64 protein-coding genes and 1 riboswitch (2 of these 65 running past the window's edge) are annotated in these 57,671 nt (G+C 33.5%); of the genes, 59 read left to right on the top strand and 5 right to left on the bottom strand.

Annotated features, from left to right (window positions below; genetic code table 11):
• From MWH28_RS04380 to MWH28_RS04325, 12 genes are all read left to right on the top strand, one after another.
• Positions 1–890 carry the 3' portion of a DUF3866 family protein gene (locus tag MWH28_RS04380; RefSeq protein ID WP_248618072.1) on the top strand. 190 nt of this gene lie to the left of the window's left edge, so only the last 890 of its 1,080 coding nucleotides appear in the window; its start codon lies off the left edge, out of view; the stop codon is at positions 888–890.
• The gene (locus MWH28_RS04375; RefSeq protein ID WP_248618071.1) at positions 891–1,430 is read left to right on the top strand and encodes an NUDIX hydrolase; all 540 of its coding nucleotides are present in this window, start codon (positions 891–893) and stop codon (positions 1,428–1,430) included. It begins immediately after the preceding gene.
• 99 nt (positions 1,431–1,529) lie between these two features.
• Positions 1,530–2,228, top strand: a complete 699-nt coding sequence (locus MWH28_RS04370) for a hypothetical protein (protein WP_248618070.1) — start codon at positions 1,530–1,532, stop codon at positions 2,226–2,228.
• Between the two features lie 64 nt (positions 2,229–2,292).
• Entirely contained in the window at positions 2,293–2,934 is a 642-nt protein-coding gene (spoIIM, locus tag MWH28_RS04365) for a stage II sporulation protein M (protein WP_248618069.1), read from the top strand.
• 406 nt (positions 2,935–3,340) lie between these two features.
• Positions 3,341–4,438: a tyrosine-type recombinase/integrase gene (locus tag MWH28_RS04360; protein WP_248618068.1), complete on the top strand. Its 1,098-nt coding sequence runs from the start codon at positions 3,341–3,343 to the stop codon at positions 4,436–4,438.
• Positions 4,432–5,856, top strand: a complete 1,425-nt coding sequence (locus MWH28_RS04355; RefSeq protein ID WP_248618067.1) for a tyrosine-type recombinase/integrase — start codon at positions 4,432–4,434, stop codon at positions 5,854–5,856. The genes MWH28_RS04360 and MWH28_RS04355 overlap by 7 nt, the downstream gene beginning before the upstream one ends.
• 1 nt (position 5,857) lies before the next feature.
• On the top strand, positions 5,858–7,444 hold the full coding sequence (locus MWH28_RS04350) for a tyrosine-type recombinase/integrase (protein ID WP_248618066.1): 1,587 nt from the start codon (positions 5,858–5,860) through the stop codon (positions 7,442–7,444).
• Positions 7,437–7,871 (top strand): DUF6262 family protein, encoded by a 435-nt coding sequence (locus tag MWH28_RS04345; RefSeq protein WP_248618065.1) that lies wholly within the window; start codon positions 7,437–7,439, stop codon positions 7,869–7,871. The genes MWH28_RS04350 and MWH28_RS04345 overlap by 8 nt, the downstream gene beginning before the upstream one ends.
• A gap of 67 nt (positions 7,872–7,938) precedes the next feature.
• Positions 7,939–8,247: a hypothetical protein gene (locus MWH28_RS04340; RefSeq protein ID WP_248618064.1), complete on the top strand. Its 309-nt coding sequence runs from the start codon at positions 7,939–7,941 to the stop codon at positions 8,245–8,247.
• Between the two features lie 85 nt (positions 8,248–8,332).
• Positions 8,333–8,887, top strand: coding sequence for a tetratricopeptide repeat protein (locus MWH28_RS04335; protein ID WP_248618063.1), 555 nt, complete (start codon positions 8,333–8,335; stop codon positions 8,885–8,887).
• A 105-nt stretch (positions 8,888–8,992) separates the two neighbouring features.
• Positions 8,993–10,171, top strand: a complete 1,179-nt coding sequence (locus tag MWH28_RS04330) for a phosphopentomutase (RefSeq protein WP_248618062.1) — start codon at positions 8,993–8,995, stop codon at positions 10,169–10,171.
• A gap of 89 nt (positions 10,172–10,260) precedes the next feature.
• A complete protein-coding gene (locus tag MWH28_RS04325; RefSeq protein ID WP_248618061.1) occupies positions 10,261–11,565 on the top strand; it encodes a pyrimidine-nucleoside phosphorylase in 1,305 nt (434 codons plus the stop codon).
• Between the two features lie 87 nt (positions 11,566–11,652).
• Here the strand turns inward: MWH28_RS04325 and MWH28_RS04320 are convergent, their stop codons facing one another.
• Complete coding sequence (locus tag MWH28_RS04320) at positions 11,653–12,114, bottom strand: chemotaxis protein CheX (RefSeq protein WP_248618060.1); 462 nt, start codon at positions 12,112–12,114, stop codon at positions 11,653–11,655.
• A 439-nt stretch (positions 12,115–12,553) separates the two neighbouring features.
• Between MWH28_RS04320 and MWH28_RS04315 the strand changes: the two genes are divergently transcribed.
• From MWH28_RS04315 to MWH28_RS04105, 43 genes are all read left to right on the top strand, one after another.
• Entirely contained in the window at positions 12,554–13,738 is a 1,185-nt protein-coding gene (locus MWH28_RS04315) for a D-alanyl-D-alanine carboxypeptidase family protein (protein ID WP_248618059.1), read from the top strand.
• A 108-nt stretch (positions 13,739–13,846) separates the two neighbouring features.
• Positions 13,847–14,179 (top strand): STAS domain-containing protein, encoded by a 333-nt coding sequence (locus MWH28_RS04310; RefSeq protein WP_248618058.1) that lies wholly within the window; start codon positions 13,847–13,849, stop codon positions 14,177–14,179.
• Positions 14,180–14,192: 13 nt separating this feature from the next.
• Positions 14,193–14,621, top strand: coding sequence for an anti-sigma F factor (gene spoIIAB / locus MWH28_RS04305; protein WP_248618057.1), 429 nt, complete (start codon positions 14,193–14,195; stop codon positions 14,619–14,621).
• An 11-nt stretch (positions 14,622–14,632) separates the two neighbouring features.
• Positions 14,633–15,418: a SigB/SigF/SigG family RNA polymerase sigma factor gene (locus tag MWH28_RS04300; RefSeq protein ID WP_248618056.1), complete on the top strand. Its 786-nt coding sequence runs from the start codon at positions 14,633–14,635 to the stop codon at positions 15,416–15,418.
• An 86-nt stretch (positions 15,419–15,504) separates the two neighbouring features.
• Positions 15,505–15,690, top strand: coding sequence for a hypothetical protein (locus MWH28_RS04295; RefSeq protein WP_248618055.1), 186 nt, complete (start codon positions 15,505–15,507; stop codon positions 15,688–15,690).
• A complete protein-coding gene (locus tag MWH28_RS04290) occupies positions 15,674–16,318 on the top strand; it encodes a stage V sporulation protein AA (RefSeq protein WP_248618054.1) in 645 nt (214 codons plus the stop codon). The genes MWH28_RS04295 and MWH28_RS04290 overlap by 17 nt, the downstream gene beginning before the upstream one ends.
• A gap of 18 nt (positions 16,319–16,336) precedes the next feature.
• Positions 16,337–16,771, top strand: coding sequence for a stage V sporulation protein AB (locus MWH28_RS04285; protein ID WP_248618053.1), 435 nt, complete (start codon positions 16,337–16,339; stop codon positions 16,769–16,771).
• A 33-nt stretch (positions 16,772–16,804) separates the two neighbouring features.
• On the top strand, positions 16,805–17,251 hold the full coding sequence (gene spoVAC / locus MWH28_RS04280; RefSeq protein WP_248618052.1) for a stage V sporulation protein AC: 447 nt from the start codon (positions 16,805–16,807) through the stop codon (positions 17,249–17,251).
• A 12-nt stretch (positions 17,252–17,263) separates the two neighbouring features.
• Positions 17,264–18,352 carry a stage V sporulation protein AD gene (spoVAD, locus tag MWH28_RS04275; protein WP_248618051.1) on the top strand — a complete coding sequence of 363 codons (1,089 nt, stop codon included), beginning with the start codon at positions 17,264–17,266 and terminating at the stop codon, positions 18,350–18,352.
• Between the two features lie 2 nt (positions 18,353–18,354).
• A complete protein-coding gene (spoVAE, locus tag MWH28_RS04270; RefSeq protein ID WP_248618050.1) occupies positions 18,355–18,708 on the top strand; it encodes a stage V sporulation protein AE in 354 nt (117 codons plus the stop codon).
• 45 nt (positions 18,709–18,753) lie between these two features.
• The gene (locus MWH28_RS04265; RefSeq protein ID WP_248618049.1) at positions 18,754–19,332 is read left to right on the top strand and encodes a stage V sporulation protein AE; all 579 of its coding nucleotides are present in this window, start codon (positions 18,754–18,756) and stop codon (positions 19,330–19,332) included.
• Positions 19,319–20,761, top strand: coding sequence for a spore germination protein (locus MWH28_RS04260; RefSeq protein WP_248618048.1), 1,443 nt, complete (start codon positions 19,319–19,321; stop codon positions 20,759–20,761). The genes MWH28_RS04265 and MWH28_RS04260 overlap by 14 nt, the downstream gene beginning before the upstream one ends.
• 20 nt (positions 20,762–20,781) lie before the next feature.
• Positions 20,782–21,702, top strand: a complete 921-nt coding sequence (locus MWH28_RS04255; RefSeq protein ID WP_248618047.1) for an acyl-CoA dehydratase activase-related protein — start codon at positions 20,782–20,784, stop codon at positions 21,700–21,702.
• A gap of 54 nt (positions 21,703–21,756) precedes the next feature.
• Complete coding sequence (locus MWH28_RS04250) at positions 21,757–22,851, top strand: acyl-CoA dehydratase activase-related protein (RefSeq protein WP_248618046.1); 1,095 nt, start codon at positions 21,757–21,759, stop codon at positions 22,849–22,851.
• Entirely contained in the window at positions 22,848–23,795 is a 948-nt protein-coding gene (locus MWH28_RS04245; protein WP_248618045.1) for an acyl-CoA dehydratase activase, read from the top strand. Before MWH28_RS04250 ends, MWH28_RS04245 begins: the two co-directional genes overlap by 4 nt.
• Positions 23,796–24,050: 255 nt before the next feature.
• A complete protein-coding gene (locus MWH28_RS04240) occupies positions 24,051–24,998 on the top strand; it encodes a DMT family transporter (protein WP_248618044.1) in 948 nt (315 codons plus the stop codon).
• Positions 24,999–25,085: 87 nt separating this feature from the next.
• Positions 25,086–25,241, top strand: a riboswitch (Lysine riboswitch).
• 97 nt (positions 25,242–25,338) lie between these two features.
• Positions 25,339–26,655 (top strand): diaminopimelate decarboxylase, encoded by a 1,317-nt coding sequence (gene lysA, locus MWH28_RS04235; protein ID WP_248618043.1) that lies wholly within the window; start codon positions 25,339–25,341, stop codon positions 26,653–26,655.
• Between the two features lie 110 nt (positions 26,656–26,765).
• Complete coding sequence (locus MWH28_RS12965) at positions 26,766–29,402, top strand: CBS domain-containing protein (protein ID WP_248618042.1); 2,637 nt, start codon at positions 26,766–26,768, stop codon at positions 29,400–29,402.
• Positions 29,402–30,016, top strand: a complete 615-nt coding sequence (locus MWH28_RS04225; protein WP_248618041.1) for a site-2 protease family protein — start codon at positions 29,402–29,404, stop codon at positions 30,014–30,016. The genes MWH28_RS12965 and MWH28_RS04225 overlap by 1 nt, the downstream gene beginning before the upstream one ends.
• A 24-nt stretch (positions 30,017–30,040) precedes the next feature.
• Positions 30,041–31,033 carry a tryptophan--tRNA ligase gene (gene trpS / locus MWH28_RS04220; protein WP_248618040.1) on the top strand — a complete coding sequence of 331 codons (993 nt, stop codon included), beginning with the start codon at positions 30,041–30,043 and terminating at the stop codon, positions 31,031–31,033.
• 146 nt (positions 31,034–31,179) lie between these two features.
• Positions 31,180–31,962, top strand: a complete 783-nt coding sequence (locus tag MWH28_RS04215; protein WP_248618039.1) for a segregation and condensation protein A — start codon at positions 31,180–31,182, stop codon at positions 31,960–31,962.
• Positions 31,946–32,509 carry an SMC-Scp complex subunit ScpB gene (gene scpB, locus MWH28_RS04210; protein WP_248618038.1) on the top strand — a complete coding sequence of 188 codons (564 nt, stop codon included), beginning with the start codon at positions 31,946–31,948 and terminating at the stop codon, positions 32,507–32,509. The genes MWH28_RS04215 and scpB overlap by 17 nt, the downstream gene beginning before the upstream one ends.
• Positions 32,510–32,657: 148 nt before the next feature.
• Positions 32,658–33,284 carry a DUF2953 domain-containing protein gene (locus MWH28_RS04205; protein ID WP_248618037.1) on the top strand — a complete coding sequence of 209 codons (627 nt, stop codon included), beginning with the start codon at positions 32,658–32,660 and terminating at the stop codon, positions 33,282–33,284.
• A gap of 1 nt (position 33,285) precedes the next feature.
• Positions 33,286–33,699, top strand: coding sequence for a GerW family sporulation protein (ytfJ, locus tag MWH28_RS04200; protein ID WP_248618036.1), 414 nt, complete (start codon positions 33,286–33,288; stop codon positions 33,697–33,699).
• Between the two features lie 36 nt (positions 33,700–33,735).
• Positions 33,736–34,860 carry a D-alanyl-D-alanine carboxypeptidase family protein gene (locus MWH28_RS04195; RefSeq protein WP_248618035.1) on the top strand — a complete coding sequence of 375 codons (1,125 nt, stop codon included), beginning with the start codon at positions 33,736–33,738 and terminating at the stop codon, positions 34,858–34,860.
• Positions 34,861–34,929: 69 nt separating this feature from the next.
• On the top strand, positions 34,930–35,661 hold the full coding sequence (locus MWH28_RS04190) for a pseudouridine synthase (RefSeq protein WP_248618034.1): 732 nt from the start codon (positions 34,930–34,932) through the stop codon (positions 35,659–35,661).
• Positions 35,654–36,670 (top strand): elongator complex protein 3, encoded by a 1,017-nt coding sequence (locus MWH28_RS04185; protein ID WP_248618033.1) that lies wholly within the window; start codon positions 35,654–35,656, stop codon positions 36,668–36,670. Before MWH28_RS04190 ends, MWH28_RS04185 begins: the two co-directional genes overlap by 8 nt.
• 116 nt (positions 36,671–36,786) lie before the next feature.
• A complete protein-coding gene (locus tag MWH28_RS04180) occupies positions 36,787–37,047 on the top strand; it encodes a stage V sporulation protein S (RefSeq protein WP_248618032.1) in 261 nt (86 codons plus the stop codon).
• Positions 37,048–37,299: 252 nt separating this feature from the next.
• On the top strand, positions 37,300–40,866 hold the full coding sequence (gene smc, locus MWH28_RS04175; RefSeq protein ID WP_248618031.1) for a chromosome segregation protein SMC: 3,567 nt from the start codon (positions 37,300–37,302) through the stop codon (positions 40,864–40,866).
• A 52-nt stretch (positions 40,867–40,918) separates the two neighbouring features.
• On the top strand, positions 40,919–42,052 hold the full coding sequence (locus tag MWH28_RS04170; protein ID WP_248618030.1) for a peptidase S7: 1,134 nt from the start codon (positions 40,919–40,921) through the stop codon (positions 42,050–42,052).
• 20 nt (positions 42,053–42,072) lie between these two features.
• On the top strand, positions 42,073–43,077 hold the full coding sequence (ftsY, locus tag MWH28_RS04165) for a signal recognition particle-docking protein FtsY (RefSeq protein ID WP_248618029.1): 1,005 nt from the start codon (positions 42,073–42,075) through the stop codon (positions 43,075–43,077).
• A 95-nt stretch (positions 43,078–43,172) separates the two neighbouring features.
• Complete coding sequence (gene ylxM / locus MWH28_RS04160) at positions 43,173–43,532, top strand: YlxM family DNA-binding protein (RefSeq protein WP_428323570.1); 360 nt, start codon at positions 43,173–43,175, stop codon at positions 43,530–43,532.
• The gene (gene ffh / locus MWH28_RS04155; protein WP_248618027.1) at positions 43,529–44,872 is read left to right on the top strand and encodes a signal recognition particle protein; all 1,344 of its coding nucleotides are present in this window, start codon (positions 43,529–43,531) and stop codon (positions 44,870–44,872) included. The genes ylxM and ffh overlap by 4 nt, the downstream gene beginning before the upstream one ends.
• A 121-nt stretch (positions 44,873–44,993) precedes the next feature.
• Positions 44,994–45,257 (top strand): 30S ribosomal protein S16, encoded by a 264-nt coding sequence (gene rpsP / locus MWH28_RS04150; RefSeq protein WP_248618026.1) that lies wholly within the window; start codon positions 44,994–44,996, stop codon positions 45,255–45,257.
• Between the two features lie 17 nt (positions 45,258–45,274).
• Positions 45,275–45,505: a KH domain-containing protein gene (locus MWH28_RS04145; protein WP_248618025.1), complete on the top strand. Its 231-nt coding sequence runs from the start codon at positions 45,275–45,277 to the stop codon at positions 45,503–45,505.
• Positions 45,506–45,716: 211 nt separating this feature from the next.
• On the top strand, positions 45,717–46,223 hold the full coding sequence (gene rimM, locus MWH28_RS04140; protein ID WP_248618024.1) for a ribosome maturation factor RimM: 507 nt from the start codon (positions 45,717–45,719) through the stop codon (positions 46,221–46,223).
• An 8-nt stretch (positions 46,224–46,231) separates the two neighbouring features.
• A complete protein-coding gene (gene trmD / locus MWH28_RS04135) occupies positions 46,232–46,969 on the top strand; it encodes a tRNA (guanosine(37)-N1)-methyltransferase TrmD (RefSeq protein ID WP_248618023.1) in 738 nt (245 codons plus the stop codon).
• 1 nt (position 46,970) lies between these two features.
• Positions 46,971–47,540, top strand: a complete 570-nt coding sequence (locus tag MWH28_RS04130; RefSeq protein ID WP_248618022.1) for an RNA methyltransferase — start codon at positions 46,971–46,973, stop codon at positions 47,538–47,540.
• Positions 47,541–47,890: 350 nt separating this feature from the next.
• Positions 47,891–48,235, top strand: a complete 345-nt coding sequence (rplS, locus tag MWH28_RS04125; protein ID WP_248618021.1) for a 50S ribosomal protein L19 — start codon at positions 47,891–47,893, stop codon at positions 48,233–48,235.
• A gap of 76 nt (positions 48,236–48,311) precedes the next feature.
• Positions 48,312–48,824: a signal peptidase I gene (gene lepB / locus MWH28_RS04120; RefSeq protein ID WP_248618020.1), complete on the top strand. Its 513-nt coding sequence runs from the start codon at positions 48,312–48,314 to the stop codon at positions 48,822–48,824.
• A gap of 15 nt (positions 48,825–48,839) precedes the next feature.
• Complete coding sequence (gene ylqF / locus MWH28_RS04115) at positions 48,840–49,688, top strand: ribosome biogenesis GTPase YlqF (RefSeq protein ID WP_248618019.1); 849 nt, start codon at positions 48,840–48,842, stop codon at positions 49,686–49,688.
• Between the two features lie 26 nt (positions 49,689–49,714).
• Entirely contained in the window at positions 49,715–50,491 is a 777-nt protein-coding gene (locus MWH28_RS04110) for a ribonuclease HII (protein ID WP_248618018.1), read from the top strand.
• A 13-nt stretch (positions 50,492–50,504) separates the two neighbouring features.
• A complete protein-coding gene (locus tag MWH28_RS04105; RefSeq protein ID WP_248618017.1) occupies positions 50,505–50,735 on the top strand; it encodes a hypothetical protein in 231 nt (76 codons plus the stop codon).
• A gap of 381 nt (positions 50,736–51,116) precedes the next feature.
• On the opposite strand, the gene MWH28_RS04100 is transcribed toward MWH28_RS04105, so the two are convergent.
• Positions 51,117–52,691 (bottom strand): methylenetetrahydrofolate reductase C-terminal domain-containing protein, encoded by a 1,575-nt coding sequence (locus MWH28_RS04100; protein ID WP_248618016.1) that lies wholly within the window; start codon positions 52,689–52,691, stop codon positions 51,117–51,119.
• Positions 52,692–52,996: 305 nt separating this feature from the next.
• Between MWH28_RS04100 and MWH28_RS04095 the strand changes: the two genes are divergently transcribed.
• Positions 52,997–53,350, top strand: a complete 354-nt coding sequence (locus MWH28_RS04095) for a YraN family protein (protein WP_248618015.1) — start codon at positions 52,997–52,999, stop codon at positions 53,348–53,350.
• 11 nt (positions 53,351–53,361) lie between these two features.
• Positions 53,362–54,888 (top strand): YifB family Mg chelatase-like AAA ATPase, encoded by a 1,527-nt coding sequence (locus MWH28_RS04090; protein ID WP_248618014.1) that lies wholly within the window; start codon positions 53,362–53,364, stop codon positions 54,886–54,888.
• On the opposite strand, the gene MWH28_RS04085 is transcribed toward MWH28_RS04090, so the two are convergent.
• Both MWH28_RS04085 and MWH28_RS04080 read right to left on the bottom strand, forming a co-directional pair.
• Positions 54,885–55,268, bottom strand: coding sequence for a DUF4363 family protein (locus tag MWH28_RS04085; RefSeq protein WP_248618013.1), 384 nt, complete (start codon positions 55,266–55,268; stop codon positions 54,885–54,887). The genes MWH28_RS04090 and MWH28_RS04085 overlap by 4 nt on opposite strands.
• 25 nt (positions 55,269–55,293) lie before the next feature.
• Positions 55,294–55,977: a YetF domain-containing protein gene (locus MWH28_RS04080; RefSeq protein ID WP_248618012.1), complete on the bottom strand. Its 684-nt coding sequence runs from the start codon at positions 55,975–55,977 to the stop codon at positions 55,294–55,296.
• 188 nt (positions 55,978–56,165) lie between these two features.
• On the opposite strand from MWH28_RS04080, the gene MWH28_RS04075 reads away from it, so the two are divergent.
• Positions 56,166–56,792, top strand: a complete 627-nt coding sequence (locus tag MWH28_RS04075) for a cyclodeaminase/cyclohydrolase family protein (protein WP_248618011.1) — start codon at positions 56,166–56,168, stop codon at positions 56,790–56,792.
• A 141-nt stretch (positions 56,793–56,933) separates the two neighbouring features.
• Here MWH28_RS04075 and MWH28_RS12960 read toward each other — a convergent pair whose 3' ends face one another.
• Positions 56,934–57,029 (bottom strand): hypothetical protein, encoded by a 96-nt coding sequence (locus MWH28_RS12960; RefSeq protein ID WP_345894748.1) that lies wholly within the window; start codon positions 57,027–57,029, stop codon positions 56,934–56,936.
• A gap of 143 nt (positions 57,030–57,172) precedes the next feature.
• Between MWH28_RS12960 and cls the strand changes: the two genes are divergently transcribed.
• Positions 57,173–57,671, top strand: the start of a protein-coding gene (cls, locus tag MWH28_RS04070) for a cardiolipin synthase (protein WP_248618009.1). 983 nt of this gene lie beyond the right edge of the window; the window shows 499 of its 1,482 coding nt (coding positions 1–499); the start codon lies at positions 57,173–57,175; its stop codon lies off the right edge, out of view.

The following is a 57,671-nucleotide window of genomic DNA, read 5'->3' as shown; positions in this document are numbered from 1 at the left end:
GTTATGATTTTGTTATCTATATTTTAGGTAAAGAGCAGGAGTTAACTGGAGCAGGACATATTATGAAGTTGCGTTATACTCCTTATCAAATTAAGACGAATAGTGTAGAGGAGCAGAATAATCCTAATTATAAGTCAATTAAAGAATTTAAGTCTTTGAATGGTACTCCGGTAGTGGTAGGAACTTTACATAGTATGCTGCCAGCAATTACAGTGGCAATCAAAGAGAATAGACCAGAGACAAATATAACATACATTATGACTGATGGAGCTGCTTTGCCACTTAAACTTAGTGAATTAGTTTATCAAATGCAAAGTGCAGGTTTAATTGATCATACGATTACTAGTGGTCATGCTTTTGGAGGAGAGTTAGAAGCTGTTAATATTTATTCAGCTTTAGTAGCAGCTTCCCAGATCAATCAAGCTGATATAATTGTAATTACAATGGGCCCAGGGATTGTGGGGACAGGTACTAAATATGGTTTCAGTGGAGTTGAACAAGCTGAGATATTACATGCTGTAAAGAGTTTAGGAGGAGGGCCAATTGCTGTACCTAGGATCAGTTTTAGTGATTCACGGAAGAGGCATTATGGGTTAAGCCATCACACAAGAACGAATTTAGGAGAGCTAAGTTTGGTAAAAGCTAAAATTGGGATTCCCAAATTTAATAAGCAAAAATATTTAGAGATTATAAAAAAACAATTAATTGAGTTTGAATTAGCTGCTAAGCATCAGATTATATATAGAGAAGGAGAAGAGATCATAAGCTATTTAGATAAATTAGACTTTAAAGTTCAAACAATGGGTAGGAATTACCAGCAAGATCGAGAATACTTTATAACAGCAGGGGTAGCAGGATTGCTTGCTAATAAGGAGTTAAGGAGGGGTTAGATGATAGATCTAACAGAGAAAACAATTAGTAGTGAACAGATTTATCAAGGACAGATAATTAATTTAAAGGTTGATCAAGTACAACTGCCAAATGGGAATAATTCAACAAGGGAGATTGTAGAACATAGTGGAGGAGTAACAGTGATTCCTTATCAAGCAGGTAAAGTCACTTTAGTTGAACAATTTAGAAAGCCAGCTGAAAAAGTATTATTAGAGCTACCAGCTGGAAAATTAGAAGCAGGTGAAGATTTAGAGCTATGTGCTTTACGAGAGTTAAAAGAAGAGACAGGGTATCAAGCTAACTCATTACAGAAATTAACTTCATTTTATAGTAGCCCTGGTTTTACTGATGAGATGATTCATCTCTTTTTAGCAACAGATCTAAAGCAATATGAACAACAGCCAGATCCAGAAGAATTTATTGAATTAAGGCAAATTAAAGTTGAGCAGGTTGCTAAGATGCTTGCTGAAGGGGAGTTTGAAGATGCTAAAACAATAATTGGTCTACAATATTTAGTAAATAAAGTTGATCAAAATTAAATAATAAACCTCTTAATTTGAGAATGTAAAGTAGTTAGTCTGCGTAAAATAGTAAAGGTAAGAAATTAATTTATTATTTTAGAGGAGGAAGAGGGGAGTATGGATGATTTTACAGGTAATCAAAGACGTTTAGCTACCTTAAATGTTACATTTAATGCTTCTGGAGCTGCTAGGGCAGCTCGTAAAGGAAATGTAGTAATGATTGTTGATTTGATCGATATGTCAACTACTGCTGAGGCAGCTTTAGATGCAGGAGCTTTAGAGGTTTTTGGTGCTAGTCCTGATCATGTCAATGTTCCAGTAGTAACCAATCCAGAAAAGATTGGATATTTTGCAGGGAAAAAGGCTTTAAAACATGATACAGAAATAATAATAGTTACTGAACCAAGGTTAGGGACTGAAGAGGAGCGAAGAGGAAATATTCAGTTAGCGTTGACAGGAATAAAACGCTCAGGAGCTCAAGTGGATGCTATATTAGCAAATGTAGGATCTGAAATAACTACTTTAGCTGAATTTAGAGATAAGATTGTTTTATTGATTACCGAATGTGGTGGTGTTGCTTTTGATGTAGCTTATAACCATGGTGCTCCTCAGGTTGTTACAGGAACTGTAGCTAGGACAATGGATAAGAGAGGAGTTGAACCTGCTAAGGATTCAGCTCAGCGAGCAATTGATTTGGCTAAAAAGCATAATACAGGAATTAGTTTAGTTGCTGCTAGTTCTAATTCCTATGAGGATGTATTAGCAGCTGAACATATAGCTAAATTAATCATCGAAGCAGGTTTTTTACAGGTGTAATAAAGTTATTTCTAGCTGACATATTAATGTATAAAGGAGTTTATGATTGGCTAGGAGGAAATTAATGATTAATTATAGATATTTAAAGAAGAAGATAATTCTTTTTTTAGAAGAGAATCTATTACTTTTATTTTTTATTATAGTCTTTTTTGTAATTGGGGTTATATTTGGAACACTTGCTGTTAGGACTTTAGAGTATGCTCAAAAGGAAGAATTGGTTGAATATTTAGGAAAGTTTATTCTTGAAATCAATCAATTAGTGAGAAATGATAGACAATTAATAGCTCAAAATATAGTTATTTCTAATTTGAGATTTGTATTTTTATTTTGGTTGTTAGGATTAACTGTGGTTGGTGCATTATTAATCCCTATTATTATTTTTTTACGTGGGTTTATTGTTGGGTTTACGGTTGGATTTTTATTGGACCAGATGTTTTTAAGAGGGATTATATTGGCAATAATTTCTGTTGTACCACAGAATATAATTTTTTTACCTAGCTTAATTTTAGGAGCTTTAGTCAGTATTAGCTTTGCTTTGACTTTAGGGAAAGGAATCTTGATGGGGAGTAGATATAAATTTCGCTTTTTAGTAACTAATTATTCAATTGTGATGTTGATGATAGGAATTTTATTATTTACTGCTGGATTTGTGGAAGCCTACATAACACCTACTTTAATTAGATTGATTGCTGATTATATAGTTTAAAAATTAAATCTCATTTGAAGAATTTGATGATTAATTTCTCTAAAAAGAAGGATTTTAAATGAAAAACTAGAAATTATACTATAAAGGTCTGACGTCTAACGTCATTTTGATTATTTTTGTTAGTTCAGGTTAAACTAAAATTAAGAATTATTCTGTTTATGCTAATGAGGAGGAGGTAGTAAAATGATATGTTTACTGTATAGTGTTTAATAAGTTAAGTTAGATATAAGTGATGTTATGATAGGGTTTATAAGGATTTTTATTAATAAGAAATTAGTATAACAAGTGCCTGTTAAATTAATTATTATTTATTGTTTGTTAGAGTTGCATTACTAGTTAGATTACTATATACTAAAGGCATAGTGCTTGTTGAACATATTTAATAAGCAGTTAGGAGGTACTTGTTATGAAATTAAGCATAATAGAAAAAGATGATCAAGTTAAAGTTGTTTTATTGGATAATGATATGAGAATTGTTAAACCTGTGTATGATTATTTAAAGTATTTGCAGTTAAAGGATAGAGCAGAGAATACCATAAAAGCTTATGGTAGAGATTTGAAATTGTATTGGGAGTTTTTAGAGTATAAAGGGTTTGATTATAGAGGGGTATCCCCTAGTGATATAAGTGAATTTATAGAGTATTTAAGAGAACCAGAACATAATGAAGATGTAGATTATTTGAATATTGAAAGTGCAAGAAGTGGCAAGACAATAAATAGGATTTTAAGTACAGTTTATAATTTTTATAAATATTGTTCTATGGTTAAGGAAGTGGACAATCCCATTTTGATGGATGAAGTAGATAGACCTAGAGATATGTTTAAAAGTTTATTACACCATGTAAGAAATAATAATAAGACTAAGAGATCTGTTTTTAAGGTTAAGGAAAGTGGAAATAAAATTAAATTATTAACTGAAAGTGAATTTGAGATTATTCTTGATAATTTAAATAACTGGAGAGATAAGTTGATATTTAAAATAATGTATTTAGCAGGTGCTAGAATACAAGAAGTTTTAGATTTAAAAATTGAAGATATACCTAGAGTTACACCTTCAATTCAAGAACAACAGGTAGTAGCTTTAGAGGACATAAACAGTAAGGGTAAGAGAAGGGATTTATATTTGCCAGTAACTTTAGTTGAGGAAATAGAGGACTTTCTTATGGAAGAACGCTTTGATATAGACACAGAGCATAGCTATATTTTTGTTGCACAGCAAAAAAGATATCGTGGCAAGCCTTTGACCTATCGAGCCATATATGGAGTATTTAAGCGTGTTCAAGAAAGAATAGGTATAGAATTTAATTTTCATGATTTAAGGCATACATGTATCACTAACTGGACTGAAAGTGGTCTTCATTCTTCAGTAATTCAAATATTAGCAGGGCACAAATACCTATCAACTACTCAACAATATACGCACCTGTCTAATAAATTCATAATAGATGAAATGAAAAAATATTGGGAGAAAAGTTCTTCAATTGCTTGTGATAGTAAATGTTAGAGAATATGCCTAAAGATGATCAATGGAAGATAGTTGATAAGGATAAAAATTCACCAAATTATAATAAGCATTTCAACTTTGATTTCTCTTTTATAGCAAGTGATGAAATTAAAGAGGTTGTAAAGGGTTATGTTTGGAGAAATTATAGGGAAGGTAATAGGGCTTTAAGAGGTTTATATAATCAAGTATCATTGTTAAAAAAATTCAATAATTTTGCTATATCAAATGATATAAATTCATTTAAAAAATTAACTAATAATGACATTGAAAATTTTATATCTTTTTTAAAAACTAGGATATCAAAAAGAACTAAAAAATCTTTATCATATAGATACCAGAAAGGTTGTTTAGATGCTTTAAAGTCAGTTATTCGCTGGGGACAAGTGTATATGCCTAACAAAGTGCCTAATAATGAAATATTTACAGGTAATGAGTTTACAGGAGTAAATAAAAAAGTTAAAACTGAATTTATTCCAAACGAAGTGATTAAACAAATAAATTTGGCATTAAAAGATGAAGAAAATATTTATATTAAATATGGATTGGTTATTTTACAATCAACAGGCATGCGAGTATCTGATTTACTTAAATTAAAAGTTGATTGCTTACAGAAACATTTAATATCTGGATGGACTTTGACTTATTATGATCATAAAAATAGAAAGCAAAGAAGTGAAATTCCTATCCCTAATGAATGTGCAATAGCAATTCAAGAGTTAATCGAGGAAACAAACGAGGTAAGAGAACAAGCAGATAAAGAAATTAAAGATAATATTTTTATTCATAAAGTAAGTCATGGCAGGTATTATGGTGAAATAAATATTATTTCTCAAAGTTCTTATAAGTATTGGTTAGATAAGTTTGTAGAAAATCATAATATCACAGGAAAAGATGGTAAGTTATATAATCTAACAGTTCACCAATTTAGAAGAACACTTGCAACTGATATGTATTCTAAGGGTGCTGATTTACTAGTAATTAGAGATATGTTAGGTCTTTCTAATGCAATAACAGCAAGTAGGCATTATGCAGATATTAAGGATAAAGATAGAGCAAAAGTCTTTGATAAGATTGGTATTTTAGGTGATATAGATAATGTTGATGAAGAAGTAATATCAGATAAAGAAAAACTAGAGTGGTTTAAAGAAAATAAGAATAAGGGTGCTAGAATGTGTGATGGATATTGTAGTAATCCTATTGAGAATGGAGAAATATGCGATAGGTTAGAAAAAAAGAAAAAATGTTATACCTGTAAGCACTATATTACTACTCCAGAGTATCTAGAAAGCCACAGAAAGCATTTGAAAGAGTTGCAGGAGGAATTAGATAACAATATATATGGACAACACTATGCAGACCATATAATACCCACAATAGAGGTTTTAAAAGAGATTATAAGACGATTGGAGGAATTATAATATGGTTACTAATTTAAGCCAATTAAAACCTATAACTGATGATGTAGATTTTAGTAATATAACCATTGGCAACTCCAATTTTAATGATGACATATGGGATCTAATCCCTTTTGTTCAAAATAAAACCTTGAAAAAAAGCCAAAAGAAACTAAATTTTTCTTATATTCAAAGTGAAGATATGAAATTAACTGTTAAGCAGTACGCTTATTATAAATTAGGTAAAGTAAAGCCTAGAACAGTTAAGGGTAAAATAAATGGTCATTTGCCATTCTTCATTAATTATTGCGAGGAAAATAATATATCTTCATTCTCACAAGTTAATCAAAAAATACTTTTAGATTATGTGGAGAAATTAAAACAAGACGATATTTCAAGAAGTCATGGTTATCAATGTACTCTAGTAGTCCAAGATATTATCAAAACAGGACAGACTAAAGGGTGGAATGTGCCTAAAGATAATTTTAAGAATATTAATGCTTGTGAAATATGGAAACCACAGAAAAACAGGAAAAGTAGAAAAACTAAGCCAATACCAAAAGATATTTTTAATAAGATAGTTAATTGTGCAGTTAATGAAGAAAAGAATGTATTGACTAAAGCAGGTATAATTATTCAAAGTCAAACAGGTTTAAGGATTTCAGAAGTTTTATCCATTAAGGAAGGTTGCATTAAGACTACTGATGATGGTAATGATTATATGGAATTAACTTTAAGTAAAACTGAAAAAGAACCTATAACTCATAAAGTATTCGTCAATGGTTTGGTTAAAGATACAGTAAAAGAATTAGAAGAATATACTAGAGATTTAAGAGAAGAAAGTGGACTTAAAGAGTTGTTTTTATATAAATGGGTAAATAAGATTAGACCTTTAAAAGTTACTAAATTTAACGAAAATCGTATTAAGACCTTTATCAAAAGACATGACATTAGAGATAAAGAAGGTAATTTATATCCCCTTCATACTCACCAATTTAGAGCAACTTATGTAAGAGAACTTGTAAAAAAGAAAATTCCTATTGGTCATATTAAAAAGCATTTTGATCATTTATCACTTGAAATGACTTCGCACTATTTAACTTTAGAACAGAAAGAAGTTAAGGATATTTATGGGGAAATGATATTAGATCCTAACTCAAAATTAGCAGGTAAAAGAGCAAAAGAAATTGAAAATACTTTAGCTCAAGAATTTCAAGGTAAAACAGAAGAAGAAATTGACGAGATAATTGAGGGTTTATCTAAATCAATGAGCTTTAATCCCTTACCTGCTGGTGTATGTTTGTATGATTTTAGACGAGGTAATTGTACTGATGGTGATGGTTGTTTTGTCTATAATTGCCCTAATTATATTACAGAAATAACTTTTTATCCTGTTTTGAAAAAGGAATTGGATCTATTAGAGAGGGAAATGGAAAGGTTTAAAGACTTAGGTAGAAAAAGGGATTACCAAAGAAGAAAGATTAAACATAAGCATTTGAAACCACTTGTAGAGGATTTAGAAGAAGAAATGGAGTTATCAGACCTTCGAGAGCTAGAGAAAGAGCTTGATAAAGGAACTTATGAGAGATTGGAGGTCAAGATCAATGAATAAGTCTAAAAAGAATGTAGAGGGATTAAGAGAACACGCTAAAAAGAGAAATCAAAGGACTATCAAGAAGGTTAACGATACTATTGATAGATTAAAAAGGTCTAAGACCAAAGACATTAACTTTGTAACAGTTGCAGAGGAGGCAGGAGTGTCTAAGGCAACTCTATATAATAACGATTGCTTAAAAGATAGGATAATGGCTCTGAGGGAGACTTCTAAGGGTGTTCCAGAGGATAGAGTACCTAAAGATGAATTAGAGAAAAAGAATCATAAGATTAAGCAGTTATATGCTGAAATTAAGGACTTGAAAGAGGAACAAGAAAAGCTAATTGAACAGTTAGTTGAAATGGAAGAATTGAAAGATGAGAATGAAAGATTAAGAGAAGAAATTAAGAGGTTGAAAGAGCAGTTGGAGTTTAGAAATGATTAGTTATCTAACATATTAGTTTAAATTTTTATAAATAAAACTTTAGTTTGAAATATTAAATTAATGATTAATGAAAGAATTAGGTGATAATATGGAAGAGTTAGGTGAAAAAATTACTCAGTTAGGTTTTAGAATAATTCCATATTCATTTAGTTTCTATTTTTTAATAAGATGGCTAGAATACATATGGAAAAAAGGTTATTCATCTTTGGTTAAATCAATTTGGTATTTTGCTTTAGGTTGTATGTACTTATATAATATGGTTAAAATTGATCAAGTGGTAATGTATATTTGTTTTATGGAAGCTTGGGATTTATTTTTTCAACAATTAGAATTAAATAACAAGAGAAAAGAAAACAGTTTTGAGTTAAAAAAGTAAGTTACAATCATAATTAAGGAGATTGGGATTTCTCATAATAATTATAATTCTAAGTTTTATAAATAGTTATAAAGGAGGTTATAGTATGAAGTTTTTAAAGAAACTATTTAATAGTAAAAAGTATGGTGGAGTTATAGAATCGTTAGATTTGATAGATTTTTGGGATGATTTAGATGATCCTAAATCAAATGTAACTACTTCTAAATCAACTAGTGGTTTTCTTAATGATAAAGCAGGCTGGGCTATATCAGATAAAAAGTATGATTTAGCAGAAAAGCTTTTATTAGAATCTATAAATAGAAATAATGATAACTCTATTGATCTTCATTTTACATATAATCACTTAATCAAGCTTTATTATAAATTAAGAGATAAAAATGATTATTTAGACAAGTGTATTGATATTTGTAAAAAGGATATTGCTTTATATGAAGAAGAGCTTAAAGATGAAAAATTTTTTAAGAAAAATGATACAAGAATTCCTTCATTTCAAAGATTAGTTATAATATATGAGAAGCAAAATAAATATAAAAAAGCTATTAAGATATGTGAAAAAGCTATTAAATATAGTATGCGTGATACTACTAAAAGTGGTTTTGAAGGAAGATTGAAAAGGCTTAAAAAGAAAGCAGAAAAGTAATTTTTAAATCAACTTATTAGACACTCAAAAATGTATAATAAACAAGGAGGTGAGAGTTTAACAGGGATTATAACTTATTATACAGTTTCCTGTTAAACATAAAAAATGAATGAAATTAAGAGAATAGCTTTAATTGTACTAGATAGTGTAGGAGTAGGAGCTTTACCAGATGCTGAAAAGTTTGGAGATCAAGGTGTGGCTACGTTACCTAATTTAGCTCAGGAAGTTGGAGGAGTTAATTTACCTAATTTACAACAGTTTGGCTTAGGAAACATTGTAGAAATTGAAGGTGTAGATCCAGAAGAAGCACCTCAAGCTGCTTTTGGCAAGATGGCTGAGGCATCAAATGGAAAAGATACAACGACTGGACATTGGGAACTGGCTGGTCTGTTATCATCTGATCCTTTTCCAACTTATCCAGATGGTTTTCCTGAAGAAGTGATGGAGGAATTTCATCAAGCAATCGGTAAAGGCAGTTTAGGAAATAAACCTGCATCAGGAACTGTAATTATTGAAGAATTAGGTGAGAAGCATCTAGAAACTGCTAAGCCAATCGTCTATACATCGGCTGATAGTGTGTTCCAGATTGCTGCACATGAAGATATAATTCCAATTGAAGAACTGTATGATATGTGTCAGAAAGCACGGGAGATTTTAACAGGAGATCATGCAGTAGCAAGAGTTATTGCTAGACCTTTTATTGGAGAGTTAGGCGATTTTACTAGAACTTCTCGTCGGAAAGATTTTTCTCTACAACCGCCAGCTAAGACAGTATTAGATTACCTTAAGGAAGCTGATAAAGAGGTGGTAGGCGTAGGAAAGATTGACAATATTTTTGCCGATCAAGGAATTACTCAAGCTGTCCATACAGATAATAATATGGATGGAGTTGATAAAACTTTAGATTATTTAAAAGAGCTAGATCAAGAAGGAATAATCTTTACTAATTTGGTTGATTTTGATCAAAAATATGGTCATCGTAGGGATGCTGCTGGTTATGCTCAGGCATTACAGGAATTTGATCAAAGGTTACCTGAGTTAATTTCTGCTTTGAATGAAGATGATTTATTGATTTTAACTGCTGACCATGGTTGTGATCCAACTCATAAGGGAAGTGATCATACTAGAGAGTATGTTCCATTGTTAGTTTATGGTAAGCAGGTAAAAGCTGGGATCGATCTAGGAACTAGAGAGACTTTTAGTGATATTGCAGCGACTATTTCTGATATCTTTGAGGTAGAAAAGACTGACAATGGTGTTAGCTTTAAAGAAGAAATTCTTTAACTGATTTTGTTTTTTTAAGTTTTAAAGGGTTTAACTATTAATTATTCATTATTAACTATACACTGATTTTAAGAAGGAGGGTGATTTTAATGCGTGCTTATGATGTAATTAAAAGAAAACGGGATGGAGACAAGTTGACTTCAGAGGAGATTGAGTTTTTAATCAAAGGTTATACTGCTGGAGAAATTCCTGATTATCAAATGTCAGCTTGGGCAATGGCAGTTTTTCTACAAGGGATGGATAGTCAAGAGACAGCCAAGTTAACAGAGGTTATGGCTCAATCAGGTGATATGATTGATTTGAGCCCAATTGAAGGGGTTAAAGTAGACAAGCATAGTACAGGAGGAGTAGGTGATACGACTACTTTGGTGTTGGCCCCGCTAGTAGCTGCTTGTGGTGCTCCAGTGGCTAAAATGTCTGGACGAGGTTTAGGGCATACTGGAGGAACGATTGATAAGTTAGAAGCTATCTCTGGTTTTGAGACTGGGTTGAGTCGGGATAAGTTTATAGCGAGTGTTAACCAACAGGGAGTTGCTATAGCTGGTCAGACTGGTAATTTGGCCCCAGCAGATAAAAAATTATATGCTTTACGTGATGTAACAGCAACAGTCGATTCAATTCCTCTAATTGCTAGTAGTATTATGAGTAAAAAGATAGCTTCTGGAGCAGATGGTATTGTATTGGATGTTAAGGTTGGCGATGGAGCATTTATGAAGACTTATGAAGAGTCTGTAGACTTAGCAAAGACAATGGTTAATATAGGAAAAGAGGTAGGAAGGGATACAGTTGCAGTTGTTTCTGATATGGATCAGCCGCTAGGTTTAGCAGTTGGAAATGCTTTAGAAGTAGCAGAGGCAATTAAAACACTTAAAGGAGAAGGGCCAACAGATTTAACAGAACTATCATTAACCTTAGGGGTACAAATGTTGTTGTTAGCAGGAGTTGTAGATGATAAAGAAGAAGCTCGTACAATGTTAGAGGAAGCCATTAATGATGGTTCAGCTTTAGAGAAATTAAAAGAGATGATTGATAATCAAGGCGGTAACGGATCTGTAGTAAATAACCTTGATTTATTACCACAGGCTGAAAATACTGTAGAAGTTAAAGCAGAAAGTTCTGGTTATGTAGAAAAAATTGCAGCAGAAAGAGTAGGAGTTGCTGCACTATTATTAGGAGCAGGTAGAGAGACTAAGGAATCAGAGATAGATTTAGCAGTAGGAGTAGAACTTACTAGTAAGGTAGGAGCTGAGATTAAGAAAGGTGATACTTTAGCTGTCCTGCACTATAATGATGAGCAGAGATTAGTAGAAGCTAAGGAAAAATTATTAGCTGCTTATCAGATTGGATCAAAAAAGCCTGAACAGAATCGATTAATTCATGAAATTATTGATTAGTCATTGGTAATTAGTAACTGCTGGATAGTGATTAGAAAGAGATGTAAGGTTGTATTGCAATACAACCTTACATCTCTTTTGGTTGTTTTAATCCTCTTGTAGTGATAGATTAATTTCGAACTCTCCGATACCTGTTTCTAAAGGAAGGGCCAACACTTCTTTTTGCTCAGTCGAAAAGTGTATATCTTTTCCAACTACAACTGAGGGTGGAGTAATATCACATTGATAACCTATGTTAGAGAGTTTTGTTGCTGAATTACCTGTAATGATATTTGCTAATTCTCCTAATGCAGAGTTGACAAAATCATCTAACTTATCAACTTCCATACCACACATTTTGCTAGCCACACTTAAAGCGGTATCTTTTTCCATACTAAGGTAGATAAATCCTGATAAATTACCAGTAACCCCGATTGAAATATTGACATCTTGCCCGACAAACCCATTTTCCCGAGTCGTTAACTCTCCCTTTTCAGCTTCTGTACCAATCATTTCTCGTAAAATTTTATGAGTAGCTTCGAATATCGGATCAATATATATTTTTTTCATTTACCATTCCTCCTTTAATTGAAAATCTTACCTATTAGTAAATTTCAACATCAAAATTTAATTTCCTTGTTAGAAAGCTTTAATTTTAAAATTTTTACAATATTGTGTAACTTCAATTGATAATTGATAGTTTAAAATTGATAGTTGAAATTCAAAATCCAATCTTTTTAAATCCTTTATAAGAAAGCGAGAATCTGCTCTTTATGTTTTATGGTTTTAACTATCCACTATCAATTATCAACTATAAACTATTGATATAAAGTGAAGCTTTATATCAATATAATGTAAGATGTCAATTAATTTTAATGGCTTAAGGTTTCTATCTGTCCCCCGTCAACTGTTCACTGTACACTGATTTTTTAACCCCTCCCTTTTTTTTACAATCATACTTAGTGGAAGAAGTTAATAAATATTATTAAGAATGTAAGGGGAGGAGATTATGACTTTGTGGAGACGTTCTATAATCAGTTGGTTATTTCTTTGTCTAATAATTTTTCTTATAACTCAACCTGGTTTAGCTGTTGAAGTGCCTGATTTTGATCTTGAATCAGAATCTGCAATTTTAATGGATGCTGAATCAGGTAGAGTACTTTATGAAAAAAATCCCCATCAACAAAAGCCCCCAGCAAGTATTACTAAGATTATGACTATGTTATTGACAATGGAAGCTTTAGAGGAAGGAAGAGCTCAATTAACAGATAAAGTTCCAACAAGTGAACATGCAGCACAAATGGGAGGTTCACAGATTTGGTTAGAGCCAGGAGAAGAGATGACTTTAAAGGAAATGTTGAAGGCGATAGCTATTGTTTCTGCTAATGATGCATGTGTTGCTGTAGCAGAATACTTGTATGGAACAGAAGAAGAGTTTGTAAGGGCAATGAATCAAAAAGCCGAAGAGTTGGGAATGGAAAACACTTACTTTAAGAATACAAATGGCTTACCTATTACTGAGGAGGGAGAAGAAGGAAACTATACAACGGCTTATGATGTTGCTTTAATGTCTAGAGAATTATTGAAGTATCCAGAAATTTTGGAATATACATCGACTTGGATTGATCATTTACGGGATGGAGAGTCTTTTTTGCGTAATACAAATGATCTAGTACGATTTTATGAGGGAGCTGATGGACTTAAGACAGGATATACAGCAGAAGCAGGCTTTGGATTATCAGCTACAGCCAGTCAAAGAGGAATGAGATTTATTTCTGTAGTGTTGGATGCTCCTAATTCAAAGGTCAGATTTCGAGAATCACGAGAGCTTTTATCTTATGCCTTTAATATCCATCAAGCAATTGAGATTGTAGAAAAAGATTTAGAGATAGATCAAATTGATGTCTTTAAAGGTAAGGATGATCAAGTAACTGCTATTGTGGCAGAGGATTTAACAGTTTCAGTAATCAAAGGTGAAGAAGGTGAAGTTAAAAAACAGATTTGGCTTGACCAAGAGATTACTGCTCCTATTGACTCTGGCGATAAAGTAGGGGAGGTTATAGTTTTAAAAGATGGAGAAGAGATTGGTCAGGTTGATTTGGTAGCTGCTGAAAAAGTGGAGGAAGCTAATTTATTTGAACTAATAATTTCGATTTTCAAGAAATTCATCAGTAGTTTAATTAATTATTCTTAAAGTTAGGTAGTGGCCGGTAGGCCACTTTGTTTTTTTACGAGTAAAAATAGATAACTAGCAGGAAAAAAATGGTTTATGGCTAAATATTATCTAAAGGGGGGAGGTAAAATGAAGGTAAATTGTAGAGAATCAGATAATAATTTATTTGTTGAATTGGAAGGGGAGTTTGATCTTCATACAGCAGATTATTTTAAAAAAAAGGTAAGCGAGCAATTAACTACTGAAATTTGCAATTTAATTCTAGATTTAGATGGAATTGAGTTTATTGATAGCTCAGGTTTAGGTGCAATTTTAAGTATTTATAAAAAGCTTAATCAACAAGGGGGTAAAGTAGGAGTTGTTAATATTACTTCACAGGTAGAAAGAATTTTTGAGGTTTCTGGACTTTTAAAGATCATTGATATTTATCATTCGCAACAGGAGTTGTTGGACAAAATTTAGAGGGGGAACAATCATGGAAAATCAAGTTGAGTTAATTATTGATAGTCGATCTAGTAATGTAGGACTAGCTAGAGTAACAGCAGCATCCTTTGCTTCCCAATTAAATTTTACACTTGCAGAAATTGAAGAGATTAAAGTGGCAATTTCTGAAGCAGTATCTAATGCTATAGTTCATGCTTATCAAGAAAAAATAGGTAAAATAAAGATGAAAATGATGATTTATGAAGAACAATTAGAAATAATTATCAGAGATGATGGTCAAGGGATTGAAGATGTAGAGCAAGTTTGTGAATCTTCTTATACAACAACTGATAGAATGGGCTTAGGATTAGCATTTATTGAGTCATTTATGGACAAGTTTGAAATAAAATCGAAGTTAGGGGAAGGAACTGAACTAAAAATGGTTAAAGTACCTATTCAGGAAAAAAAACAGGTTAACTAGGAGTAGAGAAGATGGAAGGATTAGCAAATATTAACCTTAAAGAGCAGAAACTTTTGTCTCAAGAAGAGACGAAAAGATTATTAGGTAGGAGTCAGCAAGGGGAGCAAGAGGCAACCGATAAATTAGTTAAGCATAATTTAAGATTGGTCTTAAAGATTGCTCATCGTTTTAAAAATGCTACTTATTCGTTAGAAGATATCTTTCAAATAGGAATTATAGGATTAATGAAAGCTATTAAACGGTTTGATTTGAATAAGGGTGTTAATTTTTCTACTTATGCTGTACCAGTAATTATTGGAGAAATAAAGGTTTTTTTAAGGGATAATGACCGAGTTAAGATAAGTCGTACTTTAAAACAGAGAGCCAGCAAGATTAAGCAGATTAAAGAAGAAATGAAGAGGGAATTAAAACGTGAACCTACAATTAAAGAGTTAAGTCAGCGACTTGATTTAGATTCAGAAGAGATAATTAGAGCTTTAGAAGCAGTTCAAGAACCTACTTCATTATATACTAAAGTTTATAATGAAGATGGAGGAGGGAGTAAATTAGAGTTAATCGACCGATTAGCAGATTCTAATGATGAGTATGAAGCTAGCTTGAATAAATTATTTTTAAAGCAGATATTAGAAAAGGTTGATCAGAGGGCGAAAAAGTTAATCAAGTTAAGATACTTTGCTAATCAGACTCAAAGTCAAGTTGCTAGAGAATTAGAAATTTCTCAAGCTCATGTTTCTAGACTAGAAAAGAAAATACTGACTTTAATGAAGAATAAATTGAAAAAAAAGGACAGGTGTTGAACACCTGTCCTTTTTGCATTAATTTTTATTAAATTGTGTATAATAAGTTGTAGAAACGAGACTTATTAAGAGAGGTGAATTTAGTTATGATTGATCTTAATTTAAATAAAATATTATTAATAATAATATTTAGTGTTATTTTAATCTTGGCTACTTTATATTTTTGGAGTAACTTTTTTGTAGATGATGATGTTTCACCTAGAGCTAAAAGGGTTAATGTAGAACAATTTAATCTAGAGGTAAGAAGTGAGCTCAATGACTGGAAAGTTTGAGATATTTTTAAGGGTCAAAAGAGTAGTCAAGGCAAAGCCTAATCAAAGGTTATTGGTTAGAGATTTAGCAGAGGTGATTACTGCTGAAGACAAACAAGAGGATTTAGAAAGATTAGGTGTTAAAGAGGTTACTAAAGAAGCAGGTCAATCAATGATTATTACAGCTTTGGAAATTATTCGAGTTATTAAGGGCCAATTCCCTGAAGCAACGATTGAACACTTAGGGGAAGCAGATGTAATTGTCGATATTAAGACAGATGCTAAAGATAAGAGAAGTCAGGACAAGCCTTCAATCTTTTATATTGCTGCAGTCAGTGTAGTTTTATTTTTAGGTTCAGGAATGGCTATTATGAATTTTCATGCTGATGTCAATATGGTAGCTGTTCACCAGCAGTTATATCAATTGGTTATGGGAAGGTTTGAAGAGAATCCTCTTTTGTTACAGATTCCTTATTCAATTGGTATAGCATGTGGGATGATAGTCTTTTTTAATTATATTTATAAGTATAAATTGGATGACGATCCTAGCCCTTTAGAGATGGAGATGTATCTTTATGAAAATAAGGTCAATCAATTTTCTTTGAATCAAAAGACAAAAGAAGCAAAAAAAGGGGGGAATAATAATTAAATGTTAGGTGGTGACTGAGTGAGGGCTTTTATCTTAATTCTGACCGGGTTTGCAGGAGGAGTTGTGGTAGGGACAGCTTTGGTTGCTTTTTTATTAGTCTTAGATGTTATACCCCGTTTGATTCAAGTCAGTGATTCAAAAGAATATATTAAGTTTTATCAGATGTTAGTAATAGTTGGCCCATTACTTGCTACTAATTTTCAATTTTATGAGTGGCAATTACCTTTCTTTGAGATTATTAATAGTATTTTAGTTATTATTATGGGGTTTATATTTGGAATTTTTATTGGATTATTAGCAGGAGCATTAACAGAGGTTTTAAAAGTATTACCTATTTTAAGTAGGAGGTTGGGCTTGCAAAGCTATTTGGGCGAGTTATTAGCTCTCATAATTTTAGGCAAGGCAATTGGTTCATTAATTTATTGGTTATTTCCTACTTTATGGCCACCTTGATCACCTAAAAAGAGTAAAACTAGGAGGATTGTTATGAGTCAAATCGATAAAACACAGGAAGAATATAATGAATTGGTTAAAAAACATCAACCTACTGATTCTAAAGTTAAAAATTTCTTCAGTGCTTATCTAGTTGGAGGCTTAATCTGTCTGCTAGGTCAAATCATAATTGAGTTATTATTAGGCACAGGTCTGAGTTTAACTGAAGCAAGTTCTTATACTGGATTAATTTTAATTGTAGTTGGTGCTGTTTTAACTGGATTTGGTGTTTATGATGAACTAGCTCAATTTGCTGGAGGAGGAACGATTATTCCCATTACGGGATTTGCTAATGCAATTGTAGCCCCAGCTATGGAGTATAGGCAGGAAGGATATATTTTAGGGTTAGGGAAACAGATTTATTCAATTGCTGGACCAGTATTAACCTATGGAATCTTATCAGCATTTTTAATTGGGGTTATTAAATTATTAATAGGTTAGAGGAGTGAAAAAATGAAGCAATTAGGTCAACAGACAGTAAAATTTATCAATCCTCCTCAAGTCATTTCTTCAGCTTCTATTGTAGGGACTAAAGAGGAAAGTGGGCCCTTAGGAGAATACTTTGATGAAGCAATCAGTGATGGATACAATAAGCAAAAGACTTGGGAACAAGCCCAGATGAAGATGTCAGAGGATGTATTGAATCTGGTTTTAGAAAAAGTACAGCTTTCTAAAGATCAAATAGATTGTTTGTTAGCAGGTGATTTATTAAATCAGACGGTAGCTTCTAACTTTGTTGCTCGTAAATTTCCAGTCTCCTATTTAGGGTTGTTTGGGGCTTGTTCTACAATGGTTCAGTCATTAGCTATGGGAGCAATGATGATCAGTGGTGGAGCAGCTAACCAAGTTATTTCCTTTACTTCTAGCCACTATCAAGCAACTGAAAGGCAGTTTAGAACCCCTAATGAATATGGTGATAAGTACCCACCCTATAAGCAATGGACAGTAACTGGAACGGGAGCTATGATTTTAAGTAATCAACAGGGAGGAGTCCAGATTCCATCTGCAACTTTAGGAAAAGTTATTGACTTAGGGGTCAATGATCCTCAAGATATGGGCTCAGCTATGGCTCCAGCTGCAGCAGATACTATTATTCAGCACTTAGAAGATACAGGGCGTGATCCAAGTTATTATGATTTGATTGTAACTGGTGACTTAGGTGAAGTTGGGAAGAGTTTAGTTTTAGAGCTATTAGCAGAAAAGGGCTGTTCAATTGAAGATATTTATGATGATTGTGGAGTGATGATTTATAATTCAAATCAAAAAGCAGGGGCGGGAGGAAGTGGCTGTGGTTGCTCTGCTGTAGTGACGGCTTCTTATTTGTTACCACAGATAATGTATGGAAATTTCAATAAAGTTTTAGTTTTAGGAACTGGAGCATTACTGAGTCCTTTAACTTCTTTGCAAGGGGAGACGATTCCTTGTATTGCTCATGCAGTAGTATTAGAAACGACAGGACAGTTGACACCAGGGATAGGAAGACCGAGTATTAGAAGTAAGTTAGCCAATAAAGTGGAAAACTTATCTGGGAATGAGGGATAGAAATGACTATGTATATCATGGCCTTTTTAGTTGGAGGTTTAATCTGTGCTTTAGGGCAACTGTTTTTAGATTTTACTAACTATACTCCAGCTCATTTGTTGGTTGGTGTTGTTGTTATTGGGGCAATTTTATCTGGATTAGGTCTTTATGAGCCCTTAATAAGTATAGCTGGAGCAGGGGTTACTGTACCTGTAATGAACTTTGGACATATTTTGACCAGTGGAGTATTAATGGAAGTAGAACGGGATGGTTTTTTAGGGTTGTTTGCTGGAGTTTTAGAGCAAGGGAGTATTGGGATTACTGCTTCAATAATCATTGGTTTCTTAACTGCTGCTATCTTTAGACCTAAAGAATAAATGTATATTATTGCTTTAAAATAAAAATAATAAGGGAGAAGGATAATGGAAGCAAAAGAGGTTATAATGATTACTGATGGGGATAAGACAGCTCGTAAGGCCGTTGAGGAAGCTAGTAAAAGCTTAGGTTTGGAAGTTATTACAAAATCAGCTGGGAATCCAACACCTTGCTCGGGAGCTGAATTAGTGCAAGAGATCAACAACTGTTCAGGAGAATTAGCTGTAGTTATGTTTGATGATCAAGGGGATTTAAATTGTGGGCAAGGAGAAACAGCGATGAAAGTAGTAGCTGAATCTGACAATATTGATGTATTAGGAGTAGTAGCTGTAGCTTCTAATGCTAAAGAAGTAGAAGGTGTTCGACCGACCTGTTCAATTACTAAAGAAGGTGAACTTGTAGAATTGCCTGTAGATAAAACAGGGAAGGAAGAAGAGGCAGATCATACCATACTAGAGGGAGATACTGTTGATGTAATCAATGAATTTGAAGATATGCTGGTTGTTGGCATAGGGGATTTAGGAAAGATGGAAGGCAAAGATGATTATCATCTAGGAGCCCCAATAACTACTAAGGCAATTAAGGAGATACTCAAGAGGAGTGGAAGAGAGGATGGACTTAAATAAGAGGTTAGAGAAAAATATAAAGGTGATTGAAGATAGGTTTGATGGAGATAAAACCTTTGATTTTACTATTAGAGAATTTAAGATTGGGAATAAAGATGCTGCTTTGGCCTTTGTTCAGGGGTTTAATAAAGATGAAGTAGTAAACCAAATTTTAGCTTATTTAATGTATGCTGAACAGGAAGATTTAAGTGTTGATGCAGTTAAAAAAATAATAGAAACTAGATTGCCAGTGGCAGAAGCTGATGTGGTAGAGACGGTAGATGACGTGACCTTAGAGGCTTTATCTGGACCACAAGTGCTTTTAATTGATGGGGAAGATAAGGCAATTGTAATTGATGCTCGAACCTGGGAAGCTAGAGGGCCAGAAGAGCCTGAGCTAGAAAAGGCAACTCGTGGTTCTGAAGATGGTTTTGTAGAGACGATGATGTTTAATATTCAATTAATTAGAAGACGAATTCGTGATGTGGATTTACGAGTAGAAGCTTTACAAGCAGGAAAGAAAGCTAATAGTGATATTGCAGTTGTCTATATGAAAGATTATGCTGATTTAGATTTGGTAGAAGAAATAAAGGAACGGATTGATGAAATTGATGTAGATGGATTGCCGTTAGCTGATAGAACGATTGAAGATTATTTGACTAAAGATACGTTAAGTCCATTACCTAAAGTAAGGTATACCAATCGTCCTGATATAGCATCAGCCCATATCATGGAGGGTAAGGTCTGTGTAGTGGTTGATAATTCACCGACTGTATTGATTTTACCAGCAACATTCTTTGATCATACACAGAATTTAGAGGAATATCGTCAATCACCTGTTCCGGGTACTTATTTTAATCTGTTAAGACTAATAGCAGTATTTATTGGATTGATTTTGCCTCCTTTATGGTTGTTAATAGCTTATGGGCCAGCTTGGGTTCCAGAGGCATTAGAATTTATTGGCCCTAAAGATCCAGGCACAGTGCCTTTAGGTTGGCAGTTTGTGATAGCAACTGTGGGGATTGATTTGATCAGAATTGCTTCAATTCAAACGCCGACTGCTTTAGCTACTTCACTCAGTTTGATTGCTGCTTTGATCTTAGGTGAATTTTCTGTAGAAACGGGATTATTTGATCCAGAAACAATTCTTTATTTAGCAATTGGTGCGATTAGTAATTTTGCTTTGCCAGGATATGAGTTATCTTTAACTCTATCATTGATGCGTTTTGGATTGATTCTTTTGGTTGTCTTTTTAAGATTACCTGGATTAATTGCAGGACTGATTTTAAGCTTCTTGTTGTTTGCTCTCAGTAAATCATTTGGAACTCCTTACTTATGGCCACTAATTCCATTTGATTGGAGTGCTTTAAAGACTTATCTCTTTAGACAATCAGTCTTATCTTTAAAGGATAGAAGGAGAAAAGTACCGGGAGCAAAAGATTTTGAATAATATGATAAAGGAGAGATTCGATGAGTAAAAAAGTAGGAATACCACAAGCTTTGTTTTATCATAGATATTCTCCTGCTTGGAAGACTTTTTTTAATGAATTAGATTGTGAAGTGGTAGAATCAGGTCAATCAACTAAAGAAATAATTGATGCTGGGGTCAAATTGGCCCCCGATGAGGCCTGTTTACCTGTTAAGTTATTTTTGGGACATGTTAAGCAATTACAAAATCAAGTTGATTACTTATTTATCCCTCGGGTGGTCAGTATAGAAAATAAGGAGTATATCTGTCCTAAGTTTATGGGGTTGCCAGATATGGTTAGATATAGTATTAATGATCTACCACCTATTATTGATACGACTATTGACTTGAAAACTAAAAAAAGTAATCTAGTAAAATCGGTTTTAGAGGTTGGAGAAGTTTTAGATAAAGGTTATTGGCAAGTCAGCAAGGCCTGTTGGAAAGGATGGAGAGCATTAAAGAAACATCGCCAAAGATTAAGGGAAGCTAAAAATAATGATGCTCAATATAAGATTGCTATCTTAGGTCATGAGTATATCATTTATGATTCTCATATAAGTATGAATCTGGTTGATAAGTTAAAGGAGATGGGAGTCGAGGTTGTTACTCCAGAGATGTTGACTCCTCAAGCTATGAGAGTAGGTTTATCAAATTTATCTAAGGATATGTTTTGGACATTGGGTAAAAAGATGATGGGAGCAGCTCATTATTTCTTTTCTAATCAAGAGATTGATGGAATTATTCAACTAACTGCTTTTGGATGTGGACCCGACTCATTGGTTGGTGAAATGATAGAACGAGAAGCTAAGAAAAGAGATGGTCAAGCATTTATGACCCTTAACTTGGATGAACATACGGGAGAAGCAGGTTTAGTTACTAGATTAGAAGCATTTGTAGATATGATTCAATGGGAAGGTGTTTAAAGCGAAAATTATTGTGAAGCTATTGGGTAGAAAGATGAAGGGAGTGTAAATTCTATGAAAGTAACTTTTCCCCATATGGGAACAATGTCAATTCCAGTTAAGAGTATGCTTGAAGAGTTGGGGTTAGAAGTTGTTGTACCACCTCCAATTACCAAAAGGACACTGGATCTAGGAGTTAAACATTCTCCAGAATTTGCTTGCTTACCTTTGAAAATGAATGTAGGCAATTATATAGAAGCTTTAGAGCAAGGGGCAGATACGATTCTAATGGGTGGTGGAGTTGGCCCGTGTCGTTTTGGATATTATGGGGAAGTACAAGAAGAAATTTTAGAAGGTTTAGGTTATGATTTTGAGATGATTATTTTAGAACCTTTACAAGGAGATTGGAAGGAATTATTTAGAACTATAAAGTTATTAGTTGGCAATATAGCAATAACTAAGATTAGAAGTGCTTGGCAAAAAGGGTGGGCCAAAGCTAAAGCAGTTGATAAAATCAACCGCCTTGCTAATCAGACTAGACCTTATTTACTTAAGCGTTCTCAAGCAAGTGAAGTTTATGAAGAAGGGTTGGAATTAATTGAGCAAGCAGAGACAATTAAAGATGTTGAAACTAAATTAAGTTTAATTGAAGAAGAATTTAATAATTTAGATCGAAATAAGAATTTTGAACCATTAAAAGTAGGGTTAGTAGGAGAGATTTATGTGGTATTAGAACCATTTACTAATTTGCAGATTGAAAAAAAGTTAGGAGAGATGGGTGTTTTGGTTGATAAATCAATCTATTTAACTGATTGGATAGAAGGACATATCTTTCCGAGTTTTTTAAGGCAAGATCAAAAAGGGAAAAAAGTAAAAGAAGCAGCTCAACCCTATCTTAATCACTTTGTAGGTGGTCATGGGTTAGAATCTGTAGGAGAGACAGTCTTATATTCTCAAAAAGGTTATGATGGTGTAATACAACTCTTTCCTTTTACTTGCATGCCAGAGATTATAGCAGAGAGTATTTTGCCGACAGTCAGTAGAGATTTAAATCTACCGGTTTTATCTTTAACAATGGATGAACATACTGGGGAAGCGGGATATGTTACTCGATTAGAAGCATTTATAGATCTGTTGAAACGAAAAAGAAGGAAGGAGGTAGTAATATGAAAGCTTATATGGGGGTTGATGTAGGATCTGTTAGTACTAATATTGCTATAATCAATCAAGATCAGGAGATATTAGAAAAGCTTTATTTAAGAACTCAAGGCCAACCAATTAATGCAATAAAAAAGGGTTTAATGGAGATTAAAGATAGAGTTGATTATGAAATTTCAGGGGTAGGGACAACAGGAAGTGCTCGACAACTAGCTGGGGTGATTATTGGTGCTGATACTGTAAAGAATGAGATTACAGCTCATGCAGTAGCTGCTTCAACAGTTGTACCTGGAGTACAAACGGTATTGGAGATTGGTGGTCAAGATTCTAAAATAATAGTCTTAAGAGATGGAGTAGTAGTGGACTTTGGTATGAATACTGTTTGTGCTGCTGGAACGGGATCTTTTCTAGATCAACAGGCAAGCCGTTTAAATATTCCAATTGAAGAGTTTGGTGGGTTGGCCCTACAAGCTAATGCTCCAGTCAGGATAGCAGGTCGTTGTTCAGTCTTTGCCGAATCTGACATGATACATAAACAGCAGTTAGGACATAATGTAGAAGATATTATAGCAGGACTTTCTCAAGCATTAGTTAAAAATTATTTAAATAATGTTGGACAGGGTAAGGAAATTTTAGGGCCCGTTATCTTTCAAGGTGGAGTAGCAGCTAATGATGGAATTAAAGAGGCGTTTGAAAAAGAGTTAGGATTAGAAGTAATAGTTCCTGAGTATTATGATGTAATGGGAGCGATAGGTTCAGCAGTGTTGGCCCAAGAAGCAGTTAATGAAAAAGGAAGAACGGATTTCAAAGGGTTTGATACGACAGACTTTAATTATTATGCATCTAGTTTTGAGTGTGAAGGGTGTTCTAATTATTGTGAAGTGATCAATATTTATCAAGATGATGAAGTAATTGCTCGTTGGGGTTCTAAATGTCCTAAGTGGGAAGCGGTATAAAGTGTTCTGAAACTGATATTTAATTACAAAATAGCTTAAGTTTAAGGTTGAGGTTAAGTCTGAGTCAACCATAAAAAACATAAGGACTTTTAGTTCTTACTTAAACTTAGACTTAGCCTTAAACTTAATATTAATTAAGGTATAAATAAGAAGTAGCTTAGAAGCTACTTCTTATTTATTTTATTTTGCTATTGTTAATTAGCCTCAAATATGTTTTAATTAAATATGTACATATTTAATTAGGGGTGAGACTAGATGATAAAAAAAGAGGAATATTTAGCAATGTTAGCTGGAATAGTTGCAGCAGTTATTTTTGGTTTTTCTTTTATGTTTACTAAAGATGCTTTAGATTTAATGAGTCCGTTTCAATTATTAGGATTTAGATTTATTTGTGCTGTTATGTTACTAACTACTTTGAAGTTAATGAATATAATCGAAATAAATTTTGCTAATAAAGATCTACATAGTTTATTTTTATTAGCCTTATTTCAACCTGTAATATATTTTTTATTTGAGACTTTAGGGGTGAAATTAACCTCTTCTTCTCAAGCCGGAATGATGATTGCTTTAATACCTGTTGTAGTAACTATCTTATCGGCTATATTTTTGAAAGAAAAACCTAGCAGACAACAGTTGGTTTTTATTATTATGTCAGTGATAGGAGTTGTCTTTATTATTTTGATGGCTGGTAGTGGAGAGATGGAAACTAGATTGACAGGTATATTTTTATTATTAGGAGCAGTATTAGCAGGGGGAATTTATAATATTTTATCTAGAAAGTCTTCTTTACAGTTTAGTCCAGTAGAGATAACTTATATTATGATGGTGATTGGTGCTGTAGTATTTAATGGAGTAGCAATTATTCAACATTTATTAGCTGGTGAGTTAACTACTTACTTTCTTCCTTTAATAGAGATTGAGGTGATAGTAGCTATTGTTTATCTAGGAGCTTTATCTTCAGTAGTAGCCTTTTTTATGTTGAATTTTATGCTATCTAAAATTGAAGCATCTCGTTCCGCAGTATTTACTAATCTTACTCCTATTGTAGCAGTAATTGCTGGAGTAGTTTTTAGAGGTGAGTCTTTTTATTGGTTTCAAGCTGTAGGAGGACTGATGATCTTAATTGGAGTGTGGGGGACGAATTATTTTGCTCAAGGTGATAGATTAAAGAAGAGCAACTTTGATAATTCTGTTGAACTTTAAAACAATAAAATCAGCTAGATTTGACAAAGACAAGTGATTATGTTATCCTAACTTAAACTTAACTTAAACTTGACTTAAACTTAACAAGAGAAAGATAGAGGTGTAGTGTTTAAGAGTATGTTTTAGCTTTTAAACTGTTAAGGTTGAAAGGAATGACTGCCGAAATTTTAATTTGTTTAGGGTTGAGGTTATAATTAATAGTTATAACCTTGTCACTTGGCTAAGTGGAGAGCTATCTTATAGACCGTTGAAGTATTAATTAAGGTTATGAGATTGTCTCATAACCTTTTTTTGATTGAATTAATATAATGTAATAAAGCAAGAAGAAAGGAGTAAGTTAATGAAATTACAAGGTACAATGAAAATTAATGAGCAAGGTGAGTTAGAGGTTGCAGGGCATAGCTTGGTTGATATTGCTAAAGAGTATGGGACACCTTTATATATTTTAGATGAGGCTGAAATTAGAAAGAATTGTCGAGCTTATCGGCAAGCTTTTGAGAAGTGGTATCCAAATTCTGAAACGATTTATGCTGGCAAAGCATTTATGTCTTTAAGTATGGTAAGAATTATTGAACAAGAGGGATTAGGTTTAGATGTTGTCTCTGGAGGAGAGTTATATACAGCTTTAGAAGCTCAATTTCCTGTAGAAAAGATTTATTTTCATGGTAATAACAAAACTCCTGCTGAGATTGAGATGGCTTTAGAGGCTGGAATTGGTTACTTTATTGTAGATAATAATTATGAGCTTGAGTTATTAAATAAGTTAGCTATTGAAAGTGATAAACAGGTTGATATTCTGTTAAGGGTTACTCCAGGAATTGAAGCCCATACTCATAGTTACATTCAGACTGGACAGACAGATTCTAAATTTGGTTTAGGGATTCAGAATGGATTGGCTTTGGCTGGAATTAAGCAGGCTAAAGAATTATCTAATTTAAATGTAGTGGGAATTCATTGCCATATTGGTTCGCAGATATTTAAATTAGAGTCTTTTGCTAAAGCAGTCGATATTATGTTAGAATTTATGGAAGATGTTAAAGATGAGACTGGTATTGTCTTAGAACAGTTAAATTTAGGAGGCGGAATAGGGATTCCTTATACTGAAGAGGAAGAAAAACCTGATATTGATAAATATGCTGAGCTTGTTACTAAAGCAATTAAGCAAAAGTGTGATGAGTTAGAAATTCCTCTACCTAAGGTGATTAATGAACCAGGTCGTTCAATTGTAGGAACTGCTGGTTCTACTTTATACCAAGTGGGTTCAATTAAAGAAATACCTGATATTAGAACATATGTAGCAGTAGATGGAGGGATGTCTGATAATATCAGGCCTGCTTTATATGAGGCGGAGTATGAGGCGTGCTTGGTTACGAAAGCTACTGAGAGTGCAAACCAAGAAGTTACAATTGTAGGAAAGTGTTGTGAATCAGGAGATATTTTAATTAGAGAGATTGAATTGCCTGAAGTAGAAGAGGATGATTTATTGTTGATTTCTTGTACAGGGGCTTATGGTTATTCAATGAGTAATAATTATAATGGCTTAACTAAACCAGGGATGGTCTTGGTCAGTGAAGAGCAGGTTGATTTGATTATTGAACCAGAAAGTTATCAAGATTTAATAGCTAATCATAAGATACCGGCTAGATTAGAGAAATAATTTTTAAGGGCGTATAACTTAGTTGTACGTCCTTATTTTTGATTATTAATTGTAAATTAAGCTTTACCTGTGGTATAATAACAATTAGCTTGAATTGAGGGGTGGGTATAGTGGAGATTATAATTAGTCATCAGCGAACTGATTTTGATGGTTTAGCAGCAATGGTAGCTGCTCAAAAAATATATCCGCAAGCTGAGATGGTTTTTGCAGGAGGATTAACTAATAATGTTAAAGAATTTATGTCATTATATAAGAATAGAATTCCAATCAAGTATCCTAGTGAGATAGATCAATCTCAGGTGGAGAAGGTTATTATAGTAGATACTAGAGTAGCTTTTCGATTAGGAAGCTTTTCTGATTTAGTAGAACAAGATGAAGTAGAGGTTATAGTTTATGATCATCATATGAATCGACAGAATTGTTTACAAGATGCAACAGAAACAATTGAACCAGTGGGAGCTACTACGACAATTTTGGTGGAACAATTAAATGAAATGAAGGTTGAAGTGACTTCATTTGAGGCTACTTTATTTGCACTAGGAATTTATGAAGATACAGGTTGTTTGATCTTTAGTAGTACGACTGCTCGAGATGCTAAGATAGTCTCTTATTTATTAGAGCTAGGAGCTAATTTGGGAATTGTTGAAAAGTATATTGATTATTCCTTAAATCGACAGCAACAACAACTATTTAATAAATTATTAGATGCAGGTTATAAAGTTACTAGTAAAGGTTTTAAGATCAGCTTTTTTCAAGCTGAAGTTGAAGAATATATACCTGATATTGCTTTGTTGGCCCATAAGTTAGATGAATTACATAATTTGGATGCTCTTTTTGTGTTGGTTAAGTCAGGAAATAAGGTGTTGATTATTGGACGGAGTAATCATGATAGTATTAATGTAGCTCAAATCTTAAATTATTTTGGGGGTGGGGGGCATGCTCGAGCTGCTGCAGCAACTATTGAGCGAAATAAAGCACAGGAATTAATTGAGTTACAACAGGAATTATTACAGGTGGTTCGAGAGAATATTACTCCTGATGCGTTGGCCAAAGATATTATGTCCAGTCCTGTTAAGAGTGTAGCTCCTGATACCTCTATGGAAGAAGCAGATGAATTAATGTTACGTTATGGCCATTCAGGTTTGGTTGTTGAGGAAGATAAAGAGCTTGTTGGGATTATTTCAAGGCGTGATATAGATAAAGTAAGAAATCATGATTTATTACATGCACCTGTCAAAGGTTATATGTCAACTGATGTAGTGACTATTGAAGCTGAAACTTCTTTAAAAGAGGTTCAAGATTTGATTGTTCAGCATGATATTGGAAGACTACCTGTTACTGATCAACAGGGGAAGTTAGTAGGGATTATTACAAGAAGTGATTTGTTGAAATTGCTCTATGGAACAGATGATTATATCAAAAATCGTCAGAATTTATATGGAAGAAGTCTGGTTGAAGTACAGGAGAAGCGTTATAATATTGATCAGAAATTAGGCTTAGTTGAAGAAAGAATCATGGAGCTGTTGAAGTCGGCTGCTCAATTGGCTGATCTTTTAGATGTTGATCTTTATTTAGTTGGAGGATTTGTTAGAGACCTTTTATTAGAAAAAAGAAGCTTAGATTTGGATTTAGTGGTAGAAGGTGATGGGATTAAGTTTGCTAGAAAGTTGGCCCAAAAGTTAAATGGTGCTCTTAATGTACATCATGATTTTGGAACAGCTACAATATCATTAGATAATAATTTGAATTTGGATATAGCTACCACGAGGGTAGAGTATTATTCTGATATTGCTAGTCTGCCTGAAATAGAGTTAGGTTCTATTCAACAAGATCTTTTTAGACGGGATTTTACCATTAATGCTTTAGCTATTCAATTAAACCAAGAATCTTTTGGACAGTTGGTTGATTTTTTTGATGGGAAGGTTGATTTAGAAGAAGGAATTATCAGATTGTTACATAATTTTAGTTTACATGATGATCCAACAAGGATCTTTAGAGGGTTAAGGTTTGCTAGTCGGTATCAGTATCGATTTGAGGCGGAGACTGAAAAGCTGATTAAACAAGCAGTAGATTTAAATGTGGTAGATAAGTTGAGCAATAATCGTTTGATTTCTGAAGTTAAAAAAGGATTAAATGATACTCATCCACTTTCTTTTATTAAATTATTAGTTAAGTATGATCTTTTAGGTTATTTATCGAATAATATAGAGTGGAATCGAGCTAAAGAAGAAGTAGCTAATAATCTAGCAAAGATTATGGAGTGGTCAAATTCATTATCCATTACTTTTAATTTTGATAAGTGGTTGTTATATTTTGCTTTATTAGTAACTGGGTTAGAAAAGAAAGAGATTGAAAATTTAGCAACTGATTTTAATTTAAGTAGTGATTGCCTAGAGAGGTTGTTATTTACTTTAGAGGTTGAGCAAGTTGTTGAGCAGTTATTAGTAGCAGAAAGTAATAGTGTCATCTATACTCTTTTAAGTCAATTAACTATAGAAGATATTTTATTGGTGTTGGCCCGTGAGTCTAAATTAAAAGAGAAGGTTAAACTATATTTAGAAAAGTTACAGTGGATAGATATTGAAGTTTCTGGAGAGGATATCATTGATTTAGGATATCGACCTGCTCCTAGCTTTAAAAAGGCCTTAAAGAAGATAAAAAAAGCTAAACTAGATGGTCAAGTTGAAGACTATCAAGAAGAACTTCAACTTTTAGAAGAGTATATTGAGAAAAAGGGGGTGGAATAATGAATATGACAGCTGAACTTATATTATTGTTGCCTGTATTATTATTATCTTTATCTATGCATGAGTATGCTCACGGTAAAATGGCTGATTTGTTAGGTGATCCGACGCCTAAAATGACAGGAAGATTAACCTTAAATCCTATGGCTCATTTAAGCTTGATAGGAACATTAGTTTTAATTATGACCAGACGTTTCGGTTGGGCCAAACCTGTTCAGGTTAATCCTCGTTACTTTGATGATAAACGAAAAGGGATGATGTTAGTTGGCTTGGCTGGGCCATTAGCCAATATTACTTTAGCAATAATATTTACATTTTTATTAAGAAGTTTAGGGCCAATATTTTACCAGTTTATTGATCAAATAATTATTGAGTCTTTATTTATTAATGGAATCTTACTTAATTTGGGATTGGCTGTCTTTAATTCAATTCCAGTGCCACCTTTAGATGGTTCAAAGATCTTAAGGGGGATAACACCAAAGAAGTATGATTATGTTTTTCGTAATTTAGAAGCTTATGGGCCATTTTTTCTATTATTTGCAGTTTTTACGGGGTTAATTGGTAGAATAATTCTTCCAATTATCAATATATTATTTAACTTATTAGTAGGGTTTTAGATTATAGGGATAGGAGGAGTTAATATGGAAAAGAAAGGAACGATTTTGAGTGGGATGCGTCCTACAGGAAAGTTACATTTGGGTCATTTGATTGGAGTACTAAATAACTGGAGAAATCTTCAAGAAGAATATAATTGTATCTTTGAAATAGCTGATTGGCATGCATTGACGACAAAGTATGATCAGACTGAAAATATCAAAAATGATATTAGAGAGATGGTGATCGATTGGATTAGTGCTGGGATTGATCCTGATAAGAGTGTTATCTTTGTTCAGTCTGATGTGCCTGAAATTGCTGAGTTGAATTTATTATTATCAATGATTGTTTCTGTATCTAGGCTAGAAAGAAATCCAACCTATAAAGAACAGGTACAAGAGTTGGGGGTTAAGGATTCTATTCCATTTGGACTATTAGAATATCCAGTTTTGCAAGCAGCAGATATCTTAATTCATAAAGCGGATACAGTACCTGTTGGAGAAGATCAATTACCACATATTGAAATCACTAGAGAAATTGCTCGCAGATTCAATCATTTATATGAAGAAACTTTTCCAGAGCCTGAACCGAAGTTGGGCGAAGTTCCTAAATTATTGGGTTTAGATGGACGTAAAATGAGCAAAAGTTATGGTAATGCTATTTATTTGGCTGATAGCCCAACAGAGATTGCTGACAAGGTCAAGCAGATGGTAACAGATCCAGAACGGATAAGACTAAAAGATCCAGGCAACCCTGAGGTCTGTTCTGTTCATGATTATCATCAAATCTTTGACTGTGAAGAGATTGAAGAGTTAGCAGAAGGGTGTTCTAATGCTGAGATTGGTTGTATGGATTGTAAGCAAAAGTTAACTGATCTGTTGACTGAGTATTTAGTTGATGTTCACCAAAAACGTGAAGAACTAAAAGCTAACCCAGAGCTGATAGATCAAATTTTAGCTAAAGGAGCTAGCAAAGCACGTCAGACAGCTCAACAGACATTACAAGAGGTTAAAGAGGCGATGAACTTAGTTTATAGTTGATAATTGATAGTGGATAGTTAAAAATCAAAAAGCTTAAAACACCTATAAAGCCGTGTATTTAAAGGTTTTAATGATCTTTGTTTTAAGGTTTTAACTGTCAACTGTCAACCGTAAACTGTACACTGATATAAAATAGGGGTGAGATTATGGGCTATCAGATTAAAATTGATGCCTTTGAAGGGCCAATTGATTTATTATTACATTTATTAAAGAAGAATAAAGTAGAGATTTGTGATATTAAAATCTCTGAGATTACAGAACAGTATTTAGATTACATTAACAGAATGCAGCAGTTTAATTTAAATATAGCCAGTGAATTTTTAGTGATGGCAGCTAAGCTGATGGAGATCAAAGCCCAGACTCTGTTACCTACTCCTAAAACAGAAGAAGATGATGATGAGGTTGATCTTAAGCAGCAGCTAGTAGAACGATTATTAGAATATAAAAAGTATAAAAAGTTAGCAACTGAATTACAAGAATTTGAAAAGAAGCAACGAGAAAGATATACTAGGAATGTAGCCCCTTTATTGGCTGATTTGGACTTTGAAGCAGAAAATCCACTAGAAGAAGTAGAGCTTGATCAATTCGTAACAGCATTTGAGAAGGTAATTAAGCAAGCTATAGTTAAAAAGAAGCAACAACAAGAAGATGAGGAAGCGGAAGAAGAGAAACTATCATACTTGAGCCCAGAAGAGGTTACAATTAGCGAACAAGAAGAGTATATTAGAAAAAGTTTAGTTCTTGCAGGAGGAAAAATAAATTCAGCAGATTTATTTGTGGAATTAAATTCTAGATTAGAAATTGTAGTAACTTTTATGGCGTTACTAGAATTAATCAAAAAGCAAGAGCTGAAGGTTGAGCAGGATGTTAATTTTTCTGAGATTAAGATTTATTATACAGGGATGATGCCTAATGTTAGATCAATCTGAAATTAAAGCTGCTATTGAAGCGTTATTATTTATGGCAACTGAGCCATTACAAATTAAAGAAATAAAAAAAGTATTAACAGTAGATCGAGCTGAGATCAAAGAAAGCTTGGAAAAAATAAAACTAGAGTATGCCCAGCAAGATAAAGGAATAGAGTTAGTTAAGATAAATCGTGGTTATCAATTACAGACTAAAGCTGAATATTCTTCTATTATTAAAGATTTTCATCAACCAGAAGTAACTAAAACCCTTAGTCAAGCTGCGTTAGAGACATTAGCTATTGTCGCTTATAAACAACCAGTTACTAGAGCAGAAGTTGAAGATATTAGAGGGGTAAATGTAGAAAAAGCTTTAAAGACATTACAAAAAAGAGGATTAATAGCTGAACAAGGTCGCAAAGATGTAATTGGAAAGCCCATTATTTATGGTACAACTAATCAATTTCTTGAATATCTAGGGCTCGAAAGTTTGGATGATTTACCTGAACCAAAGGAATTTGCTAAATTAAATAATGAAGAATTAGAAGAAATCAAACCAGATGCTAATTAGCATCTGGTTTTTTTATATTTAGTTTTTGTTTTGACTTAAACTTTGACTCAAACTCAGACTTGATTATGACCGCAGGTCATTTGATTCACAGTGTATATTTGAATTTGAAGAGGGGAAAATAAAGATCATAGGTTAGAAGGTGATGATAATGTCCTATTTATTGATTTTGATCGGTTTAGTAATTATGCCTTTTTTCTTCTGGGTACCAATTAGACTTGAGGTCAATTTCGAACGGCAGCAAGAGGAGGATAACTTAGATCTTAAATTATCAATCTTATTTATTGATTATAAATTGAATTTATCATATTTAGAAATTAAGAAGTTATTATCACTTCCTACTTTAGAGCTTGAAGGTAAGCTAAATAGCAACTTAATAGATAAGATAGTTGTTACTGAAAAACTAGATCAAACTGAACTACAAAAGTTACATAAATTTTTTAAAAAATCGTATAAACTTAACAGACGGGTTAAAACCTTTCTATTGTTAACCCATAATTGCCAATCTTTTTTGTGGAAGACAAGCTTTGGGTTAGCCAATCCTGCTCATACCGGCTTAGCTACAGGAAGTCTATGGGCAATTAAGAGTTCAATAATTGGTATTTTACAAGAGTATCTAGAATTTAAATCACTACCTTGTGTTCAAGTAAATCCTAATTTTAATTGGCAACAGCCAGTAAGAATAGAACTTAAAGGTATATTTGAGTTCAAAATAGGTAATATTATGTATGTAGGAATTAAAATTATCTGTTATGAAATCAAAAGGAGGATTAAATAAAATGGCCGATCATCCAATTGAGACACTGATGAATACAGCAATGGAAAATATAAAAAAGATGGTTGATGTCAATACAATCGTTGGTGATGCAGTTGAAACAAAGGATGGAAGTGTAATCATCCCAATTTCAAAGGTTAACTTTGGATTTGCAGCAGGGGGAGGAGAATATAGTAAAACAGAAGATAAAAAGAAGAATGGTTCTGAGAAACCCAAATTTAGTGGGGGAAGTGGAGCAGGTGTGATGTTACAACCGATGGCTTTTTTAGTTGTTAAGGAAAATCAGGTTAGATTATTGCCGGTCAATGATAATGCAGTGATTGAACGTTTGATTAATATTGCCCCTGAATTGATCGAGCAGATTAAAGGTTTTTCTAAAGATGAGAATAACAATGGAATGAAGAATATGAACTTTTAAAATAGAATTAGATGGATTGAAAATAGGAGGAAGGTTATGAAAAACAGAAAATATTATGGAGTGTTAATTCTACTTGTTTCTTTATTATTAGCAATCAACCAGCAAGCAGTAGCTAGCCCTCAAGCTAATGCTGGTGCTGCTATTTTAATTGATTCTGAAACGGGGCAAGTACTTTATGATCAGAATATGCATCAAAGACGACCTCCAGCGAGTACAACCAAGATAATGACGGGAATATTAGCCATTGAATATGGTAATTTATCAGATGAGGTTACTGCTAGTACTAGAGCAGCTTATGAAGGCGGTTCTTCTATTTATTTGACCCCTGGAGAGACTTTGACTTTACGTGAGTTGGTCTATGGTCTTTTAGTTAAATCAGGCAATGATGCTGCAGTAGCAATTGCTGAACATATTGGAGGGTCAGTAGAGGAGTTTGCTGAGATGATGAATCAAAAAGCAAGGGAGCTAGGAGCTTTACAGACCACTTTTAAGAATCCAAATGGTTTGCCTCAAGAAGGGCATTTGACGACAGCTTATGATTTGGCCCAAATTACTCGTTATGCATTAGAAAATGATTTTTTTGCTGAAGTAGTTAACACCCCTAAAAAGAGGATCTCTTGGCCAGGTAATGACTGGGATAGAATTTTAACTAATACTAATAAATTATTGACTCGTTCAGAGATGGTAGATGGGGTTAAGACAGGTTATACATCAGCAGCGGGAAAATGTTTAGTAGCTTCTGCCTCTCAGGGTGGACAGCAATTAATCAGTGTTATTCTCAGAGGTGGCGATGTCTGGGGTGATTCTTTATCATTATTAAATTATGGATTCAACAATTATAGCAAAGTGGATGTTATAACTAAAGGGGATTTAGTTAAAGAAGTAGAGTTTAGAGATACCCAATTGGGTTTAAAAGCAGCGGATGAATTTAGATGGGTCATAGCTAATGGTAGCCAAAAGGATTTGAAAAAGCTTATAAAACTTAATCAGAATATCCGATTACCTATTACAGCTGGAGAAAAGATAGGAAAGTTATCTATTTATGATAGTAATGAGCGGTTATTAGGTCGAGTTGATCTAATAGCAGATAGGGATATTGAAGCTTCGGCTTGGAGTAATTTTTGGAATGGATTGACTTCGATAGTTCAAACCTACTTTTAAGGGAGGAACTTCAGCAGTTATCGTGAATATAGTCAAAGTAGTAAAATTATCTAATTGAGGTGATAGTTGATGGAGCGTTTACAAAAAGTAATGGCCAAAGCTGGAGTAGCATCAAGAAGAAAGAGTGAAGAGTTGATTACAGCAGGGAGAGTAAAAGTTAATGGTAAGGTAGTTACTGAGTTAGGAAGTAAGGTTGATCCTAGTCAGGATCAAATTGAGGTTGATGGCAAACGAATTCAAGAGGAGAACTTGGTTTATATTTTATTAAATAAGCCACAAGGTTATGTAACAACTGCAGATGATCCTCATGGAAGAAGGACGGTATTGGATTTAATTAAGGTTAAGCAACGGGTTTATCCTGTAGGAAGATTAGATTATGATACAGAAGGGTTATTGCTTTTGACTAATGATGGTGATGTAACTTATGCTTTAACTCATCCTAGCCATCAGATTACTAAGAAATATATTGCTACAGTTGAAGGAGTTCCAAATCAAGGAAATTTAAAAGCGTTAGAAAGAGGGATCAAACTAGCTGATGGTTGGACAGCACCGGCTAAAGTAGAAGTAGTAGTTGATTTTAATGATAAAGCAATCTTATCTTTAGAGATTCATGAAGGAAGAAAACATCAAGTTAAAAGAATGTGTAAGGCAGTTGGACATCCTGTCCAAGAATTAAAAAGGATCAAGATGGGGCCTTTAGAATTAGATGATGATTTAAAGTTAGGAGAATATAGGTATTTAAGAAAGAATGAAGTAAAGCAGTTAAGAGATATTGCTCAGAAAGTAAAGGGAAATGAGTAAGCAAGATTATATTATTCCAATCTTTGTTCCCCATTTAGGATGTCCTCATGATTGCGTTTTTTGCAACCAAGAAGAGATTACTGGGATCAAAACTGAGATCGATCTTGGGCAAGTAAGTGATCAGATAGATGATTACTTAACTACTATACCTGCCCAAGCTAGTCGAATTGAAGTTGCTTTTTATGGAGGGAGTTTTACTGGGATTCCACAGCAGTTACAGCAAGATTTATTGGCTATAGCTAATAGAAGGTTAGTAAATGGTAGGATTACTGGCATTAGATTATCAACTCGACCGGATTATATAGATAGGAAGGTCTTGGATTTTTTACAACAAAATAATGTAACTGCAATTGAATTGGGAGTACAGACACTTGATAATGAGGTTTTAGCTGCTGCAGGTAGAGGTCATACTCGAGAAGATACTTTACAAGCAGTAGAATTAATTAAGGAATATAATTTCCAACTTGGGTTGCAGATAATGCCTGGACTACCTTCTTCTAATGAAGAATCTGATTTGGCTACAGGAAGAGAAGTAATTAAGTTGCAGCCAGGTTTTGTAAGGGTATACCCTACGTTAGTTATTAAAAATACTGAATTGGCGCAATTATATCAGACTGATAATTATACCCCTTTATCTTTAGAAGAAGCTGTAGAAATTACAGCAAAGTTATTGAATTTATTTAAAAAGGCCAATCTAGATGTAATTAGGATTGGCTTACAGCCTTCCGAAAGTGTTAATCGAAGCGAAATTTTAGCTGGACCATTTCATCCAGCCTTTAGACAGTTAGTTGAATCTAAAATGTTTTTGACTAAAGTTGAGAAGAAATTAGATGAAAGTTCAGTTGGAGATAAAGTGGAGATGACTGTGCATCCTAAAGATCTATCTAATTTAAAAGGACAAAAAAAGAAGAACTTTATTTATTTGAAAGATAAATATGAAATAGATAAAATTGAAGTTCGATTGGATGATACCTTAGTTAGAGGAGAAGTTTTAGTTGAGCTAATTTAATAATTTTTTAGAAAATAAAGGGATTTTTCTAGTTTTCATGAATATTATAACTAGAAGATACACTATACATTAATAGAGGCTATGAAAGAAGTTGTAAAATTAAAGGGGGAGAAAACATGGAAATATTAAAGGTATCATCAAATTCAAAACCGAAATCTGTAGCGGGGGCATTAGCGGCTGTTTTAAGAGAGGAAGGAAGAGTTGAGATGCAAGGTGTTGGTGCTGGTGCAGTTAATCAAGCGGTTAAGGCTGTTGCAATTGCAAGAGGTTTTGTAGCACCAAATGGGATAGACTTGATAGCTATTCCTGCTTTTACGGAGATAGAAATTGATGGTGAAGAAAGAACAGCGATTAAGTTTATTGTTGAGCCAAGATAAAGAATATAGATTTGTTTTTTTTACCTATCTACTAAAAGTAGATAGGTTTTTTTATCATTAAGTAAATTAAGCTTTTTAGGGGTTGTGAATAACTTTTACTAGTTTGTATTTGTTGGTTTTACTTAAACTCAATCTTAGACTTAAACTGAGTTGCTGGAGGCAACTTTTTTATGAGGCTTTTATTTTATTTTTTCTTGATTTATGATAAAATAAAGTTTAGTGTTTGAATTTTGGTAGAAAGGAGCTAGTGGTTTGTTTTTAAAACGGATTGAATTAAAAGGATTTAAATCCTTTGCAGATAAAGTAAAGATAGATTTTGAACCAGCAATTACGGGGATTATTGGCCCGAATGGAAGTGGAAAGAGTAATATTTCGGATGCAGTGAGATGGGTTTTAGGAGAACAGAGTGCTAAAACACTGCGTGGTTCTAAGATGGAGGATATAATATTTGCTGGAAGTAAGCAGCGAAGAGCATTAGGAATGGCTCAAGTTTCTTTGATTTTAGATAATAGCCAAGGTGAATTACCAATAGATTATAATCAAGTAACCATTAGTAGAAGGGTAACTCGTAGTGGTGAAAGTGATTATTTAATTAATAATAATATCTGTCGTTTAAAGGATATTCAGGAGTTATTATTGGATACAGGAATTGGGAAGGATTCTTATTCAATTATTGGACAGGGCAAAGTAGATCAGATTTTAAGTGAACGCTCTGTTGATAGACGAGAGTTATTTGAGGAAGCGGCAGGGATTAGCAAGCATAAACAGAGAAAGAAGGAAGCAAATAAAAAATTAGAAAGTACTGAACAGAAATTAAATCGAGTTAGGGATATTATTGAGGAAATCAAACGTCAGTTAGAACCTCTAGAAGAAGAAGCTACTAAAGCTAAAGAATATAAGAGCTATCAAGAAGAGTTAAAGGAATTGGAAGTAAATTTATTGTTAAATCAATATGTTCAATTAGAGGATAAGTTTGATCAACAGGTTGCTACTAAGCAAAGGTTATCATATCAATTGACTGAGGCTAAAGCGGGGGTTAATGAGTTTGATTTGAAAATAGATAGCTGTCAGACAAAGCAAAAGGAATTAGTAGCTGCAATTGATCAACAAAAAGATGATATTTTTAATACTAAACGAAAGTTAGAGCGGCTTGAAAGTAAGCTGGAATTACTTAGCGAAAGAAAGAAGAATCTTAGAGAACAAAAAGGTAAGTTGAAAAAAGAAATAACTGAGTTAAAAGATAAAACAGATCTGATGAAAGAAGAAATAAATGAGAAAAAAAGAGGGAAAGATGATTTAGCAGAGCAGTTAGAGCAAAAACTTTCTTTGTTGGCCCAAAAAGAAGATGAAGTGGCTCAAATCAAGAAGAGATTAACAGAAACTTTAGGGGCCAAGCGGGAGATTGAGGATAATAAGTTGGCCCAAGCTAATCAAATAACCGATTATAAACATCAAATTGAAAACTTAACTAAAGAGATTGAGCGTTATCAACATGAAAGTAGAAATTTAATTAAAGCTAAAGAGGATTTAGAAGAAAAATTTACAGAGATTAAAGAGCAGAAGGAAGTTAAATTGAAACAATTAGAGAAAATTGAAGCTGAGTTGCTCAAGTTGCAAGATGATTATCAACAACAAGAATCTAACCAAGAAGAGTTGAAGCAAGAGTTGAATGCTTTACAAAAAGAATATCAACAGTTAAAAGAAGAGCTGAATAATAAAGAATCTAGATTGAATGTTTTAGAAGGGATGCAAGATAATTATCAAGGATATTATCGTGGAGTTAAGAACCTGTTGAATCATATTAAGCAAAGTGGAGATTTAAAAGGGGTCTGTGGGGTAGTAGCTGAATTAATAGAGGTACCACAAGAATATGAAACAGCAATTGAGGTTGCCTTAGGCAGTAAATTACAGAATGTAATTGTGGAGGATGATCAAGTAGGAAAGAGAGCAATTAATTATTTGAAGGATAATCAAGCTGGAAGGGCTACTATGCTACCGCTTAATTTAGTTGCGCCACGGTCTTTAAGAAAGAGTGAAGAGGAAGGTTTAGAGATAGAAGGAGCGATTGGTGTAGCCAAAGATTTAATCAACTATCAAGCTAGGTATCGGCCAGTGATTGAAAATATTTTAGGTAGAGTGATTGTGGCCCAAAATATTGATCAGGCTGTTGAGATTTCTAAGGCGACAAATAAGAGGGTGAAGGTTGTTACATTGGCTGGAGATGTAGTCAATCCTGGAGGAGCAATGACTGGAGGAAGTTATGCTCAAGATAATAATTTATTAGGGCGGAGTCGAGAGATTGAGCAATTACGAATAGAAGTGAAGAAGCTTTCTAAAAAGAGAACTACCTTAGAGGAGCAAGGACTTGCTAAAAAAGAAGAATTAGCTACTAATCAACAGCAAATGGAAAAAATAAAAGAAAGATTACATCAGTTAGAGATTCAACAGACAACTTGTAAGAAGGATAAGCAGCAACTAGGAAGAGAGTTGGCCCGTATCCAGAAAGAGATTGAATTTAAAGTTGATAAGATTGAGCAGTTAGAACAACAGGTTATAGCAGTTGAGACTACAAAAAAAGAGGCTGTCAGTAATTTAAAGCAACTAACTACGACTGAGGATGATTTAGAGTCAACGACTGAACAGTTAGATTCAGAGATCAGTTCAAATAAAGAAAAAGAAGAGTTGCTTACTGAACAGATTACTGATTTAAAGGTTGAATTGGCCTCTGTTAAAGAAGGAAAGAAGAATCTAGAGGCTGAATTAATAAAATTAGAGCAAGAGCTTAAGCAAGCTCAGCAGCAGCTAAAACAGAAGGAAGAACAGATTGTTAGATTAGACAATAAGCAGATACAGCTTAAGGATACCGCTCAAAATTTAGCTTCTGAACAGCAGGAATTGAATTCTAAGCTAGGTGATTTAGAAGAACGTCTGTTCAGTTTAAGGCAAGAGGAAAAAGAGGCTAAAGAGAAGATTATTCAATTTCAGCAGCAATCAAAAGAGGTCAGGGAGCGATATCAGAAATTACAACAAGAATATAATGAGATTGAAGTGGAGTTGGCCCAGCTAGAGGTTAAATTAACTAATGTTGAAACTAAATTGACAGATGAATATCAATTAGATATAGATTTAGTGGTTGAAGAAAGAACAGCGATTGAGGACTTTAGTGAAGTTAAAGCAAAGATTAAAAAGTTAAAGCAAGCGATGAAAAGATTAGAACCTGTTAATTTAGGAGCAATAAAAGAGTATAAAAACTTAAATCAGCGCTTTAGTTTTCTTAAAGAGCAATCTAATGATTTGACTGAAGCGAAAAGATCATTACAAAAAGTAATAGCTGAGATTAATGAGAAGATGACGGAGAAGTTTGCTACAGCATTTAAAGAAATAAAGAGTGAATTTGAAGGAATATTTACAGATTTATTTGGGGGAGGACAAGCTCAATTAACGTTAGAAGATGAAGATGATTTATTGAAGACAGGTGTGGAGATTAATGCTCAACCACCAGGTAAAAAATTACAGAAATTATCTTTAATGTCTGGCGGAGAAAAAGCTTTGACTGCTACTGCTTTAGTATTTGCTTTATTAAAGGTTAATCCAAGTCCGTTCTATGTTTTAGATGAATTAGATGCTCCTTTAGATGATGCTAATGTAGAGCGATTTGCTAATTATTTGGATAAGTTGTCGTCTCAAACCCAATTTGTAGTAATTACTCATCGCAAAGGAACGATGAAGGTTGCAAATTCGTTATATGGTGTTACTATGGAGGAATCTGGTGTTTCAAAACTGGTTTCTTTACAATTAGATCAGTTGGCTGCTTTTTAATTGTATATTAACTACTAAAAGCAGAGAAAATATAATAAAAAGGAGGAAGATAATGAGAATTAAGGGGATAGCTAAATTTATAGTAGATAGAATTGTAGAAAGAAGTAAGTATTTAAGTCAAGGTCGTTCTGTAGGTGCAATTGGATTTGTTAATCAAGAAGGATATATAGATGCTTTATCTGAACTTGTTAATGGAGGGCTTTCTGGAATTCCTTATCGTGAGATGTTATCTAAAGTTGTTGAAGCAGATGGTAAATCCTTATTAGAAATTATTAATCAACTACCTGATAATGCAGTTATTATTACAACTAATCCAGGTAAGACAGGAATCATTGTTGGAACAGGTGGGGTTAGCATCTTTAATTGTCCTTTGGTCAGGATTGGTGTTAAGATGGGCCAACCTGCTGGGGTGGGTATTATCTATCCTGAACCTCATTATTTTGAGTTAGCTACTGAATCTGAGGAGATTCAACTAGAAAGGTTGACAGCTAAAACAATGGATCAAGAACGAGAGATATTGCGTAATTTGTTTAATTTAAGATTGAAATACTTAGATATTAGTCAAGAATTAGAAGTAATAGAGGTTGAAGAACAGGACGTGGAGTTTGAAAAGAAGGATCAATCTGAATGGGAGGTTCCATTTATTGAGGTTAATTCCTTGTGTAAAGAGTTTGCTACTAAATTAGTAGATAAATCAACTACTGTGGAGCAAGGTAGGGAAGTAGCAGCTTTAGGTGAGATTAAAGATGGGCATATTGTTCAAAAAGGAGAGATAGTGGTAGGGGGAATGGGCTATGTTCCATCACGGATGTTAGCTTCAAGTTATACCGATATTACTGAAAAATCTTTACGAGAGGTTTATTCAACAGTAATTCCTAATAATGTAGCGATTGTTCATACTCACCCTGGAGGAACTGGAGTAATGCATATGGGAGATGCAAAGGCTGGCCCGGGAACATGGGGGCGACCTGTTGTAGCTATTGGTCATAATAAAGAAGGAGAAATTAAAGGGGCTACGGTAATTGAGTTATTAAAGGAAGTAGCTGAGCTTGACCAAGAATATGAAGAGATTGGTCAGGAATACTATGAAGCTGATACTCCAGAAGAAGAAGCTAAGATAAGAAAGAGACGTTTTGGAATTGCTCAAGAATATACAGATTTATGTAAGCCATTAGAGATTAAGTAAAAAAGTTAGGAGGAGAGTTGATGTTAAAAAAGATATTTGGTTTTGGAAAAGAAAAAGAGGAAGTTAAGGAAGAAGAAGTAAGTGAAGAGCAAGAAGAGACTAAAGAAGAAAAAACTGGATTGTTTAAGAGGTTAAAGGATGGTTTAAGTAAGACACGAGAAGGGTTTGTATCTCAAATTGAAAATTTATTCTCACTTTATTCTAGTATTGATGATGAATTATATGAAGATTTAGAAGAAATTTTAATTCAAGCTGATGTTGGTGTTCATACTACGATGAAATTGGTTGATCAATTAAAGACTGAAGCAAAAGAAAAAAAGATTAAAGAACCAGAAGAACTAATAGAAATTTTTCAAAAACAACTATGCCAATTGTTAAATGAGGATGTAGAACAAGTTGAAGAGAGTGAGCAGCCAACTATATTAATGGTAGTAGGAGTTAATGGAGTTGGAAAAACAACGACGATAGGTAAGATTGCTCAACGGGCCAAAAATGCAGGAAAGGATGTTCTACTAGCAGCAGGAGATACTTTTAGAGCAGCAGCTATTGATCAGTTAAGTGCTTGGAGTAATAGGGTAGGAACAGAATTAATTGCCCATCAAGAAGGAGCAGATTCTGCTGCAGTAGCTTATGATGCGGTACAAGCAGCAAAATCAAGAGAGACTGATTTATTAATTGTTGATACTGCAGGTAGGTTACATACTCAAGCTAATTTGATGGAGGAATTAAAGAAGATTAAGCGAGTAATAACAAGAGAGGCAGAAGATATGAAGGTCGAAGTTTTATTAGTATTGGATGCCACAACCGGTCAAAATGCAATTTCACAGGCTAAATTATTCAATCAAGAGGTTGATGTAGATGGAATTGCTTTGACTAAGTTAGATGGTACGGCTAAAGGAGGAGTAGTCATAGCTATTATGGATGAATTGGGGATACCAATTAAGTTAATTGGTGTTGGAGAAGATTTAGAAGATTTACAGGATTTTGAACCAGAAACATTTATTAATGCTTTATTCGACCAATAATCTTCTAAAAGCTTGACAAAAATTTAATTATATGTTATATTATCTGCTGTAAAGGTAAAATACTTAACAGCAATTGCAGGTGATTTTTGTTGAAAATTGAAAAAGTAGTTGAGATTGGAAAATTATTCGCTTTTTATGCCTCGTTACTAACAGAAAGACAACAGGAATTTATGAGTTTATATTATTATCATGATCTTTCTTTAGGGGAGATTGCTCAGCAAAAATCGGTTTCTCGCCAAGCTGTTTATGATAATTTAAAGAGATCAGAACAAGCTTTACAAGAATATGAAAAGAAGTTAAATTTAATTAAGTATTATGATAAAATACAATTAGAAATCGATAATTTAGGGCAGGTAATAGATCAGATTGAATCTCGGCTTGAATTAGAAGAGTTGGAGAGTTTACGAGATATTTTAGATAGATTACAGACCTATCAGAAGGGGGAATTGATGTGATTTTCGAGGGGTTAGCAGAAAAGTTACAGAGTACTTTTGATAAGCTGAAAGGTAAAGGTAAGTTATCCTCGAAAGATGTTAAAACTGCCTTAAGAGAAGTTAAATTGGCCTTATTAGAAGCGGATGTAAATTTTAAAGTTGTTAAAAATTTGATCAATAGAATAGAAGAAAGAGCTGTTGGACAAGAGGTTTTAGATAGTTTAACCCCAGCTCAACAGGTAATAAAAATAGTTAATGAAGAGTTGACTGATTTAATGGGAGGTACCCAAAGTAAGATTAATCTTGGGGCCAAATCCCCTACAGTAATTATGGTAGTAGGCTTACAAGGGGCTGGTAAAACAACTACTGTCGGTAAATTGGCTAAAAGGTTTAGAAAAGAAGGGAAAGATCCTTTATTAGTAGCGGCTGATATCTACCGTCCTGCTGCTATTAAACAATTGCAGGTCTTAGGTGAGAGGATAGAACAGCCAGTATTCAGTATGGGTGACAAACAAAATCCTGTCGATATAGCTAAAGCTGCTATCAGTAATGCTAAGTCAAATGGAAATGATATTGTAATTATAGATACTGCAGGACGATTGCATATAGATGAGGATTTAATGGATGAATTAGAAGATATTAAAGGTGCAGTTACTCCCCATGAGATTTTATTGGTAGTCGATTCTATGACCGGTCAAGATGCTGTTAATGTAGCAGAAAATTTTGATCAAAAATTAGGGATCGATGGTGTTGTTTTAACTAAATTAGATGGTGATGCACGTGGTGGTGCTGCTTTATCTATCAGTTCTGTTACAGGACGACCAATCAAATTTGTAGGAATGGGAGAGAAGTTAGATGCTTTAGAACCTTTCCATCCTGATAGAATGGCTTCTCGAATCTTGGGTATGGGAGATGTATTAAGCTTAATTGAGAAAGCTGAGGAGCAGATTGATGCTGAAAAAGCTAAAGAGTTAGAAGAAAAATTACGAAAGGAAGAATTTACTTTAGAAGATTTCCTCGATCAGATGAACCAGGTTAGAAATATGGGTTCATTAGAGGAAATACTGAATATGATTCCTGGAGTAGGCAAACAGCTAAAAGGGCTTAATATGGATGAAGGTCAATTAGACCAGATTGAAGCAATCATTAATTCAATGACTATCGAGGAGCGTAGAAACCCAGAAATCATTAATGGAAGTCGGCGTCGTAGAATTGCTAATGGGAGTGGAACGACTGTCCAAGATGTCAATCAACTTTTAAAGCAATTTACCCAGACTAAACAGATGATGAAGCAGATGGGTGATTTACAGAAAGGTAATATGGGTGGATTAAAAGGAAAGATGAAATTTCCTTTCTTTTAAATAAAATTTAAGTTTAAGGCTAAGGTTGAGATTAAGTCGATCATTTAAGAATGTAAAGGTTTAGTTTTTACTTAGACTTAAACTTGAACTTAACCTTAATTTTTTAAAGGAGGTGACAAGAATGGCAGTTAAGATTAGATTAAAAAGAACTGGAGCTAATAGAAATCCTTCTTATAGATTGGTTGTGGCTGATTCTAGAAAGCCACGTGATGGGAGATTTATTGAAGAGCTAGGTTTTTATAATCCTACTACTGAACCAGAGACAGTTAAGATTGATGAAGATAAAGCATTAGAATGGTTGCAAAATGGTGCTCAACCTTCTAGTACTGTTAGAAATATCTTCAGTAGAGAAGGAATCATGAAGAAGTTTGACGAAGCTAAGTAAGCTTGGAGGTGCTCTAATTGAAAGGGCTACTAAAAACAATTGTGAGTAATATTGTAGATCAACCTCACGAAGTATTTGTACGTAAGATAGAGGATAGTAAAACAATAACTTTAAAGCTAACAGTTGCTGATGAAGATATGGGTAAGGTGATAGGAAAGCAAGGTAAGATTGCAAAAGCTATCAGAACAGTAATTCAAGCAGCAGCGACTAAGGAAGGTAAGAAGGCTAGCGTAAAGATTATACAATAATTACTTGCTAAGATTACTTACTAAAGACTAGGGGCAACTCTAGTCTTTTCTTAATGAGAGAGTTTAATGTAGGGTATGCTATTATTAAGATTAAGTTTAAGTCTGAGGTTAAGTTAAGCGTTTAAAGACTTTATAGGACTGTGCTTTAGTTTATTGCACTGTCAACTGTACACTATATACTGTAAACTGATATCTAATGGGGTGATTAATTATGAGTGAAGAATTAATTACGATAGGTCAGATTACTCGACATCACGGAAATAAAGGTGAAGCAAGGGTTATTCCTCTTACTGATTATCCAGAGCGATTTGAGTATTTAGAGCGGGTTTATTTAATTAAAGATGGAACTAAGGATGAGGTAATGGTAGAAGGAATTAGGTATCATAAACAATTTATTATTATTAAATTTGTAGGAATTGATGGTATTGGAGAAATTATGCCTTATAAAAATTATTATCTGCAAATTCCTAAAGCAGAAGTTCTTGATTTGCCAGAAAATAATTTTTATTTATATGATATTATTGGGATTGAAGTTTATACTGTTGAAGATGAATATTTAGGGCAAGTCAAAGAGGTCTTAGAAACTAAGGCCAACGATGTTTATGTAGTAACTAAAGATGGTGATGAACTTTTAATTCCGGCAACTCTTGAGGTGGTTTTAGATATAGATCTGAATAATGAGCGAATGGAAGTTAAGCTACCTCCAGGATTAAGGTAGGTGTTAAGATGAAATTTAATGTGTTGACTCTATTTCCTGAAATGTTTGAGAGTATTTTAGGAACTAGTATGTTAGCTAAAGCTAAAGAGCAGGAATTGCTTTCTGTAGATTTAATAGATATTCGAGATTATACTCAAAATAAGCATCGCCAAGTTGATGATTATCCTTATGGTGGAGGAGCAGGAATGCTTCTAAAGCCTGAACCTATTTTTAGAGCGGTTGATGATTTGGATTATTCTAAGCAAACTCCGATAATATTTTTAACCCCCCAAGGAGAGACATTTAATCAAGCTAAGGCTAAAGAACTTGCTAATTATGAAGAGTTAACCTTATTATGTGGCCATTATGAAGGTGTAGATCAGCGAGTAAGAGAGGAATTGATCACTGATGAGATTTCAATCGGTGATTATGTATTAACTGGTGGGGAGTTACCAGCTATGGTCTTAATTGATGCTGTTGCTCGATTGATTCCAGGGGTGTTGGGTAGTCAAGAATCAGCTGTAGAGGATTCTTTCTATCAAGGGTTGTTAGATTATCCACATTATACTCGCCCTAGAGATTATAAAGGATTAGAAGTGCCACAAGTCTTGTTAAGTGGAGATCATGGCCGGATTGAGCAGTGGCGGAGAAAGAAAGCACTAGAAAATACATTACATAAAAGACCAGATTTATTAAAGCAGGCTGATCTATCTGAACAAGATCAAAAATTGTTAGCAGAAATCAAGCAGGAGTTAGAGGAGGAGTAAAATGGAACAACAGGTTTATTTAGCTTTATTACATAACCCTGTTTATAATAAGAATATGGAAGTAATTACTACTACAGTTACTAATTTAGATTTACATGATATTGCTCGAGCCAGTAGAACATATAATATTGGTCAGTATTATATAGTAAACCATTTAGATTCTCAGCAGGGATTAGTTAAGCGGATGAAGGATTATTGGGCAGGAGATTTTGGAGCAGAATATAATCCAGATCGTAAAGAGGCATTTAGTGTGCTTGAGATTAAGGCTGAGCTTGAAGATGTAATAGCAGATATAACAGCTAAGGAAGGCAAGGAGCCAACTTTAGTCACGACTGATGCTAGGACTTATTCTAATACTATAAGTTATAAGAAGTTAAGGCAAGAGATTCAGCAAGGAGAAGAAGTTTATTTGATCTTGTTAGGAACGGGTTGGGGTTTGACTAAAGAGACTATGAATTCTGCTGATTATATTTTAGAGCCAATTTATGGACCAGGTGATTATAATCATCTGTCAGTCAGAAGTGCTGCTGCGATTATCTTGGATAGATTGTTAGGTGAAGCTTGGTGGTAGAAAAAATCTAAGAGCGGATTTTTTCATCACGAAGGGTTCAAAGAACCCGGAGGGGGAAGTAAGAAACAAATGTACAATTTACAATTTACAGTTTACAGTTAAAGAGTAAAACCTTAAATACTTAAGACGGTTGAAAAGTCTTATGTTTAGGAGTTTAGAGAGTGGTTTTGAATTTATTTTTTAACTGTCAACCGTCAACTGTTCACTGTCAACTGAATAACAAAAGAGATTAAGGGTAAAATATAGCTTGTAATTAAATTTAGCATGTGTTATAATGATTTACGGACAAAAACAGACGGTCCTCTGGCTATAATATAGTTTAAGAACGTTTTGTGAGAGGAGGAAAGAATATGAACTTAGTTGATATTGTAGAACAAGAGCAATTACGTGACGATATTCCTGAGTTTGGCCCAGGTGATACTGTTAAAGTTCACCTTAAGGTTCAGGAAGGTGGGAAAGAAAGAATCCAGATTTTCGAAGGTATTGTAATCAAAAGACAAGGTGGTAGCGTACGCGAAACCTTTACTGTAAGAAAGATATCTTTCGGTGTTGGAGTTGAACGAATTTTCCCATTACATTCTCCAAAGATTGACAAGATTGAAGTTGCTAAACGTGGAGATGTTAATCGAGCTAAATTGTATTATTTAAGAGATCGTCAAGGTAAGGCTGCTCAAGTACGAGAAAAAAGAAATTAATAAATTGTACTTAAATTTATTTAAGAAGGGGACTGGCTGTGCAGGCTTGTCCTCTTTTGTATAGGAGTGTTTATTAATGCTGGATAAAGAAACAATTAAAGAATATTTAGAAGCTATTATTGTGGCGGTTGTAATTGCCTTTTTTATTATTAATTTTGTTGCTCAAGCTTTCTATATTCCGTCAGGCTCAATGATGCCTGAATTGCAACCTGGAGATAGAATCTTTGCTAATAAATTTATTTATAGATTTCGTGAACCACGTAGACAGGAGGTAGTTGTTTTTAAATATCCTGTTGAACCTGAATACAACTTTATTAAAAGAATAATTGGTATGCCTGGAGATCGAGTTGAGATTACTGATGGTCAGGTTTATATTAATGAGCAACCATTAGAAGAGGATTATGTAGTAGAAAAGATGTATAGTGATTTCTCAGAGGTTGAAGTTCCTGAAGATAATTATTTTGTCTTAGGTGATAATCGGAACAACAGCGAAGATAGTAGGTACTGGGGCTTTGTTCCACGTGAAAATATCGTAGGACAAGGTAGTTTTATCTTTTGGCCGCTAACTAGAATAGGTTTAATTAATTAGAGGAGGCTAAGTTTAATGTCAATTCAATGGTATCCTGGCCATATGGCTAAAGCCAAAAAGAAGGTTGAAGAAGGTTTAAAATTAATTGATGTAGTAATTGAATTATTGGATGCTAGAATTCCATTAAGTAGTAGAAATCCTGATATAGAAGATATTTTGGCAGATAAAAAGCGGATTATTGTCCTTAATAAGAGAGATTTAGCTGATCAAAAACGAACCAAAGAATGGAAGCAGTATCTTGCTGATTCAGCTCCAACGCTAGCTGTTAATTCTTTGACTGGAGCAGGAGTGAATCAAATTTTAAATTTAGCACAACAAATTATGGAAGATAAACTCTCTGCTTTAGCAGATAAAGGGCGTAAAGAACGTGATATTAGATTAATGATAGTTGGTATTCCTAATGTTGGAAAATCTCAATTGATTAACCAACTTAGTAATAAGAAAAGTGCTCGAACGGGGAATAGACCAGGTGTTACTAAGGGCCAACAATGGGTCAAACTGAGAAGAGGATTTGAGTTGTTGGATACTCCTGGGATTTTATGGCCTAAATTTGAAGATGAAGAGGTTGGTTTTAAGCTAGCAATTACAGGAGCGATCAAGGAAAATTTAGTTGAAAATGAGCTACTTGCCTATAAATTGGTTGAAATTTTACAACAAGTTGCTCCTAATAAGTTGAAAGAAAGATTTAACTTAAACCAAATTACTTCTGATACATATCAATTGATAGCAGATATTGGGAGAAAGCGTGGTTGTTTGCAATCAGGAGGAAGAATTGATCGTGAGCGGACTTCTAAGATAATTATTAAAGAGTTTCAGGAAGGTAAATTTGGAAAACTTACTTTAGAATTACCGCCAACAGTTTAATTGGTTAGAAATAAGGAGTTGTTATGATGGAACTATCCAAGTTAACGATAAAAGAGATTAAAGCTAAAGTTAATAATTTTGAGGAAATATCAGAAGATTTAATTGAGAAGTTAGCAGCTGATTCTAGAAAAGGGGTTCAGAAGTTGGCCCGACAGATTGTCCGTCGCCAAGAAAAAAGAGAAGAAGCTATTGCGAAATTTAAAAAGATGAGTCGGCATGAAGATAGGCTACGCCAACAAGGATATAATTTGATTGCAGGAATAGATGAGGCAGGTCGAGGGCCTTTAGCAGGACCAGTAGTAGCTGCTGCTGTTATCTTACCTGAGGATACTTTAATCTTAGGTGTAGATGATTCTAAAAAATTATCTGAAAAGAAACGTGAGGAATTATTTGCAGTCATTCAAGAGAAAGCATTAGGTATTGGGGTTGGAATTGTTGATAGCCAAACAATTGATCGAATTAATATTTTACAAGCTACCTATCAGGCGATGAGAGAAGCAGTTGCTGATTTAGAGCAAGTGCCGGATTATTTATTGATCGATGCTGAACATCTTCCTGAAACCGATCTAGCACAGGCAGCAATTACTGAAGGAGATAGCAATAGTGTTTCAATTGCTGCTGCTTCCATTATAGCTAAGGTAACAAGAGATCGGATTCTAGTTGATTATGATCAACAATTTCCTGAATATAATTTGGCCCAACATAAAGGGTATGGTACTCAAAAACATATTCAAGCATTACGAGAACATGGGCCAACTCCAATTCATCGTACTTCCTTTAAGATAGTAAAAAAGCTAAGTTAATTGGAGGTTTACAATGCTACTTAAACCTGGCAATAAGTTAAAAGGGGTTGTCTTGGAGCTAAAAGAAGAAAGTGTAATAATAAAATTTGATCAAAGAGCTATTGAAGCTCAGAAAATGGCAGACTTAAAAGTAGGTCAAAAGGTTACTGTTGAAGTTAAAGGCTGGTATCAAGGGAAATTAGTCTTGAAACTTTTAACTAAAGGCAGTAAATTATCTGCTACAAAAATTGATGTTAAGGTTTAATAGAGTAGACCCCTCCCTAATAGGCACTTGGAGGGGTCAATCTATAGTGAAAGCAATCACCTAGGTGATTACCTTTATTTTTATTATATGTAAGTGGACAAAAATAAGTACAGATATGTTCTACTAAGTTAAAGAAATAATTACCAATTACAAGAGCAAAATGACCTTCGGTCATAGTTTAAGGCTAAGTTTAAGGCTAAGTCTAAGGTTAAGTAAACCATTAAAAAAAGTAAAACCCCTAAAAAGCATAGTTTCTAAACAAGAACAAAAGCTACGTTATTACTAACAAATTGTTAGTAATAACGTAGCTTTTCATAAATTTAGAAAAAGTTATTATATTATATCCAGAAGAATTATTCTAATATTAAAAAATTATGAAGTTTAAGCCTTCTTGTTCTTACCATTATCTTTACTAGTTGGAGGATCAATATCAATTCTTTCAGATACATGATCGCGTCCCATAAAGAAGTTAATCCAAGATGACGTACGATATAAGTCCCAATTAACTGGAGGAACAATATATTCTTGCAGTTGTTCTTCTTCACCGTAAGGCTTCAATCTATCATAAACTCTAACATAGATACATTTTTGTTCATTTGGATAAACTTCACAATAACCATCTCTACTACCACCACAAGCACCGTTTCTTTGGTTCTTTGGACATTGTGACATTGGACATAAATAAGCTAAATCGAATAATGCACAGTCTCCACATTCTCGACATTCATTAGAAACAGTCTTAATTACACGCTCCATAAGATCAAATGGTCCTTCTAGGACACTATCTTCAACTGTTTTACATAAATACTGCATTGGTTTAAATAATGGGCTAGCTGGTTCAAATAAAGCATGGTGCATTACTCTAAAGCTACTATTAATAAATTCTTTTTTCGGTTTATGAGTTCTAGCAGCAGGTTTATCAGTATTTAATCCAGTTTCTTCATCTTTTTCAAAGTAATAGAATCCATCTTCCATTGGGTATTCAAATTCATGGACAAGATCTTGCCAGTTAGGAGCTAATTCTTCTCCTTTGTCAATGATGAACTCTAAATCTTCATAACTCATACCATGACCAGCAATGTGTACTCCTGCAAAACCCATACCTTTTTTGAAAGCATACATTTTAGCTGCTCTTTCAAGTCCAGCTTGATGGCCACCATCATCAGCATCTTTCTCCTTAGCTAAATCAGCAACTAATTTATCAGTAACTACACAGCCTGGAATGCGGTTAGCATTCATAGCTCGAGAAGCACCATAAGATAGAACATATACATTACCGATAACTGGAATATCCCAACCTTGTTGTTCCACAAATTGAATCAACTCATGATATTTACGAGCATCATAACCGAGCTGAGGAATGATATACTCTGCTCCTGCTTCAACCTTCTTTTTCAACTTATAATATTGAGCCATCTGTTCTGATTCTAATTTCTTAAATGGAGAAGCTGCTACACCTGGAAAGAAGTTAGTAGGTTTTAAACTATTAGAACGGCCAAAAGCATCCTTATACTCTAACCCATCATTAAGATCTTGCATTAACTCTACTACATGAACAGGATCAAAGTCATAAACAGGTCTTGAACGACCATTATAGCCACTTACTGGATAATCACCTGTCATTACCAAAATATTACTAACATTTTCTCGCTCCATAGAATAAAGAAAACTTTCAATCTGATTTCTATTCTTATCTTTACAAGTAAAGTGAACTAAAGGTTCGATGCCCATCTCTTTAATCTTAATACCTAAATACTCAGCAGAAATAGCTGGATTTCCTCCTGGATTATCAGTGATGGTTATAGCATCTACTTTACCTCCTTCAACGGCCTTTTCTGTGTTTTTAAAGATCATCTCTTGATTAGTTTCTCTTGCTCCACGTCCTGGTACTAGCTCCCATGTGATGGTGAACTCATCATCATTTAAAATAGATTCTTTTAATTTGTTTTGAGTCATAAACACATCTCCCTTTCTTAAATTATTAGTTCTAGATTCTTGGTTTTATAGTCTACTATAGGGGTTATTCTATATAAAAGTTAAATTTCCTGCGTGATTGATAATTAATTATCAGTTCTTTCTGACAATTAATTATTTTATGAAAAATAATTAATATTTTTTGAAATAATTTGTGGTCCTAAGGTTTTAAAAGTTAATTTGATGTAGTGTATTAATATATAATTGTTCAGATAAATATTTGATTCACTTTATGTATAATTATTCCTTCAATGGTTAAGATATTCTTAATAATTGGGGGTAAATTAATGAATACAAGAAAGCAGGGAGCAAATGGAGAAAAAATTGCTAAAAAATTTTTAGAAAAAAGAGATTATCGGATTTTAGAAGAAAATTTCTGGACACGTTATGGAGAGGTCGATTTGATAGCGCAAGAAGGTGATTATTTAGTATTTGTTGAGGTTAAGTCAGCAACTACTCGATCATTTGCCTCACCATTAGAGAAGATTGATTATAAAAAGAGGCAACATTTAATTCGGGTTGCTCGGTATTATTTAAGTCTACAACAAAGAGAGGTTGACTTTCGTTTTGATGTAGTAGCTATTCTTTCTTACCAACAAGAAGATAAGATTAAGTTGATTAAGAATGCATTTTTATGTTAAGGGGGATTAGTATGTTAGCTAAAGCAAATAGCAATGCTGTGTTAGGAATAGATGGTTATGTGGTTCAAGTTGAGGTTGATTTGGCAAAAGGTTTGCCTGCTTTTAATATTGTAGGGCTACCGGATACGGCAGTTAGGGAATCGAAAGAGAGGGTCAAAGCTGCTATTAAGAATACAGGATTTAAATTTCCAATCAAAAGGATTACTGTCAATTTAGCTCCGGCTGATATAAAAAAGGAGGGTCCAGTCTTTGATCTGCCGATAGCGATTGGAATTTTGGCAGCTAATGGTTTGATTAAAGATGATAAATTAAAAGATTATGCTCTAATTGGTGAATTATCCTTAGATGGTCAAGTAAGAGGAATTAATGGGATTCTACCGATGGCTTTAGCGGCTAAAAAAGAAGGGAAGAGAGGATTTATCTTACCACAAGAAAATGCTCAAGAAGCTGCTGTAATCGATGATTTAGAGATTATTGCAGTGGCTAATTTAGAAGAGGCGGTTAATTATTTGAATGGAGAATTGGAATTACCTCAAGTAAGTGGTGACTTTTACTTAACTGAAGATGATGATTATCAAGTTGATTTTAAAGATGTAAAAGGTCAAGAGCATGCTAAGCGAGCTTTAGAGATAGCAGCAACTGGGGGGCATAATGTAATTATGATTGGCCCGCCAGGTTCTGGAAAGACTATGTTAGCTAAAAGGATACCTACTATTTTACCACCTTTGAGCAAAGAGGAAGCAATTGAAGTAACTAAGATTTTCAGTATTGTAGGTAAGCTATCAGTTGAAAGAGCATTAATTACTAAACGACCATTTAGAAGTCCTCATCATACAACTTCAGATGTTGGTTTAATTGGTGGAGGAAGAATACCCCAGCCAGGGGAGGTTAGTTTGGCTCATCATGGGGTCTTATTTTTAGATGAGCTACCGGAGTTTAAAAAGAATGTTTTAGAAGTATTACGTCAGCCGTTAGAAAAAGGAGAGGTTAGTATTTCTAGAGCATTGACAACATTAGACTATCCTGCCAAATTCATGTTAATAGCTGCCATGAATCCTTGTCCGTGTGGATTTTATGGTGATGATAGAAAAAACTGTAGCTGTAATTCTTATGACATTAAAAGGTATTTAAATAAAATTTCAGGGCCTTTATTAGATAGAATTGATATTCATTTAGAAGTACCGCGTTTGCAAGTAGATGAATTAACTGAGTATGAAGAAGGGGAGAGTTCTGCTCAAATTAGAGAGCGGGTTAAAAAGGCAAGAAGAGTGCAATTAGAGAGGTTTGCTGAGGAGAATATAATGTATAACGCTAGGATGAATAGACCATTGATTAAAAAATACTGTATTGTAGAATCGCAAGGAGAAGAGTTATTAAAACAGGCTATTTCAAGGATTGATTTAAGTGCTAGAGCTTATGATCGGATTTTGAAGTTGGCCCGAACGATTGCTGATTTAGCAGGTGAAGAAGTAATAAATTCTGCTCATATAGCTGAAGCAATTCAATATCGGAGCCTTGATCGAAGTTATAAATTTTAAAAAATATTTTCAATTCTTATTTTTTCATTACTGGGCATTTGTCTAGCTAATTCTTTAGCGATTCTTAATTCGGTTAAAGCTTTTTCTTTTTCTTCTAATTCTATCAGTGAGATAATTTTGGAAATGGAGAGGTCAAGTTTATCTATCTCATTATGGTCCATAAGAATACTCCACGTAAAGTTTGCTTCTTCCCAAGCTTGATTTAAGGATTCAGTGTTATTTTTGATATTTTCCCAGTGGTTATTATTTAAATTATCTTCGAGGGCGTTTAGTTTTGAAATTAGTTGATCAGCTCTATTATTTGTTGCAATATATCCGTAACTGACGAGGCTCAAAGTAATAACTAATAAGATACTAGTATAAATTATAGTTTTTTTCATTAGTTGTTCAACTCCTTTTGGTAACTTATTTGTTTTTTTGGCGATAAACTTGGTAAAATAGGTTACCCTCTGAATCAAGGTTAGCAAAAAATATATCAGATGGATTATCGATTCCTAGAGAAGTCAATTCTTCTTTTAACCACTCTGGGGAAAGGTTTAATTTTTCTAAATTTTTAGTATGAATTTGGCCATCTATAATTACTGGATGTGGAATTCCTTCATAGTTGGTATCGATTTCTAAATCTTTGGGAGTAACTGGTCTATTTTGAGATTTAGGGATTATACTAAGGGAGCCATTAGTTTCAATAAAAGCAAACTCTACTTCAGAGATATCGGGGTAACCTTTGATTCTAAGTTCTTCTAACAACTCATTAATATTAATTCTACTTTTGTTGAGTTCTCCTTCAACAATTTGGCCATTTTCAATTAAGATTGTAGGTTTCCCACAAATGATTCTTCTTCCTGTACTACTTTTAGTAGTGATAGCAGATATATAAATTTGAGTAGAAAAGATCAAAATAATAGGTGTTAAACTATTAATTAAAGGAATATCAGTATCTTGCATCGGAATAGCAGCTAAAGCGGAGATCATAATTGTAATTGCCAATTCATATGGTTGTAACTCTCCAATCTGTCTTTTGCCCATTACTCTAAAGGTTAGAAAGACTACAGCATATAAAATAATTGTACGGATTATTACAATAAACATAGAGGCCTCCTTAAAATAGTTTGCTTTTAAGTTATTATTGAATAGATTGTATATTTTTATGTATTGGGAAGAACATCATTGAAATAAAACCAGTAATTATTTCTTAAAAATCATCTATTTTAGAAGGATAATTATGTTCATTAAAGAATAAAGTACTAGAAATTCAAAAAGTAATGGGGGAGATTAAAATGATCAGAAAACAAGAGATTGGTCAATTTATGGATGACTTTGCCTCAGATAAGCCAGCACCTGGTGGAGGGAGTGCAGCTGCATTGAGTGGAGCTTTAGCTGCTGCTGCTACTTGTATGGTAGGTTCATTGACTGTGGGCAAGGAAGACTATGCTGATGTTCAAGATGAGATGGAAGAGTTAATTGAAACTACTACTGCTTTAAAAGAAGACTATCTTGATTTGGTAAATCAAGATATAGAGGTATTTAATGCTTATATGGATGCTTTGAAGATGCCTAAAGAGACTAGTGAAGAAAAAGAAAAGCGAAGTGAGGCTTTAAAGGAAGCTTCTAAGAAAGCAACAGAAGTTCCTTTTGCGATGGCTAAAAAGAGTATTGGAATTTTAGAGCAAGCCTTGTTTGCTGCTAAGAATGGTAATACCCATGCTGTGAGTGATGCAGGTGTAGGTGCTATTGAAGCTTGGGCTGCATTAGAAGCTGCAGAATTAAATGTAAATATCAATTTAGCTGCTATGAATGATGAAGATTATGTAGCTGAAAAGAGAGCCGAAATGAAGGAGTTAAAGGAAGAAGCTAAAGAATTAAAAGCAGAAGTCTTAGAAATTACAAATCAAAAGATAGGTTAAATAAAGAAAAGAATCGGAAAAATTCCGATTCTTTTCTTTATTTAACCAGTTTTAAAATTTGTTTAAATTTTTCTCCTGAAGCTACTTTCAATAATTCAAATAAAGCAGTTTCAGTACTAGTTAATTTAGCTCCTGCTCCTTTCATTTTTTTAAGCCGATCTTTTTATTCTCTAAAGTCCTTGATGAAATAGAATCAGTAATTAATTCTACTTCATCTTCTTCTTTAAGTAGATCAATGGTTGTTTGATAAACACAAATATGAGTTTCAATTCCTGCTGATTATAATCTTTAAATCGGTTTCAGTAAGGATGAAGTATAAAATTAATAATTTAGGAAAAAAATATAATGAGTTTTAGGAAACCATAAAAGGGTGTGAGTTAATGTATCGGTTGTGGTGGGGGTTAATTTTATTATTTATAATTACGATTATTTACTTTAATATTTTCATTTTAGGTAATAAAAAGGTGATAATTGCTTTTTACCCTTACTTATTAGGGATTAGTGGTCTGTTAGGATTAAGTTTGGCAGGAATATATTTTACTAGTGATTTTAGTTTGATTTTCAAAGTTTTATTTATATTATTTTTTTTATTTGGAGTCTTTACATTTATTCAAATTTGTAGAAATAAACAATCATTAAACAATTATTATTTAGAAAGAAATCAATATTTAGAACAATTAACTGAACTTGCTAAAACAGACACTGAATACTCGCTAAAGGATAAGCGACAAGAAGGTATTTCAAACTTAATTGAAAGAACAAGTGGATTAGATTTAACTATTAATAATCAAGCTGAACCAATCTTTAAAGAAGAAGATATTTTTGCAGAAATGTTGGCCCAGTTAAAAGAAGCAGAAGATCATATTCATATCTGTTTTT

Source organism: Natroniella sulfidigena, assembly GCF_023223645.1.
In the GTDB taxonomy this organism is placed as follows: domain Bacteria; phylum Bacillota; class Halanaerobiia; order Halobacteroidales; family Halobacteroidaceae; genus Natroniella; species Natroniella sulfidigena.
The sequence above is the reverse complement of the archived record's forward strand: the minus strand, read 5'-3'. Positions and strand labels throughout refer to the sequence as shown.

Excerpts from the sequence above, each read along its gene's own strand:
- MWH28_RS04375 (WP_248618071.1), top strand. The coding sequence starts at position 891 with ATGATAGATCTAACAGAGAAAACAATTAGTAGTGAACAGATTTATCAA.
- MWH28_RS04370 (WP_248618070.1), top strand. The coding sequence starts at position 1,530 with ATGGATGATTTTACAGGTAATCAAAGACGTTTAGCTACCTTAAATGTT.
- spoIIM (WP_248618069.1), top strand. The coding sequence starts at position 2,293 with ATGATTAATTATAGATATTTAAAGAAGAAGATAATTCTTTTTTTAGAA.
- MWH28_RS04360 (WP_248618068.1), top strand. The coding sequence starts at position 3,341 with ATGAAATTAAGCATAATAGAAAAAGATGATCAAGTTAAAGTTGTTTTA.
- MWH28_RS04355 (WP_248618067.1), top strand. The coding sequence starts at position 4,432 with ATGTTAGAGAATATGCCTAAAGATGATCAATGGAAGATAGTTGATAAG.
- MWH28_RS04350 (WP_248618066.1), top strand. The coding sequence starts at position 5,858 with ATGGTTACTAATTTAAGCCAATTAAAACCTATAACTGATGATGTAGAT.
- MWH28_RS04345 (WP_248618065.1), top strand. The coding sequence starts at position 7,437 with ATGAATAAGTCTAAAAAGAATGTAGAGGGATTAAGAGAACACGCTAAA.
- MWH28_RS04340 (WP_248618064.1), top strand. The coding sequence starts at position 7,939 with ATGAAAGAATTAGGTGATAATATGGAAGAGTTAGGTGAAAAAATTACT.
- MWH28_RS04335 (WP_248618063.1), top strand. The coding sequence starts at position 8,333 with ATGAAGTTTTTAAAGAAACTATTTAATAGTAAAAAGTATGGTGGAGTT.
- MWH28_RS04330 (WP_248618062.1), top strand. The coding sequence starts at position 8,993 with ATGAATGAAATTAAGAGAATAGCTTTAATTGTACTAGATAGTGTAGGA.
- MWH28_RS04325 (WP_248618061.1), top strand. The coding sequence starts at position 10,261 with ATGCGTGCTTATGATGTAATTAAAAGAAAACGGGATGGAGACAAGTTG.
- MWH28_RS04320 (WP_248618060.1), bottom strand. The coding sequence starts at position 12,114 with ATGAAAAAAATATATATTGATCCGATATTCGAAGCTACTCATAAAATT.
- MWH28_RS04315 (WP_248618059.1), top strand. The coding sequence starts at position 12,554 with ATGACTTTGTGGAGACGTTCTATAATCAGTTGGTTATTTCTTTGTCTA.
- MWH28_RS04310 (WP_248618058.1), top strand. The coding sequence starts at position 13,847 with ATGAAGGTAAATTGTAGAGAATCAGATAATAATTTATTTGTTGAATTG.
- spoIIAB (WP_248618057.1), top strand. The coding sequence starts at position 14,193 with ATGGAAAATCAAGTTGAGTTAATTATTGATAGTCGATCTAGTAATGTA.
- MWH28_RS04300 (WP_248618056.1), top strand. The coding sequence starts at position 14,633 with ATGGAAGGATTAGCAAATATTAACCTTAAAGAGCAGAAACTTTTGTCT.
- MWH28_RS04295 (WP_248618055.1), top strand. The coding sequence starts at position 15,505 with ATGATTGATCTTAATTTAAATAAAATATTATTAATAATAATATTTAGT.
- MWH28_RS04290 (WP_248618054.1), top strand. The coding sequence starts at position 15,674 with ATGACTGGAAAGTTTGAGATATTTTTAAGGGTCAAAAGAGTAGTCAAG.
- spoVAC (WP_248618052.1), top strand. The coding sequence starts at position 16,805 with ATGAGTCAAATCGATAAAACACAGGAAGAATATAATGAATTGGTTAAA.
- spoVAD (WP_248618051.1), top strand. The coding sequence starts at position 17,264 with ATGAAGCAATTAGGTCAACAGACAGTAAAATTTATCAATCCTCCTCAA.
- spoVAE (WP_248618050.1), top strand. The coding sequence starts at position 18,355 with ATGACTATGTATATCATGGCCTTTTTAGTTGGAGGTTTAATCTGTGCT.
- MWH28_RS04265 (WP_248618049.1), top strand. The coding sequence starts at position 18,754 with ATGGAAGCAAAAGAGGTTATAATGATTACTGATGGGGATAAGACAGCT.
- MWH28_RS04260 (WP_248618048.1), top strand. The coding sequence starts at position 19,319 with ATGGACTTAAATAAGAGGTTAGAGAAAAATATAAAGGTGATTGAAGAT.
- MWH28_RS04255 (WP_248618047.1), top strand. The coding sequence starts at position 20,782 with ATGAGTAAAAAAGTAGGAATACCACAAGCTTTGTTTTATCATAGATAT.
- MWH28_RS04250 (WP_248618046.1), top strand. The coding sequence starts at position 21,757 with ATGAAAGTAACTTTTCCCCATATGGGAACAATGTCAATTCCAGTTAAG.
- MWH28_RS04245 (WP_248618045.1), top strand. The coding sequence starts at position 22,848 with ATGAAAGCTTATATGGGGGTTGATGTAGGATCTGTTAGTACTAATATT.
- MWH28_RS04240 (WP_248618044.1), top strand. The coding sequence starts at position 24,051 with ATGATAAAAAAAGAGGAATATTTAGCAATGTTAGCTGGAATAGTTGCA.
- lysA (WP_248618043.1), top strand. The coding sequence starts at position 25,339 with ATGAAATTACAAGGTACAATGAAAATTAATGAGCAAGGTGAGTTAGAG.
- MWH28_RS04225 (WP_248618041.1), top strand. The coding sequence starts at position 29,402 with ATGAATATGACAGCTGAACTTATATTATTGTTGCCTGTATTATTATTA.
- trpS (WP_248618040.1), top strand. The coding sequence starts at position 30,041 with ATGGAAAAGAAAGGAACGATTTTGAGTGGGATGCGTCCTACAGGAAAG.
- MWH28_RS04215 (WP_248618039.1), top strand. The coding sequence starts at position 31,180 with ATGGGCTATCAGATTAAAATTGATGCCTTTGAAGGGCCAATTGATTTA.
- scpB (WP_248618038.1), top strand. The coding sequence starts at position 31,946 with ATGTTAGATCAATCTGAAATTAAAGCTGCTATTGAAGCGTTATTATTT.
- MWH28_RS04205 (WP_248618037.1), top strand. The coding sequence starts at position 32,658 with ATGTCCTATTTATTGATTTTGATCGGTTTAGTAATTATGCCTTTTTTC.
- ytfJ (WP_248618036.1), top strand. The coding sequence starts at position 33,286 with ATGGCCGATCATCCAATTGAGACACTGATGAATACAGCAATGGAAAAT.
- MWH28_RS04195 (WP_248618035.1), top strand. The coding sequence starts at position 33,736 with ATGAAAAACAGAAAATATTATGGAGTGTTAATTCTACTTGTTTCTTTA.
- MWH28_RS04190 (WP_248618034.1), top strand. The coding sequence starts at position 34,930 with ATGGAGCGTTTACAAAAAGTAATGGCCAAAGCTGGAGTAGCATCAAGA.
- MWH28_RS04185 (WP_248618033.1), top strand. The coding sequence starts at position 35,654 with ATGAGTAAGCAAGATTATATTATTCCAATCTTTGTTCCCCATTTAGGA.
- MWH28_RS04180 (WP_248618032.1), top strand. The coding sequence starts at position 36,787 with ATGGAAATATTAAAGGTATCATCAAATTCAAAACCGAAATCTGTAGCG.
- MWH28_RS04170 (WP_248618030.1), top strand. The coding sequence starts at position 40,919 with ATGAGAATTAAGGGGATAGCTAAATTTATAGTAGATAGAATTGTAGAA.
- ftsY (WP_248618029.1), top strand. The coding sequence starts at position 42,073 with ATGTTAAAAAAGATATTTGGTTTTGGAAAAGAAAAAGAGGAAGTTAAG.
- rpsP (WP_248618026.1), top strand. The coding sequence starts at position 44,994 with ATGGCAGTTAAGATTAGATTAAAAAGAACTGGAGCTAATAGAAATCCT.
- rimM (WP_248618024.1), top strand. The coding sequence starts at position 45,717 with ATGAGTGAAGAATTAATTACGATAGGTCAGATTACTCGACATCACGGA.
- trmD (WP_248618023.1), top strand. The coding sequence starts at position 46,232 with ATGAAATTTAATGTGTTGACTCTATTTCCTGAAATGTTTGAGAGTATT.
- MWH28_RS04130 (WP_248618022.1), top strand. The coding sequence starts at position 46,971 with ATGGAACAACAGGTTTATTTAGCTTTATTACATAACCCTGTTTATAAT.
- rplS (WP_248618021.1), top strand. The coding sequence starts at position 47,891 with ATGAACTTAGTTGATATTGTAGAACAAGAGCAATTACGTGACGATATT.
- lepB (WP_248618020.1), top strand. The coding sequence starts at position 48,312 with ATGCTGGATAAAGAAACAATTAAAGAATATTTAGAAGCTATTATTGTG.
- ylqF (WP_248618019.1), top strand. The coding sequence starts at position 48,840 with ATGTCAATTCAATGGTATCCTGGCCATATGGCTAAAGCCAAAAAGAAG.
- MWH28_RS04110 (WP_248618018.1), top strand. The coding sequence starts at position 49,715 with ATGGAACTATCCAAGTTAACGATAAAAGAGATTAAAGCTAAAGTTAAT.
- MWH28_RS04105 (WP_248618017.1), top strand. The coding sequence starts at position 50,505 with ATGCTACTTAAACCTGGCAATAAGTTAAAAGGGGTTGTCTTGGAGCTA.
- MWH28_RS04100 (WP_248618016.1), bottom strand. The coding sequence starts at position 52,691 with ATGACTCAAAACAAATTAAAAGAATCTATTTTAAATGATGATGAGTTC.
- MWH28_RS04095 (WP_248618015.1), top strand. The coding sequence starts at position 52,997 with ATGAATACAAGAAAGCAGGGAGCAAATGGAGAAAAAATTGCTAAAAAA.
- MWH28_RS04090 (WP_248618014.1), top strand. The coding sequence starts at position 53,362 with ATGTTAGCTAAAGCAAATAGCAATGCTGTGTTAGGAATAGATGGTTAT.
- MWH28_RS04085 (WP_248618013.1), bottom strand. The coding sequence starts at position 55,268 with ATGAAAAAAACTATAATTTATACTAGTATCTTATTAGTTATTACTTTG.
- MWH28_RS04080 (WP_248618012.1), bottom strand. The coding sequence starts at position 55,977 with ATGTTTATTGTAATAATCCGTACAATTATTTTATATGCTGTAGTCTTT.
- MWH28_RS04075 (WP_248618011.1), top strand. The coding sequence starts at position 56,166 with ATGATCAGAAAACAAGAGATTGGTCAATTTATGGATGACTTTGCCTCA.